This is a genomic window from Streptomyces lacrimifluminis (assembly GCF_014646095.1).
GTDB classification, from domain to species: Bacteria; Actinomycetota; Actinomycetes; order Streptomycetales; family Streptomycetaceae; genus Streptomyces; species Streptomyces lacrimifluminis.
In genome coordinates, this window is sequence record NZ_BMMU01000002.1 from 57,672 (window position 1) to 113,883 (window position 56,212).

Here is a 56,212-nt window from a genome sequence, read left to right on the forward strand (position 1 = left end):
GGGGCTTCTCGCGGGGTACGGCATCGCCGTCCCTGTCGGAGCCGTCACGACCTATCTCGTCTCCCTCACCGCACGTACGTCCCTCAGGACCGGTGTCTGCGCGGCGCTCGGTGTCGCCGCCGCCGACGGTCTCTACGCCCTGCTGGCCACGCTCGGGGGCACCGCCCTGGCCGGCGCCCTCCAGCCGGTGCTGGTGCCGCTGCGCTGGGCCTCCGCCCTGGTACTGGCCGCCCTCGCGGTCCGGGGCGGGATCATCGCGCTGCGCCAGTACCGTGGCGGCCGGCTCGCCGTACGGGCCGACCCGACACCGCCGAGCCCGCTGCGGGCGTTCCTCATGCTGGTCGGCATCACGCTGCTCAATCCCACCACCGTGATCTACTTCGCCGCGCTGGTCCTCGGCAGCCGGGCCTCGGACGCCGTGTCCGCCTGGGAGCAGGGGGTGTTCGTCCTCGCGGCGTTCCTCGCCTCGGCCAGTTGGCAGGTGCTCATCGCCTCCGGCGGCGCACTGCTCGGCCGGGCGCTGACCGGCCGACGCGGGCGGCTGGTGACGGCCCTGGTGTCCAGTGCGGTGATCATGGCGCTGGCGGTACGGATGGTGGTGTCACCTACGTGACGACGGTCCCTGCCGATGTCCCGGCCGCCGTCCTGCCGCCCCCGGATGAATCCGCCCCGTCCCCGTGTTGAACCCTCGTACGCAACAGTCACACGCGACGAGACGATGGGACGAACTACATGCCTCTTGAGGGCGAGTACGAAGCCAGTCCGACACAGTGGGTGCGTGAGCAGGTGGAGTTGTACGAGAGCTCCGGCGGCACCGAGGGAACGACCCTGCTCGACACCGGCATGCCGGTCGTCCTGCTCACCACCCGGGGCGCCCGGAGCGGCAAGATCCGCCGGACTCCGCTCATGCGGGTGGAGCACGACGGGGTGTATGCGGTGGTCGCCTCGCTGGGCGGCGCGCCCAAGCATCCGGTCTGGTATTACAACGTCCTCGCCGATCCGCACGTCGACATCCAGGACGGGCCGGTGCGCCAGGACAGGGTCGCCCGTGAGGTGACGGGTGAGGAGAAGTCCGTGTGGTGGGAGCGGGCGGTCGCCGCGTTCCCGCAGTACGCCGATTACCAGAAGAAGACCGACCGCGAGATACCCGTGTTCGTTCTCGAACCGGCCGACGGCAGCTGATCCCGGCCGGCCGAAAACAAGTTCGATGCCCGGAGGAATGAACCCCTCACCTCCGGGCACCTGAGCCCCAGGCCCCGCCGCGCTCCCCCGTCGCGGCGGGGCTTCGCGCCGCCTCCTTGGCCGCCGCGTCGGTGACGTCGAGAAAGATCTCGCCGGTCTCGGGGACCGCGTGAGCTACCGAGCGCTTGATGCGTACGGCGACCTCCTCGACCTGTTCGCTGTCGAGGCCGGGGACGAGGTCGATCCTGGCGGCCACCAGGGTGGAGTCGAGCCCCATCTTCATGGTGAAGAGCGCCTCCACGCTGTCGATCTCGGGCTGCGCGGCCAGCAGGGTCCGGACCTCGCGGCTCAGTTCCGGATCGGCCGCCTCGCCGATGAGCTGGGCACGCGCGTCCCGGCCCAGCCAGCAGGCGACGCAGACCAGCAGCACCCCGATGGCGATGGAGGCCGACGCCTCCCACACGACCTGCCCGGTGACCATGTGCAGGGCCATGCCCACGATGGCGAGCGTCACGCCGAGCACTGCGGTGCCGTCCTCGGCGATCACCGTACGAAGGGCGGGGTCCCGCAGCGCACCCGTACCGCCCGCTGTCCCCTTCCCCCTCTCCCCGCGCGCCTGGTGAACAGCGCGCAGCAGTGAGGCTCCCTCGGCGAGCAGCGCGACGCCCAGCACGACCAGGCCCGCGACATAGCCGCCGAAGGACTCCTCCGTATCGCTCCTGAGCGCCTCCACGCCCTGGAAGAAGGAGAAGCAGCCGCCCATGACGAAGATGCCGACGGCCGCCAGCAGCGACCAGAAGAACCGTTCCTTGCCGTAGCCGAAGGGGTGCCGCCGGTCGGCGGGGCGTCGGCTGCGGCGCAGGGCGGCGAGCAGGAATACCTCGTTGAGGCTGTCGGCCACCGAGTGCGCGGCCTCGGACAGGAGCGCGGGCGACCCGGTGACGAGGCCGCCCGCAGCCTTGGCCGCGGCGATCAGCAGGTTGGCGCCCAGCGCCACCAGCACGGTCACGCGGGTCCGCCGGTCCGCGGACCGCGTGCCGCCCGCCTCCGCCCTGCCCCTACGAGCCGTCAATGCTGCTTGGGGGCCGTCGGCATGACCCGGAAGAGTGTGAACGAATGGCCGGCCGGGTCGGCGTACCCCCGCTCCTCGAACGGCCCGCCGGCGTCCTTCGTCTCCAGCGCGCGTCCGCCCAGCCCGATCACCATGCGTTCCACCGCGTCGAGGTCGTCGACCCGGAATTCGAGGTGGACCTGCAGGGAGTTCTCGGGGCGGGGCCAGCTCGGCGGGGTGGCGTTCACATCACGACGGAACGCCATCCGGGTTCCCTCGGCGCCCATGATCTCGATGCGGTTGGCGGACGCGTCCGTCTCCTCGGCCTCCAGCAGCTCCTTGTAGAAGGCGGCGAGCTTCTCCGGCTCGGCGCAGTCCAGCACCACGACACCTGTCACCAAGGTCATGTTTCCTCCGTACGGGGTCGGGGGCGGCCCGGTTCGCCGCTGCCCTCTCCCGTTCGCATACCCCGCCCACCAAAATCACACAGGGCGTACGTCGTCGGGCGCGGTGAGTTGCGCGAGGCGGGTCGCCGCCGCCGTCAGGAAGAGGCCGAGTGCCACCGGGTAGGAGCTGTGCCGCATGTCCACCACCAGGTGGCGGGCGGTCGCGTTGATGTGCGGGTGGGTGTCGGCGGGCAGCCGGGCGTAGGTCGCCCGCCACACAGCCGTCTCCGCCTCGCGCGCGGCCTTCGGCAGCGCCGCGTTCGCCGAGTCGAGGGCTCCGAAGGCGAGCGCCTGGTCGACGAAGGCGTGGTGGATCCGTACCGCCTCGGCGTCCGGGAACCCGGCGCCGCGCAGCACCCCGAGGGCGGTCTCCACGGCCTGGATCTCGTACGCCCTGCCGGTCACCCGGTAGGAGCTGAGCACCGCCGCCTCCTGCCCGGCTTCCAGGACGCCCACGTCCATCCGCTGCCGGCCGGGCTCGAACTGACCCAGTGCGATCTGACCGGCACGAAGACCGCCGAGGACACCGTGGCAGCCGTCCGCGCGTACGCCCTCGCGCATCCCGAGCGGGAGTGGATCACGGGTGGTGGCTGGTCCATGGAGGCCTTCGAAGGGGGCACGCCCACCCGGGAGTCGCTGGACGCGGTGGTCCCGGACCGGCCGGTGTACCTGCCCAACCGGGACCATCACGGCGCCTGGGTCAACAGTCGCGCCCTCGAACTCGCGGGCGTCACCCGGGACACCCCGGACCCGGCGGACGGCCGCTTCGAGCGGGACGCCTCCGGCGAGCCGACCGGGATGCTCCAGGAAGGAGCCATGGAGTACGTGGGCCGGCTGACCCCGCCGGTCACGGCGGCGGAGCGGCTGGCGGCCCTGCTGTCCGCGCAGCGCCGGCTGCACTCGCTGGGCGTCACAGCCTGGCAGGACGCGCTGGTCGGCTCGTTCCTCGGTATGGAGGACCCCTCCGGGACCTATCTCGCCGCCGCCCTGGACGGTTCGCTGACCGCACGGGTGGTCGGCGCGCTGTGGTGGGACCGGGAGCGCGGAGCCGAGCAGATCCCCGAACTCGTGGAACGGCGGGCGGCGTTGAGCGTCGGCAGGTTCCGGGCGGGCAGTGTGAAGCTGATGCTGGACGGGGTCGCCGAAACGGGCACGGCCGCGCTGCTCGACCCGTACCTCGACAAGTGCGGCTGCGCCACGGCCAACCGCGGCACAAGCTTCGTGGACGCGGCCGAACTGCCCAAGTACGTCACGCAGTTGGATGCCCTGAACTTCCAGTGCCACTTCCACGCACTGGGCGACCGGGCCGTCCGCGACGCCCTGGACGCCGTCGAGGCGGCGCGGGCCGCGAACGGGCCGAGCGACACCCGGCACCACCTGGCCCACCTCCAGGTGGTGCACCCGGACGACGTGCCACGCTTCGCCCGGCTCGGCGCCGTCGCGAACATCCAGGCGCTGTGGGCCGTGCACGAACCCCAGATGGACGACCTGACGATCCCCTTCCTCGGCCCCGAACGGGCCGCGTGGCAGTACCCGTTCGGCGCGCTGCTGCGCTCCGGAGTCACCCTGGCGGCGGGCAGCGACTGGCCGGTCAGCAGCCCCGACCCGCTCCAGGCGATCCATGTCGCGGTCAACCGCACGGCACCGGGTTCGCCGTCCTCCCCGGTGTTCCTCCCCGCCGAACGCATCGGCCTGACGGACGCGCTCACGGCGTACACCGCGGGTTCGGCGTACGCCAACCACCTGGACGACACGGGCAGCGTGCGCGCGGGCGCGCTGGCCGACCTGACCGTCCTGGACCGCGATCCGTACGCCGGTCCGCGGGAGGCGATCGCGGAGACGAAGGTGGTGCTCACCTATGTGGGGGGCGAGAGGGTGTGCGCCGCTGACGGGGCCGCCGAGCCGTTCCGCTCGCAGAAACGTTCCCGGGCCCCGATTCCTGGACAACTGTCCATGTATGCTGGCCACCTGTCCATGATGGACAGGTGGCCAGAAGCCGCTTTCAGTAGCCTGACGTAGGAGATTGCCGAGCATGGAGACGGTCGCGAACGTGCTGGTCGGCCTGGTGGCCGCGTTGCATCTGTACATCCTGGTGATGGAGATGTTCCTGTGGCAGCGCCCGCCGGGCCGCAAGTTCCACGGGTTCGACCCGGAGATGGCCCGCGCGACGGCCGCCATGGCGGCCAATCAGGGGCTCTACAACGGATTCCTCGCGGCGGGCCTGATCTGGGGGCTGATCGCGGCCGATCCGACCGGATTCCGGGCGCAGGTCTTCTTCCTCGCGTGTGTGATCGTCGCGGGCGTCTACGGGGCCGCCACCGCGAACCGGCGCATCCTGTTCGCCCAGGCACTGCCCGGCGCCATCGCCCTGGCCGCCGTCCTCGTCGCGCGGTGACGCGCGGCGCGCCCGAGGACCCGCGCGCGGCCCGCACCCGGGCGAAACTCCGCGAGGCCCTCCTCGCGGAGTGCGCCGAACACCCGCTGGCGGAGATCGGCGTCGCCGCGCTGGTGCGCCGGGCCGGGGTCGGCCGGGCCACGTTCTACGTCCATTACCCCGACCTGGAGGCGCTGGCCGTCGACGCCTGCGCCGATGTCGTACGGGAGGCCGTGGACGCCCTGCACGCCTGGCGCGGCCGGCCCGACCCGGTGATCGCCCCGGCCGCGCTGGTGGAGTTCTTCGCGGCCCTCACCCCGCACACGGCGCTGTACCGGACCCTGCTGAGCCCGGGCGGCGGAGGGCCGCTGGGCCAGGTGCTGCACCGGGACCTGCGCGCACGGAGCCTCGCGGAACGCGAACTGGCCGGCGCGGCGGACGCTCCCCTGGTCGCCTCGGCGGTGGCCGCCACCTTCGCCGGGGTCCTGGCGGACTGGCTGCACGGCCGGATCGAGGCCACGTCGGACGAGATCGCCCACCAGGTGTGGCAGTTGCTGGTGGCGCTGCATCGGAGCAGGTAGGAGTTCCTCGCCCCCGCCGCCCCTACCCTTCCCTGAGGGCTGCGCCCCCAGACCCCGCTTTCGCGCTGAAGGCGCTCGTCCTCAAATCCCCCAGAGGGGGGACCCCGGACGGGATGAAACGCCAGGGCCTGGCCGCAACCACTCGTCGGTCAGCCGAAGGTCAGTACCGGCTTGATCGTCTTGCCCGCGCCCATGTCCCGCACCGCCTGGTCGATGTCCGCGAACGGGTAGGTGCTGATCAGCCGGTCCACCGGGAGCCGGCCCGCCTTCACCAGTTCCACCAGGGCCGGGATGAAGGTCTGGGTCTCGGCGTCGCCCAGGGTGAGGCCCACGACACGCTTGCCGGGGAGCAACCCATTGACGTCCAGGGCGACTTCGGTTCCGAAGGGCGGGGCACCGACCACCACGAGCGTGCCCCGCTGGGCGAGCGCGTCGACGCCCTGGCGAAGGACGGCGACACTTCCGGTGGTCTCGACGACGCCGTCGGCGCCCTGACCGTCGGTGATCCTCGCGACGGCCTCGCCGAGGTCGGCCTCGCCCGCGTTGATCGTGTCGGTGGCGCCCAACTCCTTGGCCAGCGCCAGACGTTCGCCGACCCTGTCCACGGCGATGATCCTGGTCGCCGGGGTCAGCGCGGCGGCCATGACCGCGGAAAGACCCACGGCTCCGGCGCCGAGGACGAGGACCGTGCTGCCCGTGCCCGGCTTCAGCACGTTCCAGACGGCGCCGACACCCGTCTGGACGCCGCAGCCCAGCGGTGCGATGGACTCCAGCGGTACGTCCGGGTCGACCTTGACCAGACTTCGCTGGTCGACCAACGCCCGCTCGGCGAACGAGGACTGGCCGAAGAAGTGGCCGCCCAGCTCCGTACCGTCACGGCTGATCGTGGCGGTGCCGTCGGCCCGCCGGCCCCCGAGGAGGTTCAGCGGCAGCCAGGCCACACAGTACGCGGGATGCCCGTCACGGCAGTTGCGGCAGCCACCGCAGGAGGTGAAGGACAGGACGACGTGGTCGCCGGGCTCGATCCCGGTGACGGCGGAGCCGACCGCCTCGACGACGCCGGCACCCTCGTGCCCCAGAACTCCGGGGAGGGGGAAGGGCAGTCCGCCGCTCGCCACCCCGAGGTCCGTGTGACACAGGCCTGCGGCGACCAGACGTACGAGCGCCTCGGTGGGCGCGGGCTCGGCCAGTTCGACGTCGGAGAGGACGAAGGGCGCACCGCCGGACTCGACGACCGCGGCGCGGGTGGTGATGGACATCCTGAACTCCCTGTAAGGGCTTACGAGTTGGCGAGGTGACGAGTTGACGGATCGACGGGCGCACTCAGTCGAGCGAGACCACTACCGACTTGACCTTGGTGTACGCGGCGAGCGCTTCGGGGCCGTACTCGCGGCCGAAGCCGGAGTCCTTGACGCCACCGAAGGGGATCGCGGGGTCGAGCATCGCCCAGTCGTTGATCCAGACGATGCCCGCCTGGAGCCGGTTCGCGACCCGGTGGGCGCGGGCCAGGTTGGTGGTCTGGACTCCCGAAGCCAGGCCGTACGGCGTGGAGTTGGCGAGCTGGACCGCCTCGTCCTCGGAGTCGAAGGGCTGGACGGTGAGAACCGGGCCGAAGATCTCCTCCTGGACGACCCGGGAGTCGTTCGCCAGGTCGGCGATCACCGTCGGCTTGTAGTAGTACCCGCCGTCCAGGTCGAGCCGCTCGCCGCCGCAGACGATCCGCGCCCCCTCCTTGCGGGCCAGCGCCACATACTCCTCGACCTTGCGCAGATGCCTCTCCCCCGCCATCGGCCCGACCACGGTCTCGGGCTGGCGCGGGTCGCCGACGGGCACCCCGGGCACGGCGTCGGCGAGGATGCCGAGCAACGTCTCGTACACGGGGCGCGCGACCAGCAGTCGCGGGCCGCCCATGCAGAACTGGCCGGTGTTGAAGACGAAGCCCTTGATGACCGCGCCGACCGCCTTCTCGACGTCGGCGTCCTCGAAGACGATGTGCGCCGCGTTGCCGCCCAGCTCCATGGTGACCGGCTTGAGGGCCTCGCCCGCGGCGCTCGCCACATGCCGGCCGATGGCGGTGGAGCCGGTGAAGGCGATCTTGTCGACGCCGTTGTGCCGCAGCAGCGCCTCGCCGGCCACCGGGCCGGTGCCGGTGACGACGTTGACGACGCCGTCCGGGACACCCGCCTCCTGGAGCAGTTTGGCCATGTACAGGGCGCTGAGCGGGGTCTCGTCGGCGGGCTTGTGCACCACCGTGTTGCCTGCGGCCAGCGCCGGGCCCAGCTTCGAACCGGCAAGGATCAGCGGGAAGTTGAAGGGGGTGATCGCGGCGACGACGCCGACGGCCTCGCGCTTGGTGTAGGCGAGGGCGTTGTGGCCCGTCTCGCGGGTCGCGCCGTCGAGGGAGAACGCGAGGGCGGCGAAGTACTCGTAGTCGTTGGCCGCGTTCGTCACGTCGACGGCGTGGCACAGACTGATCGGCTTGCCCACGTCGAGGCTTTCCAGCTGTGCGATCTCGTCCGCGTTCTCCCGGATCAGCTGGGCGACCCGGTTCAGGATCCGGCCGCGCTCGCGTCCGGTCGTCGTGGCCCACGGGCCGCTGTCGAAGGCCTCCCGCGCGGCACGCACGGCCGCGTCCACGTCGGCCGCCGACGCCTCGGCGACGGTCGTGACGACCGCGCCCCGGGACGGGTCGACCACCTCGGTACGTGCCCCGTCCGCCGCCTCGCGCCACTGTCCTCCGACGAACAGTCGCCCGGGTTCGATCTCGAAGGTGGTCATCACCACTCCTCAGCCTCATTGCCAAGATTTCAATCAACAGGATTCCTGCTGGTTGGCAGTCTGATTACAGACAGGTTTCCTGTCAATGCTCTAATCTGGATCCATGGTCAGCACCAAGGCACCCCCCTCCCTGCTCTACATGGTCAAGCAGGTGGAGCTCGTCGTGCGCTCACATCTGGACGAGCTGGTCAGGCCGGCCGGCATCACCGCACTCCAGTACACCTCGCTCACCGTCCTGGAGCGACACGACGGCCTCTCCGCGGCCCAGCTGGCCCGTGACTCGTTCGTCACCGCGCAGTCCATCGCCGACCTCGTCCGGTCCCTGGAGAACCGCGGGCTCGTACGCCGGGAGCGCAATCCGCGCAATCGCAGAGAGCTGCTGATCCTGCTGACCGACACCGGCCGCGAGCTGCTCGACCGCTTCACCGAGCCCGTACGGGAGCTGGAGGAGCGAATGATCCACGACCTCACCTCGCACCAGGCGGACCAGTTCCGGCAGGCGCTCTCCAGGGCCTGGCACGCCCTGTCGTAACCTCGCCTCACGGATCACCGAAAGACGCGTGCGAGACACGCTTCAATTTCGAAGACATATGTCAATCGAACATGCTCAAATTCACTCTATCGAGGGTAACTTGCAGAGCGGGACACTCAGTTGCGCTCGCCGTGGCCCGGTAGTACGTCTACGCTCATCGCACGACGTCACCCCGGCCCCCGGTGATTGGCTGGTTCCGCCACCACAACAGCCGGATGGAGGCGATGTCGTCGTGCAGCAGGATCCTCCACCGCCCACCCGGTATCTGCGTGTGCACCAGGACCGCGGCCACACGGTGCTGGAGTTCCACGGTGAGATCGACATCGCCGCGGCCGTCGAGATCATCCCGCACCTGGACGCGGCGACCGCGCATCCGGACGCCCGGATCGTGATCGACCTGACGGATGTCGAGTTCTTCGACTGCTCGGGGCTGCGCCTGGTGTACCGGGCCCGGCACCGGGTGCTCGCCCACGACGGCCGCATCCACCTCGTCTGTACGCACCCCCTCACACTCCGCGTCCTCAAGGTCACCGGCCTGGCCAAGGTGCTGCCGCCGGCGGCGTCGCTGGACGCGGCCCTGGGGCTGCCCGAGACCACGTCCGGCACGTTATGACCCGCACCTGACCGACGCCGGCCATGGCACGGCACGTCTACTTCACGATCTTCGTGACCTGACCCGCGCCCACCGTCCGGCCACCCTCCCGGATGGCGAACTTCAGCCCCTCCTCCATGGCGATCGGCTGGACCAACTGCACACGCATGGTGGTGTTGTCGCCCGGCATGACCATCTCGGTGCCCTTCGGCAGGGTCACCACCCCGGTCACGTCCGTCGTCCGGAAGTAGAACTGGGGGCGGTAGTTGTCGAAGAACGGCGTGTGCCGGCCCCCCTCGTCCTTCGACAGGACGTACGACCTCGCCTCGAACTCCGTGTGCGGAGTGACCGATCCGGGCTTGATGACGACCTGGCCGCGCTGGACGTCCTCCCGTTTCACCCCGCGCAGCAGCAGCCCCACGTTCTCCCCCGCCCGGCCCTCGTCGAGGAGCTTGCGGAACATCTCGATGCCGGTGACGGTGGTCCTCGTCTTCTGTAGTTGAATGCCGATGATCTCGACCTCGTGGTTGACGTGCAGCACTCCGCGTTCGATCCGGCCGGTGACGACCGTGCCGCGGCCGGTGATGGTGAACACGTCCTCGATCGGCATCAGGAACGGCCGGTCCACGTCCCGCACCGGTTCGGGCACCGCCGCGTCGACGGCGTCGAGGAGTTCGAGCACGGAGGCGCTCCACCGCGGGTCGCCCTCCAGTGCCTTGAGAGCGGAGACCTGGACGACCGGGACGTCGTCGCCCGGGAACTCGTACTCGGTGAGCAGTTCCCGCACCTCCAGCTCGACCAGTTCGAGGATCTCCTCGTCGTCCACCATGTCCGTCTTGTTGAGCGCGACCACGATGTACGGGACGCCCACCTGCCGGGCCAGCAGCACGTGTTCCTTGGTCTGCGGCATCGGCCCGTCGGTGGCCGCGACGACGAGGATCGCGCCGTCCATCTGCGCGGCGCCCGTGATCATGTTCTTGATGTAGTCGGCGTGCCCGGGGCAGTCCACGTGCGCGTAGTGCCGGCGCTCGGTCTGGTACTCGACATGGGCGATCGAGATGGTGATGCCCCGCTGCCGCTCCTCGGGCGCCTTGTCGATCTGGTCGAAGGGCGTGTACGGATTGAGGTTCGGGAACCGGTCGTGCAGCACCCTGGTGATGGCAGCCGTGAGCGTCGTCTTGCCGTGGTCGATGTGCCCGATGGTGCCGATGTTGACGTGGGGTTTGGTCCGCTCGAACTTCGCCTTGGCCACTGCGAGCCCTCCTGATCACCTCGGGTGACGCGGGGTGGTGCTCCGCTCGACCTCGTACGGGGTCGTCCTTCCTGTCTATTAGGTTCCCGGCGCGTCGAACAGGGCGCTGACGGACTCACCGTTGTGAATGCGGCGTACGGCCTCGGCGAGCGCCGGGGCGATCGACAGCACCCTCAGCTTCTCGGTGCGTTCCTCCTCCGGGATCGGCACGGTGTTGGTGCACACGATCTCCAGCACGTCCGGCTGCTCGCTCAGCCGCTTGAGCGCGCCCGCCGCGAACAGCCCGTGGGTGCAGGCGACCCGAATGGACCGTGGCCCCAACTCCCTCAGCCGTTCCAGGAGTTCGAGGACGGTACTGCCCTTGGCGATCTCGTCGTCCAGCACGATCACGTCCCGTCCGGAGACCTTGCCGATCACGGAGCTGATACGCACCCGGTCGTCCGCGAACCGCTGCTTGGCGCCGGCGGCCACCTCGGCGCCGATCAGCCGGGCGAAGTGCGCGGCCTCCTTGGCGTTGCCGAGGTCGGGCGACACGACCGTCGTACGGGACAGGTCGTACTGACGGAAGTGCTCGGCGAGTTCGCGCAGGGCGTGCAGATGGTCGACCGGCACCGAGAAGAAGCCGTGGACCTGCGGGGAGTGCAGGGTCATCGCCAGGACGCGGCTCGCGCCGGCCGCGACCAGCAGATCCGCGACCAGGCGTCCGCCAAGCGAGATGCGAGGCATGTCCTTCTTGTCCGAGCGGGCATACGCGTAGTGCGGCATGACGACCGAAATCCGCCCCGCCGACGCCCCGCGCGCCGCGTCGCACATCATCAGCAGTTCGACGAGGTGTTCCTGGACCGGCGTGACCAGCGGCTGGATCAGGAAGACGTCCCGTTCACGGCAGTTGGCCTGAAGCTGGACCTCCAGGCAGTCGTTGGCGAACCGGCTGACCTGGGTGGGCCGCAGGGGCACCCCCAGGTGCTCGCAGACCTCGGCGGCCAGTTCGGGGTGGGCACTACCGCTGAACACGGCGATGTCTCGCACGATCTGCTCCTAGCATGATCATTCCGGTCGGCCGGTGCCCATGCTACTGACCTTCCCGCTCCGGCACCGGCCGGGACGTCCGGTGACGGCCGGCCGGCGGGACCGCCCCGGGCCGGCCGAGGCCGGATCCCCCGCCCTCAGGAGCACGGAATGCGCCACCGCCTCGGAACCCTCCGCCTCTGTCGGACCAACCCGGGCGGTCGCCGCGTTCACGGCAGCCGACACCCCCGCTCACGGCTACGGCCACCGCGGTGGCTGTCGCCGAGGTCGACCCGGGTATTCTCGCGGCGATCACGGGTGGCGGCGCCGTCCGGCAACCTCTCCGGTGATCCGGCGGCGCTGCGGGTGCGCGAGGCCGGACCGCGGATGTCGGGGCTGACGCACGTGGAGGGGTGTGGTGGTCGCGCGCATACGGGTGACCACGCGCCCCCGGCAGGCCCCCTCTCAATTGTTGCGATACGTCAACAGGACGGTCTGGCAAGGCATCTGGCGGGCATTCGGTTCAGTACATAGGAAGAAGGAGGTCCGTCGCCATGACGACGCCCATCAAGGCCGTGCGACGCATGCCGCTCTGGGCCAAGGTGCTCAGTGCCGTGGTACTGGTGTTCGCGCTGCTGCTGGCCGGACTCCGGCTGGCGGTGCTGCCGGGGCTGGGGGACATCTTCGGCGAGGAGACGAAAGACCGTTCAGGACCCGCCCTCCTCGAATCCATCCAGGACATGAGCCGTTACGAAGCGGCGTCCGGCAACTTCCAGATCGTCGTGGACCTGGAGAAGGACACCAAGTACCTGCCCGACGCGATCAAGGGCACGCGCGTGCTCTATGTGGGTGCCGGCACGGTCGATGCCTATGTCGACCTCGGCAAGATCGCGAAGAACGACGTGACGGTCAACAAGGAACGCACCTCCGCGACGCTCCGGCTGCCGCACGCGGCTCTCGGCAAGCCCGCGCTGGACCCCGAACGCTCCTATGCGGTCTCCAAGCAGCGTGGTCTCTTCGACCGGATCACCGACCTCTTCTCCGACAATCCGAACGACGAACAGGCCGTCCAGAAGCTGGCGGCCCGGCACATCGGCGACGCGGCGAAGGAGAGCGAACTGACCGCGCGCGCCGAGCAGAACACGACCAGCATGCTCAAGGGCCTGCTCGGCTCCCTCGGCTTCACGGACGTGAAGGTGACGTACGGAATCTGAGAGAAGTCGGCCTGCCCGGATCCCGGGATCCGGGCAGGCCGGAGCGGCATTGTCGGCCTGTTCGGGGGTAGCTGCCACCGCACGGGATTGTTCAGTTAAAAACCGGAGGACTTTGATGGCCCGATCAGCTCCACGCGCCCTCGCCGCGCTACGTCTGCGCCCGGCGAAGGCCGAGAGCAAGCCGCCCGAGGTTCCACCGAAGGCCGCGCCCAAGTCGCCACCGAAGTCCACGCCCAAGTTGTCGTCGAAGTTCTCGTCGAAGTTCTCGTCGAAGTTCTCGTCTCGGAAGGCCCCGAAGGCCGCCCCGGAGCCGCCCAAGCAGGCCAGGCCGAAGCGTCGGCCGTTCGCCTTCCTGGCCCGGGTGCTGACGATCCTGTGCGCCTTCGTGTTCATGGTGGCGTTCGCCGTGATCCTGGCCCGGCTGACCCTTGAGCCGTCCCCGGCGTCCGTGGCACTGACCCACACCAACTTCCATCCGGGCCGCTCGCTGCGTGCCTACCTCGACCAGCCCGAAATGCGGGACGCCATCAAGCAGATCGGCGGAAACCTGCTGCTCGGCGTGCCCTTCGGCATCCTCATGCCCGTCATCGCACCCCGGACACGGGGAGTTCTGCGGGTGGTGTTCCTCACCGCGACCGTCATGCTCATGGTCGAGGTGGCCCAGGGCGCGTTGATCACCGGACGCGCCTTCGACGTCGACGACGTCATCCTCAACACCACGGGCGCGCTCATCGGTTACCTGCTCATCGGCCGACGGCTCAGCCGCGCGGTGCACGCGCCCAAACGACAGCGGGCGTAGCCCGGGCCGCCCACCGGCCCACCGAGGCCGGCTACCTCGACCTCGACCTCGTCCAGGTGAATTTGTCGCCGCCGACCCAGCGGACCGTGTCCGGATCATCCAGATCATGAACCGTGATTCCCTTCGCGGCGGCGACCCTCAGCACATCCGTGAGCGTCCGCGCCGATCCGACCACCTCACCGTCGATCTCCACGATCCGGAACGGCGGGACGCCCGGCTGCACCCCGAGCACCATGATCCGCGGATGGGACATGTAAGGGCTCGTTATTTCGGTCATACATCGAGCGTAGAGCGAATCCGGCCATCACGTACCGGCCACGGACGGTTCCGGAACCGTTACCTCCGCATCTCCGTGGTGCGGACCCGCCGAGCCCGCGCGACGCTGGAGGCGGAGGTGACGATGGGCATGGCGATGGATCCCGTCGAGGCGCTGGACCGGATCGCCTTCCTGCTGGAGCGCTCCTTGGCGCCCACGTATCGCGTACGTGCGTTCCGTACCGCGATCGACGTGCTCACGGAGCTGTCCACGGACGAGATACGGCAGCGAGCCGAGGCCGGCACCCTGGAGTCCCTCAAGGGCATCGGCCCGAAAACCGCGCAGGTGGTGCGAGAGGCACTGGCCGGGCAGGTGCCCGCCTACCTGGAGAAGCTGGAACGCGAGCAGGGGGTGACCCCGCCTCTGCGCGACGGGGAGCGGCTGCGGGCGCTGCTGCGCGGGGACTGCCATCTGCACTCCGACTGGTCGGACGGCGGCAGCCCGGTCGAGGAGATGGGCCGCACCGCGGCGCGGCTCGGGCACGAGTGGGCCGTGCTCACCGATCACTCGCCGCGTCTCACGATCGCGAACGGTCTGTCCGCCGACCGGTTGCGCGAACAGTTGGCCCTGGTCGAGGAACTCAACGCGACCTGGGCGCCGTTCAGACTGCTCACCGGCATCGAGTGCGACATCCTCGACGACGGCTCCCTGGACCAGGAACCGGAACTCCTGGACCTGCTGGACGTCGTGGTCGTGTCCGTGCACTCCAAGCTGCGCATGGACGCGCGTTCGATGACCCGCCGGATGGTGGCCGCCGTACGCAATCCGCACTCGGACGTGCTCGGGCACTGCACCGGGCGGCTGCTCGTCGGACCGGAGCCCCGGGGTGGCGGTGGCGGGCGGGGCAAACGGGGCGGGGGCCGTGCGCGGCCCGAGTCGGAGTTCGACGCGGACGCGGTGTTCGCCGCCTGCGCAGACACGGGCACGGCCGTGGAGATCAACAGCCGGCCCGAGCGGCTCGATCCACCGCGTCGGCTGCTGCGGCAGGCCGTGGCGGCGGGCGTGCTGTTCTCCATCGACACCGACGCGCACGCGCCCGGCCAGCTGGACTGGCAGATCCACGGCTGCGCCCGCGCCGAGGAGTGCGGCGTACCGGCCGAGCGGGTGGTCACGACCTGGCCGGTGGACGACCTGCTGGCCTGGACACGGGAGCGCGGGCTGCCGCCGGGTCCCGGGGCGGGTGGCGGAGCGACTTGACTTCGAGCGCGCTCCAGGACGAGCGCAGCGGCGTACGGGACTACGCGGTCGACGCCGGGCAGGCGGCGCGCCTGTGGGAGCTGTCGGCGCGACTGACCGGGATCGACGCGTTCGAGGCCTGGCCACTGGACCCTGGACCAGTGATCAGGAGGACCCTGCGTCGAGTGTCGAGCCGCGCACCTCATCCAACGCATCGATCAGCGCAGGCCCCACCGCCTCCCGCGTCCACCGCACGCGCTCCTCGCCGACAGCCCGCGGCACCGTCTCGGTCAGCATGATCAGGTACAGGTAGGCGCGGTACAGAGCAAGCCGCCGACAGGTCGCCTCGTCGAACCCGACGCGCCCGCCCGCTTCCCGGTAACCCCTCAGAAACGCCTCGTCGCCCCTGATGTCCCCCAGCAGGGCCAGTGACACGAAGTCGGCCACCTGGTCGCCCCAGAACATGCGCTCACCGTCGATGAGTCCGCCGATCCGGGGCGCCCCCGCCGCCCGGTCCACCAGGATGTTCCCCTGCCAGAGATCGAAGTGGACCAGCCGGGGAACGGTGACCTCGTCGAGCGCGCCGTACGCGCCCCGGACGGTACGGGCCACCTCGTCCACCGGAACCGGCAGCCAGGCGTCGTAGCGAACGGCGTCGTCGAGCACGGCGTCGAGCATCCCGGTGAAGGCCGTACGCCAGTCGGGTGCAAGCGGGCCGAGGGCTCCGGAGGGATAGCCGAAGGCGGGCCCGGTGACCTGGTGCAAGCGGGCCACCAGGCCGCCGAGTTCAGCTCTCAGCAGCGCCCGGTCGGCGTCGGTCGTGGAGTCGTCCCAGGGGGTGCCCGGGCAGGCGGTCATCAGCAGATGACCGTCCCCCACGGACACGACACTCGGCGCCGGTATGCCGACCGTGCCGGCGGCTCGGTAGAACTCCGCCTCGGAGACGAGCAGTTGGGCCTCGTGGCGCAGCCCCGGCACCGTTTCCGGCGGCGGGATCTTCAGGACGTACCTGCCGCCGTCGACCAGCCGGAGTTCCTCGACGGTGTTGTACGTCCCGCCGGTGAGGGGACGGCAGTCCGCGAGACGGTCCGGGGACAGCCCCGCCGATACGAGGACCTGCCCGGCCCGCTCCCACGAATCGGTCACCGTCCGCCTCCCCTGCCTCGACCAGCCGTGCCCGCACCCTGCGTGAGGCACTGGAACAGGGTACGGAACGTGCTGTCGGCCGTACTCGCCCGCCGCCGAACGGACCCCGGGCGCGAGGGAGGCTAGGCCGAGCAGGCGGTCCCGGCGCCCTCGGGGGCGCCGAACCGGGCAAGGCAGTGCCACACCATCTTCAGGTGCTGGAGTTCATGGCGTCCGGTGCGGGCCGCGTCGCCGATGATCCGTGGGTCGAGGCGGCCGTCCTCGGCGATCCGGGCGCCCAGCTCGACGTACTCGGGTCCGCGGTAGTCGACGTGGCGGCGCAACTCCCCTACGGAGAGCCGGTATCCAGGGTGCCATTCGAGCGGTACGGGCAGGGTGCGGGCCGCCTTCTCCACCGGGGTGCCGCGATAGCTCGCGTCGAGGACCAGCGCCTCGACGTCCCGGGCGAGTGCGACGGGGCCGTGCACCTGGGCCTCGATGTAGTCGTTGAGTGCGTCCTGGGTGTCCGCCTCGGCGAGGGCGACGAGAGACATACCGGCGGCGACCCCGAAGTGGTCGGGTTCGGCCGCGCTGTCCGGGTAGCAGAAGGTGGCCCGCGCCAGCGTCGCGCCGGTCAGCCGGAAGTGCGAGGAACCGAATCTCGGGGCGGCGCCCACGACTTGGCGACGGAAGTTCAACGCGCCGTACACCGGGCGCCGGTGGGCGGGGGCAGTGTCGTACGCCCCGGCGAACATCCGGCTCTCCCAGCGCCAGCGGTCGCCGCCGGGACGGGCGGTGAGTCCGCCGTTGCTGGTACCGGTGACGAACTGCGAGCGGTAGAAGCCGTCCTGCGCCAGAGCCCGCAACAGAGGCAGTTCGCGGACCGTTCGGTCGGGGTGGAAGTTGAGGGTCACCCTGAGGTCCGGCGGTACGGCCGGGCCGGTGGAGAGGGCGGCGACATGCCGGAGGGCCTGTGTGTGCGCGGAATCGGGGTCGTCCACCATGCGCTCCAGGAGATCATCCGGCGGCTCCGAAGATCCACGATTTCTTGGTCAACGAGCGAAACATCCCTGATCGCGTGAGGAATGCCTCCCTCCGCATGCAGCGCGCTCGGGGACTTCGGTGAGTAGGCTCGGTCGTTTGTCGGAAAGGAGGCGTGCGCGCGCATGCGAGTGGTACCTGGTGAGTGGACGGCTTCCGTCGTCCGGTTCGTACGAAAGCGCCGCGAGCCCGTGGTCGTGCAGTCCCTGCGGTCGGCGGCAGCCGCCACGATCGCCTACGTCGTCGCGCTCCGCTTCAGTCCCGAGGCCGCGCCTCTCACCGCTCCGCTGACCGCGCTCCTGGTCGTCCAGGTCACCCTCTACGCCACGATCACCACGGGCATCCGACGGGTGAACTCCGTGGTCACCGGGGTCGTCATCGCGATCGGTTTCAGTGTGCTGGTGGGCCTGACGTGGTGGAGCCTGGGGCTGATCATCCTGGCCTCGCTCGCGGTCGGGCATCTGGTGCGGGTCAGTGAGTTCGTGCCCGAGGTGGCGATCAGCGCGATGCTGGTGCTGGGGGTCACCCGGGTCGGGGACACGGCCTGGGCGCGGGTGCTGGAGACCCTGATCGGCGCGGTCGTCGGGCTCGCCTTCAACCTGCTGCTCGCTCCCCCGGTGTGGGTGGACGCGGCCGGGGAGTCCATCGAGGGTCTGGCGCGCCGGGTACGGCAGTTGATGCTGCGCATGGGCGAGGAGGCCGCCGGCCGCACCCCCGTCGACCACGCGACCGCCCGTCTGCACGAGGCCCGTCGGCTCGATCACGACATCGTGGAGGTGGACGCGGCCCTGAAACAGGCCGAGGACAGCCTGCGGCTCAATCCGCGCGTCCGGGAGGGCCTGCTGCACCGGGTGGTGCTGCGGACCGGCCTGGACACGCTGGAGATCTGCACGGTCGTCCTGCGTGTCCTCGCCCGCAGTCTCACCGACCTGGCCAAGGAACGGGAACCCGACCCGCTGTTCGCCCCGGAGACGGGCGCCGCGCTGGAGCGACTGCTGGCCGAGATCGCCGACGCAGTTGTCAGTTTCGCGGTGCTCGTCACCACCGACGTCAGTGTCAGCGCCGAGTCGGCGGAGTCCCGGCTCGCCACCGAGCTCCGGGCCGCGACAGCCACCCGCGACAAGCTGGCCCAGCTGCTCCTGGCGGAAGTCCAGCACGACGCGGGCCAGTGGCAGCTGCACGGGGCCGTCCTGACCGAGGTCAACCGCATCCTCGACGAGCTGGACACCGAGCACCGCTCCCGGCGGCTGCTGGAGGAGCTGGACCGCTGTACCCGGGAGGAGCGGGAGCGGATGCCCTGGGTGACCCGGCTGCGGAAGTACGTGCGAGTGCCGGGCAGGAACCACGAGGCGGTGTCACGTCGTTCTATGTGACGACGTCACATGGGGAAGTCACATGGGACAGGACGACGACCGAAGGTGAGGGGGCTGCGCATGGATGACTCCGGTGTGCGGATCGACGGGAACACACTGCGGCTGCCGGGCGGTGTGGCCGTACGGTTCATCCGCACCCTGCGTCTGCCGGAGACCGGCACGCATCCGCTGCCGCCGGGGCTCGGCGAGTTCCCGGTCCGGCGGGTCGCCGACTACGCCGACACGGTGCCGGAGGCCTGGCGGGCGCGCGGTGGGGTGCTGCTGCCGGTGTATCTGCGCGAGGCGATGTGGCTGAGCTTCGGGGGCACGACACAGCCCGCCGCGTTGCAGGTGGGCGTGGGCAAGGTGTGCGCGGTGTCGGGCGAGCCGTGGAGCGGCCGGCTGTCGAGGAAGCCGCAGAACTACGTGGTGCTGCCGCGACAGCCCTGGCTGGACGGCATCAACTCGGGCAAGGGCACGGTCCGCCAGTTCGTGGCGGTGCCGCTCGGGCTGGGCGCGACCGTCGAGGGCCAGGTCACGGGCGAGGAGGTGTGGGGCGGCGTACAGCTCCAGTCGTTCCCGCTGACCGACGCGGAACTGGCGAAGTGGCGCGAGGAGGAACGGCGTCGGGCGGAACGGGCGGCGGCGATTCCGGTCGGGGGGTACGGCGGGGCCGTACCCATGGCACCCATGGCGATGGCCGCCCCGGCTGCGCCCGGTGGCACGGCGGGGCCGCAGCGGTCGGGGGCGGCGATGGGTCTGGGCGTCGGCGGATCCATGCGCCAGGAGGTCTACCGGGACGACCGGCCGCTCACGGCGTGGTCCGAGCACCCTGCCGGCCGCGTGTTCGTGCACCTCGTGACGCCGCCCGAGTGGCGCCGCATCACCGGCGAGGCGCCGCCACCGTCACCCGTGGACCGTGCTGCGTACACACAGGCCGGTCTGCCCTGGTTCGACTACTTCGACCAGGACGCCGAGGACCTCTCCCCGACGGACCCCCTGGCGGCCGTGCAACCGGTCGGCGACTGGCTCGGCGACGACCACGATCCCTGGCAGACGCCGTCACCCGGGCAGGTGAAGCCGCTGACGGGGAAGCCGGTGGAGGACGGGGACTGGTAAGCCCCTGCTTCTCCTGCTTCTCCTGCCTCTGCCACCACCTCCGCCCATATTGCAGTGTGCGCAACGCGCATTGCTCGTCTTGCGTGTGCCGGGTGATCCGCGTCAGAGTTGCCGATGACGGCTGAGGCGACCGAGACCGGGGGTGCAGGTGTGAGCGGTGGCACGGACCCGGCGCGGGGCGTGCGCGGCGGCTGGAGCAGGCGGCGGTTCGTGGGTGCGGCGGCGGGGACGGCCGCGACGGCGTCCGTCCCGGCGCGGGCGATGGCGTCCGTCCCGGTGGAGCCCGCCGGCGCACCGGAACCGCCCGCGCCGGCCACCCCTCGTCCGCCCGCTCCCCGGCCGCTCTTCCTGGGCACCTACACCTCCGTCGAGGGCGGCGGCACCGGCCTCGGCCTCGCGACCTACGACCCGGCCTCGGGCCGTGTCACCGGCGCCGGAACCCTCACGGGCGTGGGCGACCCGTCCTACCTCGCCGCGCATCCCGACGGGCGCACCCTGTACGCGGTGAACGAGCGCCTGGACGGCGGTGTGACCGCGATCCGGCTCGGCGGCGAGGGCGAGCAGCATCAGGTGCTCGGCACGCGCGGTACCGGCGGTGCGGGGCCGTGTCATCTGTCCGCGCATCCGAGCGGGCGGTGGCTGCTCAGCGCCAACTACGGCTCCGGCAGCGTGGCGGTGCACCCCATCGACGCCTCGGGCGCCCTGGGCGAGCGCACCGACCTGGTCACGCACTCCGGTCCGGCGCCGGGCCCGGGTCAACAGGGCCCGCACGCGCACCAGTTCCTCACCAGTCCCGACGGCGGTCATGTCCTCGCGGTCGATCTGGGCACTGACACGGTCTACACGTACCGTCTCGACATCGCACGCGGCACGCTCACCGAGGTCGCGCGGGCCCGGACCCGCCCGGGCGCGGGGCCGCGCCATCTCACCTTCCACCCCGGCGGCCGGTACGCGTACCTCGCCGACGAGGTCGACAACACGGTCGCGGTCTGCGCCTACTCCCCCGCCACCGGGCGTCTGGACATCGGGGAGCCGCAGTCCACGGGGACGGGTACGGGCACGAGTTACCCGGCCCAGTTCGTGGTGACCGCGGACGGACGGTACGCGTACCTGGCGAACCGCGGGCACAACAGTCTGACGCGGTACGCGGTGGAGGCGGGCGGTGCCCGTCTCCGGTTCCTCGGCACGGTGCCCGTCGCCGGCGACTTCCCGCGTCATATCGCCCTGGCGCCGGGCGGGAACCTGCTGTTCGCCGCGAACCAGCGCTCAAGCACGGTCAGCGTCTTTCGCGTCGACCGCGCGAGCGGTGAACTGCGGCTCACGGGCGAGCCGTTCGCGTCACCCGTCGTCGTCTGTGCGCTGCCGCTGTAGCGCGCGGGGGCAGGAAGCGGCACTGGCCCGGGTGAGCAGCATGTGCATGCGCTCGGTGAGCTGGGAGACGGTGTCGGCGGGCTGGTGGAACGTCAGCCGTACGTCACCGTGGGTGCGGGCGCGCTCGATGCGCAGGGTGAGTCCGTGCCGGTCGACGGCGACCGGCTGGACCTTGACGGCGCCGTGCAGGCTGTCCGGATCGACCAGGCGGGTGAGCCGCTCGACGGCGTCGCCGTGGCAGTCCGCGAGGTGGGTCAGCAGCCCCGCCTCGGCCGTGGACAACGGGTCGGGCGCGGCGGAGGCGAACTCGTCGAGGTCGACGACGGTGGCACCGGAGGTCTGGCGCAGCACCACGCGCGTCGGACGGAACGCGAGCCGCTCGCCCTCGACGGAGAACCAGCCGGCCATCCACAGCCGGGCGCGGATCCGGTTGCGCACGGGGACGGGCGAGACGTCGGCGAACTCCAGCACTGCCGACGGCTCGCCGCGCGGGGCGCAGACCGCGGCGGCGAGCAGCATACTGTCCGCCGGCACGTCCAGGACCACCCGGCCGTCCTCTCCGACGGTGTGCGCGCCGACGAACTCCTCGCGCCCGCCATCCGCGGTCACCGCGCAGGACCACGCGGCCGCGAGCACCGAACGCGCGCGTTCCGCCGCGGCGGGCGCGGCCGTCAAGGTCTTACTGTCACCCATCCCAGATCTCCTTAGGTAAGCCTTGCCTAACCTACCGAAGATCCGGGTGTACGCCAACCATCTCCCCCGATCCCGTGAGATTCCCGTACCCGGGACGACCGGCCTCAGGGCGCGAGGGTGCCGAGCAGCGACCGCGCGCACAGGTCCCGTACCTGCGACCGGGACAGGTCCGAGCCGCGCAGCCACTCCAGGCACACGGCGGTCGTGAACGCCAGCCAGCCACGGACAGCGAGCCGCAGGTCGGGCCGCTCCCCGGCCAGCCGCCCGAACTCCGGGTCGGCCGCCAGCGCAGCGAGAATCTGCCGCTCCTGCGCGGCGAGCGCCCGCTGATAGACCTTCCGCACGGCCTGGTCGCCGGACGCGTCGGCGCGGTGGAAGGCGCGATAGCCGTGCGCGTGCTCCTCGGCATACGCGAGGAAGGCGTCGAGGTTGGCGTCCAGTTGCTCGCGGGCGGGAACGCCCGGCACGGTGGCCGTCATCCGCAGCATGCGCTCGCTCTCGCGCTCCACGACCGCCGCGAAGAAGTCCCGCTTGGTCGGGAAGTAGTGGTAGAGCAGCCCGCGCGAGACGTGGGCGATCTCGGCGACCTGCTCGATCAACACCTCGTCGTACGGGCTCTCCGAGAACCGCCGCGCTCCGACCGAGAGGAGCTGCTCCCGGCGCTCCTCGGTGCTGAGCCGGCGACGCGTGCGCGCACCCTCTTCCGCGGCCATGTCCGCACTTTACTTGACGCCGATTCACCAGCGGGATCAGACTGAACCCGTTATTGAATCCACGTACAACAGCATCAACACGCCCCTGCATCAAGGGAGATGCGTCATGACCGAGACGGCGACCCGGACCGCTCCGTCCAGAGGATTCCGCAGTGCCGAGCTGGGCTGGCCGGAGCTGCACCGGATCCCGCATCCGCCGCGCCGGATCCCGCTGCTCGGTGACCTGGTCGGCGTCAGTCCCCGTACGCCCCTCCAGGACTCGATGCGGATCGGGCTGCCCCTGGGCCCGATCTTCCGGCGCAGGGCGTTCGGCAAGGAGATCGTGTTCGTGTGGGGCGCGGACCTGACCGCCGATCTGGCGGACGAGTCACGCTTCGCCAAGCATGTGGGCCTCGGGGTGGCCAACCTGCGTCCGGTCGCCGGGGACGGGCTGTTCACCGCGTACAACGACGAGCCCAACTGGCAGTTGGCGCACGACGTTCTCGCCCCCGGTTTCAGCCGCGAGGCGATGGCCGGCTACCACCCGATGATGCTGGCCGTGGCCGAGCGGCTCACGGACCACTGGGACCGGGAGCTGACGGCGGGCCGTGCGGTGGACGTGCCCGGCGACATGACGAAGCTGACCCTGGAGACGATCGCGCGCACCGGTTTCGGGCACGACTTCGGCTCCTTCGAACGCGAGCGCCCGCATCCCTTCGTGACGGCGATGGTGGGGAGCCTGAACCACGCGCAGTATCTGAACGTCGTCCCCGCGCCGCTCGCCCCACTGCTGCTGCGCCGGGCCACACGCCGCAACGAGGCGGCCATGGCGTACCTGAACCGCACGGTCGACGAGCTGGTACGGGCCCGCCGGGCGTCGGACGGCGCGGGCGGCGGCACCGGCGATCTGCTGGACCGCATGCTCGACACCGCCCACCCGGATACCGGCGAACGCCTCGCGCCGGAGAACGTGCGCCGACAGGTCCTCACCTTCCTCATCGCGGGCCACGAGACGACCTCCGGAGCGCTCTCCTTCGCCCTGCACTACCTCTCCCGGCATCCCGAGGTCGCCGACCGCGCCCGCGCCGAGGTGGACCGCGTCTGGGGCGGGACGGCCGTCCCCGGCTACGACCAGGTCGCCAGGCTGCGGTACGTGCGCCGGGTGCTCGACGAGTCGCTGCGGCTGTGGCCGACCGCGCCCGGCTTCGCCCGCGAGGCCCGCCACGACACGGTGCTCGGCGGCGAGCATCCGATGCGCGAGGGCGCCTGGACGCTGGTCCTGGCTCCGCTGCTGCACCGCGACCCGGCCGTCTGGGGCGCGGACGCCGACCGTTTCGACCCGGACCGTTTCGACGCGGCGGCCGTGCGCGCCCGCCCCGCGCACGCGTTCAAGCCCTGGGGCACCGGCGCCCGGGCGTGCATCGGCCGCCAGTTCGCCCTGCACGAGGCGACACTCGTCCTCGGGCTGCTCCTGCGCCGCTACGACCTGAAGCCCGACCCGGACTACCGGCTCCGGGTGGCGGAACGGCTGACGGTGATCCCGGAGGGACTGCGGCTGCATCTCGAACGCCGGTCGCCGGGCGCGGAGTTGGCGGCTGCCTGAGCCGGCACCTCACAGGTGAATTTCCTGGCATGTCGGGGTCTCCACATACAGAGGTAAACAACCTCCGCTACTACTGGGGCAGACCCTTGAGACATGGGAGAGACCATGTGCACCCATCAGCCCGCGTGCCCGACCGTCGACAGCCCGGACCACGACGCCGCGGTCATCGTCGCGGCCCACCCGGAGCAGGGCTGGAACCTGCTCTGCAACGGCACCATCGTCTTCGACGACACGGGTGAACTCCTGCCGGACGGACGGGCCGTGGGCCCGCTGCGCGGCGTGGGCGGACTCGCCGTCGCCGCCTGAGCGACCGGCCGTCGTCACACCTCGTCGCGGGTCAGGGCGAGCAGCCGGTCGAGCACCCGGGGGCCGGCCGCCCGCACCCCGTCGTGCTCGAACTCGTCCGTCACCCAGGTCCGCAGCCCGCCGATCGCCCGCGCGGTCTCCAGGGCGTGGCCCGTGTCGACGTACATGTCGTCGTGGTAGACGGCCGCGGCGACCGGGACCTCGTTGCCCGCGAGGCGGCAACCGTCGTACAGGGGTGGCCAGTCGGTGTGGGCGGCGAGGAGTTCGGCGGTCTCGCGCAGCGGGCGCAGCGCCGGGTCCACGTCGAACATCCAGGGGTGGACGGACTCGCCGGTGAAGAGCAACGGGCTGTCGTCCGCGAGGGACTTGCCCGCGTCGAACTGCGGGAACTCCGCGCGCACCCGCTCGGCGGACCAGTCGGTGGGACGGCCGTCCTGGCCGTAGATGGCCTCGTGGACGAGGGCGTACAGCGGATGGGCGGCGTACGACAGGAGGCCCTGGGTCTCCTCCAGGAAGGCGTCGGACAGGGCCGGGCCACCGGGAGTACGGACGAAGGCGTCCTCCAGGAGGTAGTGCAGCCGGTGACTGCCCTCGCCGCCGCCGAGGAGGATGCCGAGGGACTGGAAGGCCTCGACGGTCAGGCGATAGCCGTTCGGCAGGACCGGCTCGTGCCCGATCACGTACTCGGCGATCCGCCGTGCCCGTTCGACGTCCTGGGGGTAACGCGCGTAGTGCGCGGCGACCTTGCGTTCGATACGGGGATAGGCGGCCCGGTAGACGTCGTCCGCGTGCCCGTCGAGGGAGGGGAGGCCGCCGGTGATCAGGGCGGCGGTCAGGCCCTCGGGCGCCGTCGACAGATAGTGCACCGCGCAGAAGCCGCCGAAGCTCTGGCCGAGGACGGTCCAGGGGGCGCCGCCGGTGACCGAGGGGCGTATCGCCTCGCAGTCCCGGACGATCGAGTCCGCGCGGAAGCGGGTCAGGTAGGCGGCCTGTTCGGCGGGCCCGCCGCGCAGCGGAAGCGTCTGGCGGTTGGCCGGGGTCGAGGCGCCGGTGCCGCGCTGGTCCAGAAGGAGGACACGGAACTCCTCCAGGGCGCGGCCGAGCCAGGCCCCCTGGCCGACGAAACGATTCGCCCCGAAGCCCGGACCGCCCTGGAGATAGAGCAGCCACGGCAGGTCGTCCCGGCCCGCCCGGTCGCCGGCGACGACCTCGCGGGCGTACAGCTCGATCGTCTCGCCCGCGGGGTCGTCGTGGTCCAGGGGCACGGTGAAACGGCGGTCGGTGAGGACGACTCCGGGCTGGCGGTAGCTGACGGTCAACGGGGCTCCCGAGACGGTTGGATTCCAGGCCGCCCCAGTTCAGCACATGTCCGGGGCGCTGCCGAGCCCCCGGATCATGAAGACGTACGGAATTCCTTACTGAACCCCGGATCAGCGGGCCGACAGGCTGGAGCGGCGGACCACCAGCTCCGGCTGGAGGACGACCCTGCGGTGCGCGTGGCGCCTCGCCCCGGACTCTGCCTCCGTCTCGGTCTCCTCCAGGAGGAGTTCCGCGGCCAGAGCTCCCATGGTCACGGCGGGCTGGCGGACGGAGGTCAGCGGGACGGCAGCGGCGGCGGCGAACTCGATGTCGTCGTAGCCGACGATCGCGAGGTCGTCGGGGACGCCGACCCCGGCCGCGTACATGGCCTGCAGGACGCCGAGGGCGAGCAGGTCGTTGGCGCAGAACACGGCAGTCGGCCGGTCGGCGAGGCCCAGGAGACGGGCGCCCGCGTCCCGGCCCGCGGCGACGTCGAGGCGCTCGGTGGGCAGCTCACGCAGGGCGGAGGGGCCGAGGCCGGCCTCGGCGAGCGCATTCATGGCGCCCGTGCGCCGGTCGCGCACCTGGTTGAAGCCGGGCGGTCCGCTGACGTACGCGATGGAGCGGTGTCCGGCGTCGACGAGATGGCGGACGGCCAGCGCGCCGCCCGCGACGTCGTCCACGGACACCGAGCACTCGGTGGTGCCCTCGGCGACCCGGTCGACCAGGACGAACGGGATGCCGTGACGGCGGAACGCCTCGATGTTGCGGCCGGTCGCGTCGGCCGGGGTCAGCAGCACACCGCGCACCCGCTGCTCGGCGAAGAGCGACAGGTAGTCGGCCTCCTCCCCGGCGCTCTGCGCGCTGTTGCAGACCATCACACCGAGCCCGGCGTCCCGCGCGGCCCGCTCGGCACCGCGTGCCACGTCCACGAAGAAGGGGTTGCCCATGTCGAGGACGAGCAGCCCCATGATCCGGCTGCGCCCGGCGCGCAGCTGGCGGGCCGACTCGCTGCGGACGTAGCCGAGGCGGTCGATCGCGGACAGCACACGGGCCCGGGTCTCGGTGGCGACCGAGTCCGGGCGGTTGATGACGTTCGAGACCGTGCCGACGGAGACTCCGGCGGCGCGTGCGACGTCCTTGATACCCACCGGCTGGGCCATCAGGCGGGGACCTCCAGGGAGACGAGCGGTGGCGGGCAGGCCTTTACATTAGCGGCCTGCCCGACCTTGACTAATCCGCTGATCATTCCGGTCACGCGGGCAGGCTGAAGTTCAGGGAGCGAAGCGCCGAGGGCGTCGTGCCGCTGGACTTCTCCTGGTACATCACCGACAGGAAGTGGTCCTCACCGATGCGCGTCTCGTCGAACACGACCTCGCCGAAGGCGTTCAGCCCGGCTGTGACGCCGTCGTACAAAATCGTCCAGTCCGTGTACCCCGAGGCCGCGGAAGCGCCGGCGATCCGGAGGAAGGGGAAGATCGCGTAGGCGTTGTCGTACTTGTCGAGGAACAGCTTGGTGCGCTGGCTGGAGTTCAGCGGCACCGGTATCTCGGTCTTCTGCCAGGTGCCGGAGGCGTTCTTGCGGACGTGGAAGGCACGGCCGTTGTTGGTGCGGTTGGTGACGTAGTTCGTCGTGCACTGCCCGAAGCGGCCGGGGACGTAGCTGATGATGGCGTGGGGGCGGCCCGCAGAGTCGGTCCACTGGCTCTCCTGGTTCATCAGGGAGTGGTCTGGGTTCAGCGAGTCGATCACCAGCCCGCTGTCGGTGACGGCGACCTTGTCGGAGCTGCCGGTGGTGCCGACGAGCGTGCCCGCGTTGTTGCGCCAGGTACGGCCGCGGTCGTCCGAGTAGACGTAGCCGGTGTCGTGGTTGGTGATGCCGCCGCTGTTGCACATCACGGCGCCGTTCTGCTCGCGCCAGGTGAAGAAGGAGTGCAGGCGGCCGTTCCTGTCGTAGTCGATGCCGTGCAGGTACATGTTGCGGGCCGTGCTGGAGCCGTGCTCGCTGGTGTAGGTGCCGGTGGAGCTGGACCACTCGCCGAGGTTCGTCCACGACGTGCCGTCGTACTCGGCGATGGCGTTGCGGCCGTTGCCGGAGATGGCCACGCGATAGCTCAGCTGGAGCTTGCCCTCGGGCGTCGAGACGAACTGCGGGTAGGTGAACTGCGAGGTGAGGGCGAGGCCGTCGAGGGTGGACTGGGGAGCGCCGAAGCGGCTCGTGGTCCAGCTCAGTCCGCCGGGGTTGTCCATGAGCCCGGCCACCGACTTGACGTAGGTGAAGCCGTCGCTGTGGGAGTCCATGTTGAGGTGCAGCCGGCCGTCGACCTTGGAGATGCCCATGGAGATGACGTTGTGGGAGTCGTCGTACCGGAGGGTGTGGCCGACCTTGACGGTGGACCACGTGTTCGAACCGAACACGCGGCGGGCGACGACGGCGTTGCGGTCGGCGGTGTACCAGACGGCGTACTGGTAGCCCTTGTAGGTCAGCATCGCGTTCTTCTGGAACGCGTTGTTGTTGACCAGTCCGTTGTACGACACGAAGAAGAGGGCCTGGGTGTCGAGCGTGGTGGTGCCGGTCAGGGTGGCGGAAGGGCCGGGGTCCGCGGCGCGGGCGGTGGCAGCGCCGAGGACGGGGGTCACCACGGCGCCGGCGAGGGCGGCGCCGAGCAGCGTACGTCTTTTCATCTCGGGGACTCCGTTGTCTTGCGAGGTGAGAGGAGCGGGGCGAAGGGAAAGGGGGAGGAGAGCGGGGAGCGGGGTGATCAGACGAGGTGGAACACCTCGGTGAGGGGCTTCATGGCCTCGTCGGGGCGGGCGCCGTCCAGCGACTCGAAGAACGGCGCCATCTCCGTCTGCCAACGGGCGTTGACCTCTGCGGCTTCCATGCCGGCCTGGGCGGCGGCGAAGTCCTCGGTCTCCAAGTAGCCGACCAGCAGGCCGTCTTCGCGCAGGAAGAGCGAGTAGTTGCGCCAGCCGGTGGCCGAGAGCGCTTCGAGCATCTCGGGCCACACGGCGGCGTGCCGCTCGCGGTACTCGTCGAGGCGGTCCGCCCGGACCTTCAGCAGAAAGCACACACGTTGCATCAACAGCCCCTGGGGAATCAGAAGTTGAACTGGTCGATGTTGTCCTTGGTGAACACGGTCGGCTTGCCGAGGCTGATCACGCCGTCCTTGCCGATGGTGTACTCACCCATGTCGCCGGCCTTGAAGGTCTCGCCCTCCTTGCCGGTGATCTGACCCGAGACCAGCGCGACAGCGGTGTACGCGGCCAGCTCGCCCAGCTTCGCCGGGTCCCACAGCTCGAAGCCCTCGACGGTGCCGTTCTTGACGTACTTGCGCATGTCGTTGGGGGTGCCGAGGCCGGTCAGCTTGACCTTGCCCTTGTACTTCGAGCCGGACAGGTACTGGGCGGCGGCCTTGATGCCGACCGTGGTCGGGGAGATGATCCCCTTCAGGTTCGGGTACTCCTGGAGGAGGCCCTGGGTCTGCTGGAAGGACTGCTGGGCGTCGTCGTTGCCGTACGCGACCTTGACCAGCTTGATGTCCTTGTACTTCGGGTCCGCGAGCTCCTTCTTCATGAAGTCGATCCAGACGTTCTGGTTCGTCGCGGTCTGCGCGGCCGACAGGATCGCGATCTCGCCCTTGTAGCCGATCTGCTCGGCGAGCAGCTGCACCTCGGTACGGCCCAGGTCCTCGGCGCTGGCCTGCGAGACGAACGCGTTGCGACAGTCGGCCTTGGTGTCCGAGTCGTACGTGACGACCTTGATGTCGTTCTTCATGGCCTGCTTGAGCGCGGTGCACAGGGCGCCCGGGTCCTGCGCGGACACGGCCATCGCGTCGACCTGCTGCTGCGTCAGGGTGTTGACGTAGGAGACCTGGCCGGACGTGTCGGTGGCGCTGCTGGGGCCGACCTCCTTGTAGTTGGAGCCCAGCGCCTTCAGCGCCTTCTCGCCGCCCTTGTCGGCGGAGGTGAAGTACGGGTTGTTGACCTGCTTCGGCAGGAAGCCGACGGTCAGACCCTTCTTGGTGGCCGCGTTCGGGTCGGCCTTGCCGGTCGCGGCAGCCGAGGCACCCTCGTCCTTGACGTCGCTCTTGGTGGTACCGCCACAGGCGGTGAGCGCCAGAGCGAGCGAGGTCGCGGCGGCGAGAGCCGCGGAGGCACGGCGGACGGATGACTTACGCATGAGGGTTCCTTACAGACGGAGAGTGAGTTGGACACGCCCCTGAAAGGGGCGCGGGGAACTGCGCGACCAGCCACAGCGGGCCCGCAGCTTGAGAACCGCCTATCCAGCGGCGCGTGCCGCCCTCGCCAACGAGACCTGCCGGGCAACCCGAGGGCCGAGCACGGAAAGCACCAGCAGGATGCCCGTGACGACAATCTGTGATTGAGCCGAAACATCCTGAAGGCTCATCACGTTCTGCAGCGCACCGAGCAGGAAGACTCCCGCAATCGCACCGCCGAGCGTGCCCTTCCCCCCGTCGAAGTCGATCCCACCGAGCAACACGGCGGCGATGACGGAGAGTTCGAGCCCGGTCGCGTTGTCATAGCGGGCGCTGGCGTAGTGCAGCGCCCAGAAGATCCCGGTGAGGGAGGCCGTGAGACCGGTCACCGCGAACAGGATCAGCTTCTGCCGCTTGACCCGGAGGCCGGCGAAGCGGGCCGCCTCCTCGCTCGCTCCGATCGCGAACAGCGAGCGGCCGAACGGGGTGGCGTGCAGCACGACCACGGCGATCGCGAGCAGCACGAGGAAGGGCAGCAGGGCGTACGGGACGAAGGTGTCCCCGATGCGTCCGGCGGCGAAGTCCAGGTACTGGGTGGGGAAGTCGGTCACCGCGTCGGAGCCGAGCACGATCTGTGCGATGCCCCGGTAGGCGGCCATGGTGCCGATGGTGACGGCGAGGGAGGGCAGACCGAGCCGGGTGACGAGCAGCCCGTTGATCAGCCCGCAGACCACTCCGAGGAGCAGACAGATCGGGATGATCACCTCGATCGTCATGCCCTGGTTCCACAGGGCACCCATCACCGCACCGGAGAGTCCCGCGGTGGAGGCGACGGACAGATCGATCTCGCCGGAGACGACGAGCAGGGTCATGGGCAGCGCGACGAGCGCGATCGGGAGGGTGTTGCCGATCAGGAAGGACAGGTTGAGCCCGTTGCCGAACCCGTCCACGAACCCGAAGGACAGCAGCAGGACGACGACGAGGAGGACACCGACTGCGGAATCCCACCTTTTCAGGGAGGCCCCGCGGATGGCACGCGCGAGCGACGAGTCAGCCATGGCGGGCGTTCCTCTTCTTCAGGGCGGACGCCACGCGCAGGGCGACGATCCGGTCGACCGCGATGGCGAGGATGAGCAGGGTGCCGTTGATGGCCATCACCCACACCGAGCTGACGCCGAGGGCGGGCAGCACGCTGTTGATGGAGGTCAGCAGCAGGGCGCCGAGCGCCGCCCCGTAGACGCTGCCGGAGCCGCCGGTGAAGACGACACCGCCGACCACGACCGCGCTGACGACGGTGAGTTCGTACCCGTTGCCCGTGCTGGAGTCGACGTTGCCGAACCGCGCGAGGTAGAGCGCGCCGGCGAGTCCGGCGAGGGCGCCGCAGAAGGTGTACGCGGTGAGGATCCGCTTGCGTACGGGGATGCCGGCGAGCCGGGCGGCCTCGGGATTGGAGCCGAGCGCGTACAGCTCACGGCCGCTGCCGAAGTGCTTGAGGCAGTAAGCGGTGGCGACGAGTACGGCGAGCGCGATCAGCGCGAGGTACGGGACCGCCGAGATGCCGCCGGAGCCGAAGTCGACGAATCCGTCCGGGAGGTCGGCCGCCGTGATCTGCCGGGAGCCGACCCAGATGGAGTCGATGCCGCGGATGATGTAGAGCGTGCCGAGGGTGACGACGAGGGCGGGTACCTGCCCGAAGCTGACGAGCAGTCCGTTCAGGAGCCCGAAGCCGATACCGAGGAGGACGGCCAGGACGACGGCCACGACGGGGTTCCCGCCGTCCTGGAGGTAGAGGCCTGCGGCGAAGGCGCTGATGCCGAGCGTGGAGCCGACCGACAGGTCGACGTTTCGGGTGATGACCACCAGCGACTGGCCGGTGGCGACCAGGACCAGGATCGTCGCGTTCAGCAGCAGGTCCTTGATGCCCTGCTCGGACAGGAACTCGCTGTTGCCGGCCTGGGTCACGGCGATCATCACCAGGAAGACGACCAGGATGGCGAGTTCGCGCATCTTGAACACACGGTCCACCAGCCGGGTGCCGCTGGACTTGGGCACCTCCGCGGCGGGGGCGGGATTGGGAGCGGTCACCGTCATGCGGCGGCCCTCCCGGTGGCTGCGGCCATCACCGTTTCCTCGGTTGCTTCGGAGCGCGGGATCTCGGCGGCGAGGCGGCCCTCGTGCATCACGAGCACGCGGTCGGCCATACCGAGGATCTCGGGCAGGTCGGAGGAGATCATCAGCACGGCCACACCGTCGGCGGCCAGCTCGCTGAGCAGGCGGTGCACCTCGGCCTTGGTGCCGACGTCGATGCCGCGGGTGGGCTCGTCGACGATCAGCACCCTGGGGCCGGTGGCGAGCCACTTGGCCAGGACGACCTTCTGCTGGTTGCCGCCGGACAGCGTGTTGACGGTGTCGGCGATGCGGGCGTACTTCACCTGGAGCCTGACGGCCCAGTCGAGGGAGCGGCTGCGCTCGGCGCCCCGGTCCATGAGTCCGGCCCTGACGGTCGTCCGCAGGCCGGTGAGGCCGATGTTCCGCTCGATGGACATGTCCATCACCAGGCCCTGGGCGCGCCGGTCCTCGGGGACGAGGGCGAGCCCGGCGGCCATGGCCGTGGAGGGGGCACCGTTGGTCAGGAGCGTGCCGTCCACCTCGACCTCGCCGGCGTCCCAGCGGTCGATGCCGAAGACGGCCCGGGCCACCTCGGTACGGCCGGCGCCGACGAGTCCGGCGAGGCCGACGATCTCGCCGTGCCGGACCTCGAAGGAGACGTCGGTGAAGACGCCCTCGCGGGTCAGCCGGCGGACGCTGAGCGCGACCTCGCCGGCTTCCACGTCCTGCTTCGGGTAGAGCTCGTCGAGATCGCGGCCGACCATCCGGCGTACGAGATCGTCCTCCGTCATGCCCTCCAGCGGCTCGCTGGCGATCCAGGCACCGTCACGGAGGGTCGTCACCTGCCGGCAGATCTGGAAGATCTCCTCCAGCCGGTGCGAGATGAACAGCACGGCGGCGCCCTGTTCACGCAGGGTGCGGACGACACCGAAGAGACGGGCGACCTCGCTGCCGGTGAGGGCCGCGGTCGGCTCGTCCATGATCAGGACGCGGGCGTCGAAGGAGAGCGCCTTGGCGATCTCGACGATCTGCTGGTCCGCGATGGACAGGCCGCGGGCGGGGCGGTCGGGGTCGAGTTCGACGCCGAGTCGCCGCATCAGGGCGGCGGTCGCCGAGTGGGTGGCCTTGTGGTCGATCCGGCCGAGGGCGCGCCGGGGCTGGCGGCCCATGAAGATGTTCTCGGCGATCGACAGGTCCGGGAAGAGCGTGGGCTCCTGGTAGATCACGGCGATACCCGCGTCGCGGGCGTCGCCGGGACCGTGGAAGACGACGGGCGCGCCGTCGAGCAGCACCTGGCCCGCGTCAGGTCGGTGCACCCCGGCGAGCGTCTTGATCAGGGTCGACTTACCGGCGCCGTTCTCACCGGCGAGTGCGTGCACTTCGCCGGGATACAGCTCCATGGAGACGTCCCGCAGGGCACGCACCGCACCGAAGGACTTCGAGATGTCCTTGAGTGCCAGCACAGGGGCCGGCCCCGGGTCGGACGGGTGGGTCATGAGGGCTCCTCGACGACGCCGGTGGGACTGGCCTCACGACGTCGTGAAAGGTTTCAACTGGGTTGCCGGGACGTTAGACACGGCAGCCATGGCACGTCAATGGGTCCGTGTCGAAATTCTTTCGATAATTGAAGGTCACAGGCAAGTCACGGCAGCCCGAATCAGCCGGAGGGCTTGACACCCCTCCGGGGGGCTCATAGCTTCCCGTTCTGAATCGTTTCATCAGATCGTCGTTCCGCGTGCTGATTCCCAGCAGTCGTTCCGACCCGATGTCACAGGAGTCCTGAAGTGACCGAGCTCAGCGCGGTGAAGGCCGCTCTCAAGGCCCAGGCCATCGAAACGCCGTCGTGGGCGTACGGGAACTCGGGGACCCGTTTCAAGGTGTTCGCCCAGCCCGGCGTCCCGCGCGACCCCTTCGAGAAGCTGGACGACGCCGCCCAGGTGCACGCCTTCACCGGTGTGGCCCCCACCGTGGCCCTGCACATTCCGTGGGACAGGGTCGAGGACTATTCCGCCCTTGCCAAGTACGCCGAGGAGCGCGGCCTGAAGCTGGGCGCGATCAACTCGAACACCTTCCAGGACGACGACTACAAGCTCGGCAGCATCTGCCACCCGGACGCGGTGGTGCGGCGCAAGGCGCTCCGCCATCTGCTCGAATGCGTCGACATCATGGACGCCACCGGGTCCAAGGACCTCAAGCTGTGGTTCGCCGACGGGACGAACTACCCCGGCCAGGACGACATCCGTGAGCGGCAGGACCGGCTCTCCGAGGCGCTGGCCGCGGTGTACGAGCGGCTCGGCGACGACCAGCGGATGCTCCTCGAGTACAAGTTCTTCGAGCCGGCCTTCTACGCGACCGACGTCCCGGACTGGGGCACGGCGTACGCGCACTGCCTCAAGCTCGGCCCGAAGGCGCAGGTCGTGGTCGACACCGGGCACCACGCGCCCGGGACCAACATCGAGTTCATCGTCGCGACGCTGCTGCGCGAGGGGAAGCTCGGCGCGTTCGACTTCAACTCGCGGTTCTACGCGGACGACGACCTGATGGTCGGCTCGGCGGACCCGTTCCAGCTGTTCCGGATCATGTACGAGGTGATCCGGGGCGGGGGGTTCGTGCCCGAGGTCGCGTTCATGCTGGACCAGTGCCACAACATCGAGGCGAAGATTCCGGCGATCATCCGGTCGGTGATGAACGTTCAGGAGGCGACGGCCAAGGCGCTCCTTGTCGATGCGTCGGCGTTGGGTGCTGCTCAGCGGGCCGGGGATGTGCTGACCGCCAACGCGGTGCTGATGGACGCGTACAACACGGATGTCCGGCCGTTGCTGGTGGAGGTCCGGGAGGAGCTGGGGTTGGACGGGGACCCGATCGCTGCGTATGCCCGGTCCGGGTGGGGGGCGAAGATCGCTGCGGAGCGGGTTGGTGGGGAGCAGGCGGGGTGGGGAGCCTAGGTTCTGGGTCTCGTCTGCCTGGTTCGGTTCGTCGCAGGCTCTCCGTCGTCTGTGGTTGCTCGCGCAGTTGCCCGCGCCCTTATAGGGGCGCTCCTCTCGTCCCCAGTTCAATCGTCACGTAAGGACTCGTCACGTCATGGCTATCCATCCTGAAGCCGCTGCCCTCATCGCTCGGTCTCGTCGGCTTGGTGCTGACCCCCGTAATACGAACTACGCGGGTGGAAATACGTCCGCGAAGGGGACCGACATCGATCCCGTCACCGGTGGTGATGTCGAGCTGATGTGGGTCAAGGGGTCCGGGGGTGACCTGGGCACCCTGACCGAGGGTGGGCTGGCCGTGCTGCGGCTGGACCGGCTGCACGCGCTCAAGGGGGTCTATCCGGGCGTCGAGCGCGAGGACGAGATGGTCGCCGCCTTCGACTACTGCCTGCACGGCAAGGGCGGGGCGGCGCCGTCCATCGACACCGCGATGCACGGGCTCGTCGACGCCGCGCACGTTGATCACCTCCACCCCGACTCCGGTATCGCGCTCGCCTGCGCCGCCGACGGGGAGAAGCTGACCGCCGAGTGTTTCGGGGACAGCGTGGTGTGGGTGCCGTGGCGGCGCCCCGGATTCCAGCTCGGCCTGGACATCGCCGCCGTGAAGGCCGCCAATCCGCAGGCCGTCGGCTGCGTCCTCGGCGGGCACGGCATCACCGCCTGGGGCGACACTGCCGAGGCGTGCGAGAAGAACTCGCTGCACATCATCCGTACCGCCGAGGCGTTCCTCGCCGAGCGTGGGAAGGCCGAGCCGTTCGGTCCGGTGATCGAGGGCTACGCGGCCCTCGCGCCCGAGGAGCGGCGTGAACGTGCCGCCGCGCTCGCCCCGTACGTGCGGGCCATCGCCTCGCAGGACAAGCCGCAGGTCGGGCACTTCACCGACTCGGACGTCGTGCTGGACTTCGTGTCGCGCGGCGAGCACCCGCGCCTCGCCGCCCTCGGCACCTCCTGCCCGGACCACTTCCTGCGCACCAAGGTCAGGCCGCTCGTCCTCGACCTGCCGGCCGCCGCTCCCCTGGACGAGGCGATCGCACGGCTGAAGGAGCTGCACGCCGAGTACCGCGAGGAGTACGCGGCCTACTACGGGCGCAACGCGCTGCCCGACTCCCCCGCGATGCGTGGCGCCGACCCGGCGATCGTGCTGATCCCGGGTGTGGGCATGTTCAGCTTCGGCAAGGACAAGCAGACCGCTCGGGTGGCCGGCGAGTTCTACGTCAACGCGATCAACGTGATGCACGGGGCCGAGGCGGTCTCGACGTACGCGCCGATCGAGGAGTCGGAGAAGTTCCGGATCGAGTACTGGGCACTGGAGGAGGCGAAGCTCCAGCGGATGCCCAAGCCCAAGGCGCTGGCCACTCGGGTCGCTCTCGTCACCGGTGCCGGCAGCGGGATCGGTAGGGCCATCGCCGAGCGGCTGGTCGCCGAGGGTGCCTGTGTCGTCGTCGCCGACCTCAACGCCGAGAACGCCCAGGCTGTGGCGGAGGAGCTGGGCGGGGCCGACAAGGCCGTCGCCGTCACTGTCGATGTCACGAGCGAGGAGCAGATCGCCGAGGCGTTCCGGGCCGCCGTGCTGGCCTTCGGCGGGGTGGACCTCGTCGTCAACAACGCCGGGATCTCCATCTCCAAGCCGCTGCTGGAGACCTCGGCCCGCGACTGGGACCTGCAGCACGACATCATGGCGCGTGGGTCGTTCCTCGTCTCGCGCGAGGCGGCGCGGTTGATGATCGCGCAGGAGCTCGGCGGCGACATCATCTACATCGCCTCCAAGAACGCCGTCTTCGCCGGACCGAACAACATCGCCTACTCCGCCACCAAGGCCGACCAGGCGCACCAGGTGCGGCTGCTCGCCGCCGAACTGGGCGAGCACGGCATCCGGGTCAACGGCATCAACCCCGACGGCGTGGTGCGCGGCTCCGGGATCTTCGCCGGCGGGTGGGGCGCGCAGCGTGCGGCCACGTACGGCATCGAGGAGGAGAAGCTCGGCGAGTTCTACGCGCAGCGGACCATCCTCAAGCGCGAGGTGCTGCCCGCGCACGTCGCCAACGCCGTCTTCGCGCTCACCGGCGGCGAGCTCACGCACACCACCGGACTGCACGTGCCGGTCGACGCCGGCGTCGCCGCCGCCTTCCTGCGATGACCCGGTCCGTGAAGGTGTACGCCGCGGTCGACCTCGGCGCGTCCAGTGGGCGCGTCATGGTCGGCCGGGTCGGGCCCGACACGCTGGAGCTGGCCGAGGCGCACCGGTTCGTGAACCGGCCCGTGCGGGTGCCCGAGGGGCTGCGCTGGGACGTGCTCGCGCTGTACGGGGGCGTGCTCGACGGGCTGCGGGCCGCCGGTGCCCACTGCGGTGGCGAACTCGACTCCGTCGGCATCGACAGCTGGGCCGTGGACTACGGCCTGCTGGATGCCGACGGCGCCCTGCTGGGCAACCCGGTGCACTACCGCGACGCCCGCACCGAGGGTGTCGCGGAGAAGGTGTGGGCGTCCGTCCCGGCCGCCGAGCTGTACGCGGCGACCGGGTTGCAGTACGCGCCCTTCAACACCCTCTACCAGCTGACCGCGGCCCGCGAGACCCGGCAACTGGCCTCCGCCGAACGGCTGTTGCTCATCCCCGACCTGCTGACCTACTGGCTGACGGGCGAGGCCGGCACCGAGCTGACCAACGCCTCCACCACCCAGCTGATCGACCCCCGCACCCGCGGCTGGGCCCATGAGATCGCGCGGAGACTGGACATCGACCTCGGGCTGTTCGCGCCGCTGCGCCGGCCCGGTGATCCGGCGGGTGTGCTGCGGGCCGAGGTGCTGGAGGAGACCGGGCTCACCGGCCCGGTGCCGGTGACCACGGTCGGGTCGCACGACACCGCCTCCGCGGTGGCGGCCGTTCCGGCCGTGGACGAGCGGTTCGCCTACATCTGCACCGGCACCTGGTCCCTGGCCGGGCTGGAGCTGGACGCGCCCGTCCTCTCCGAGGAGAGCCGGGCCGCCAACTTCACCAATGAGCTGGGGCTCGACGGCACGGTCCGCTATCTGCGCAACATCATGGGGCTGTGGCTGCTCCAGGAGTGCGTACGGGCCTGGGGCAACCCCGACCTGGGCACGCTGCTGCGGGCGGCGGGCGAGGCGCCGGGGCTGCGGTCCGTGGTGGACGCGGGGGACGCGGCGTTCCTGGCGCCCGGGCGGATGCCGGAGCGGATCGCCGAGGCCTGCCGGGTCTCCGGGCAGCCGGTGCCCGAGACTCCGGGCGAGATCACCCGCTGCATCCTCGACTCCCTCGCTCTCGCGCATCGGCGGGCGGTGGCGGACGCCCAGCGGCTCGCCGGGCATCCCGTCGACGCCGTGCACATCGTGGGGGGCGGGACGCGTAACGCGCTGCTGTGCCAACTAACCGCCGATGCCTGTGGGTTGCCGGTGGTGGCGGGTCCGGCGGAGGCCGCCGCGCTCGGCAACGTCCTCGTCCAGGCGAGGGCCCACGGACTGGTGGGCGACCGTACGGACATGCGCCGGCTGCTCGCCCGTACCCAGCCGCTGACCCGCTACGAGCCGTCCGGCGACCCGGCGGCCTGGCGCGCGGCTGAGACCCGGCTCACCGAAGCCCGGTGAGCCGGGGGCTCCCCCACCACGTGACCTCCGGGTACTCTGCATTCATCCGATGACCGACCACGAGGAGCCGCGATGCGTGTCGCCCTGTTCCTGACCTGTGTCAACGACACGCTCTATCCGGACACGGGCCGCGCCGTGGTGAAACTGCTGACCAGGCTGGGCGTCGACGTCGACTTCCCGATGGCTCAGACCTGCTGCGGACAGGCGCACTACAACACCGGGTACCGGCACGAGGCCGAGCCGCTCGCCCGTCATTTCTCCGATGTATTCGCGGGGTACGAGGCGATCGTCACACCCTCCGGGTCGTGCGGCGCGATGGTGCGGGAGCTGTATCCCCGGATGGGTGAGCGGGCCCGGGCCGAGGGGCGCGGGGACGGGCTCGCCGCCACACTGGCGCCCGTGGTCCCGAAGACGTACGAGCTGACGGAGTTCCTGGTGGACGTGCTGGGGGTGACGGACGTGGGCGCCTACTACCCGCACACCGTCACCTACCACCCGACCTGCCACGGGCTGCGCGGCCTCGGGCTGGCCGACCGGCCGTTCAAGCTGCTCCAGGCCGTCAAGGGGCTGGAGCTGCGCGAGCTGCCCGGGGCCGACGAGTGCTGTGGCTTCGGCGGCACGTTCGCGCTGAAGAACTCCGATGTTTCGGCGGCGATGGGCACCGACAAGGTGCGCAACGCCGAGTCGACGGGGGCGGAGGTGCTGTGCGCCGCCGACAACTCGTGTCTCATGCACATCGGCGGGACCATGACCCGGCTGAGCACCGGAATGCGGCCGGTGCACATCGCGGAGATCCTGGCGAGCACGGAAGAGGAGCCGAGCGTATGAGCGGCGGAACGTTCGTCGGGATGCCCTCCTTCCCCGAGGCGGCCCACGACGCGGTCAACAACCAGACCCTGCGCGCCAATCTGCGCCACGCCACCCACACCATCCGCGGCAAACGGGCGAAAGCCGTCGCCGAGATGTCCGACTGGGCCGAGCTGCGTGAGGCGGGCAAGCGGATCAAGGACCACACCCTCCGCCATCTCGACCGCTATCTCGTCCAGCTGGAGGAGTCGGTCACGGCGGCGGGCGGGGTCGTGCACTGGGCCGTCGATGCCGACGAGGCCAACCGGATCGTCATCGACCTGGTGCGGATGACCGGGGAGTCGGAGGTCGTCAAGGTCAAGTCGATGGCCACGCAGGAGATCGGGCTGAACGAGGCGCTGGAGGCCGAGGGCATCGCGGCCTACGAGACCGACCTCGCCGAGCTGATCGTGCAGTTGGGCAAGGACCGCCCCTCGCACATCCTCGTCCCGGCGATCCACCGCAACCGGGGCGAGATCCGGGACATCTTCGCGCGCGAGATGAGCGAGTGGGGCCGCCCGGCTCCCGATGGCCTCACCGACACGCCCGCCGAACTGGCCGAGGCGGCACGGCTGCACCTCCGAGAAAAATTCCTGCGCGCCAAGGTGGGCGTCTCCGGCGCCAACTTCATGGTCGCGGAGACCGGCACCCTCGTCGTGGTCGAGTCCGAGGGCAACGGGCGGATGTGCCTGACCCTGCCCGAGACGCTCATCTCGGTCGTCGGCATCGAGAAGATCGTGCCGACCTGGCGGGACCTGGAGGTCTTCCTCCAGACCCTCCCCCGCTCCTCGACCGCCGAGCGCATGAACCCGTACACGTCGACGTGGACCGGTACGACGGGCGGTGACGGCCCGCAGACCTTCCACCTGGTTTTGATCGACAACGGCCGCACCGACACCCTCGCCGACGAGGTCGGCCGCCAGGCCCTACGCTGCATCCGCTGCTCTGCCTGTCTGAACGTCTGCCCGGTGTACGAGCGGGCCGGCGGCCACGCCTACGGCTCCGTCTATCCCGGCCCGATCGGCGCCATCCTGAGCCCTCAGCTCCGGGGCACCGCGAGCGAGATCGACGCCTCGCTCCCGTACGCCTCCTCGCTGTGCGGGGCCTGTTACGAGGTCTGCCCGGTCGCCATCGACATCCCCGAGGTGCTGGTGCACCTGCGGGAACGGATCGTCGAAGGCGGTCCGGCCACCAGGGAGGGCAACAAGGTCGTCCTGAAGCCCGCGAAGGGCCACGCCGCCGAGCGGGCCGCGATGCGTGCCGCCCGCTGGGCGTTCGGCCACCCCGGCGCCCTGCGCACCGGCCAGCGTCTCGCCTCCCGCACCCGCCGCTTCCACCCCCGCACGCTGCCCGGCCCCGGCAGGGCCTGGAGCGACACCCGTGACCTGCCGGCCGTACCGGCGGAGCCGTTCCGCGACTGGTGGCAGCGCACCCACGGCGGAAAGGACACCACGAAGTGAACAGCCGCGATCTGATCCTGGGCCGCGTACGGCGTGCACTCGCCGACGTGCCCCGCGACGACACGCCGTACGACCAGGCCGTCGACCGTGACTATCTGCGCGAGCACGGAAACCGGAGCGTCGAGGAGACGGTCGAACTCCTCGCCGAGAACCTGGCGGACTACCGGGCGGTAGTGCACCGCTGCACCGGCGACGAGCTTCCGGCGCTGCTCGCCGGGATACTGGCCGCGCGCGGCTCGGCGTCGGTGGTCGTACCGCCGGGGCTTGCGCCGGAGTGGCTGTCCGCCTCGGACACCGCCCGGATCGAGGACCGCACGGCGAGCACCGTGTACGACCTGGACAAGGTCGGGAGCGTGGTCACCGGCTGCGCTCTCGCCATCGCCGAGACCGGCACCATCGTCCTGGACGGCGGCCCGGCCCAGGGGCGCCGCCGGATCACCCTGGTCCCCGACCACCACATCTGTGTCGTCCGCGTGCCCGACCAGGTCGTCTCCTCCGTGCCCCAGGCTCTCGAACGCCTGGACCCGGCACGGCCGTTGACCTGGATCTCCGGTCCGTCCGCGACCAGCGACATCGAGCTCGACCGGGTCGAGGGGGTGCACGGTCCGCGCACCCTGGAGGTGGTCCTGGTGAGTGGAGAGGTCCAGGCGTGAACGGGCTCGCGGGGTCGGGCGCTTCGGCGGCCGGCCCCGGTTCCTGACTACGGCGTCGGTCGACGGCGTTCGTGCCGAATGACGCCCGGACGGACATGAGCGAGGATTCCGCCCGCGGTACGGCAACCGGCCGAACGGGCCCGCCGCGCCTGCTGGTTGAACCCGGAGGCGCGGTCGAGGTGGGACACGGGCGACCCGGCGGCGCCCGCGTACGCCGAGCTGGTGGAGATGCGGAGTGTGCCGCAACGCCCTCCAACTCGGCGCGCTGATCAGCCGGTTGCTACCGGTGTGAGGACGGCGGTGGCGTCCTCACGATCGGCCTGGCGTCAGTTTCCCGGCGCCTTCGCGTAATCCTGTGCCATGCCTCCCGCGAAGTCGTGGACGATGACCTGCTCGTCGCCGATGACCCACGCGTCGTGCCCGGCCGGGCACACGAAGACGTCGCCGGGGCCCACTTCGCCCTCGCCGCCGTCATCCATGCGGATGCCCATTCGGCCCTGTACGACATAGCCGTTGTGGTGGATCTCGCAGCTCTGCGTGCCCACGATGGGCCCGACGCACTCGGACCAGCGCCAGCCCGGTTCGAAGGTTCCCACGGCGAAGTCGAGGCCTGTCATGTGTACGGCTTCGAGGTGTCCCCGGGGGAAATCACGCCGCTCGTCCGGCTTCTCGACTGTCTTGATCTCCAGCATGTCCGCTGCCTCCCATCCCCCCTGCATGGCTGTCGGGCCCCCCTGTTTCTCTTCCATCGTCCGCCTGTCAAGGCGGGGCCGCCATCCGAGCGACCGCGGTGTCAGAGTTCGAAGGTCACCAGGCCGTCCTGCGCGTCCGGCTCCGGCGCTGTCACCGTGTAGCCGAAGCGGTTCTTGAGGGAGGTGACGTCCCAGAGCGCGGCGCGGTCGCGGTAGTTGAAGACGATCTCCTTGCGGGCTCCGCCGTGCCGGAGGATCCGTGACATGGCGATGTCGTCGGGGTGGTCGTGCCGGGCGCCGCTCGTGGAGATCAGATAGCGGTCGCAGTCGAGGAGACCCAGCAGCTCGTTGGAGAGGTTGCGGCCGCTGCCGTGATGGGCGACCTTCAGGACGTCGACGTGGAGCCGCCCGCCCGCCGCCTCGGCCCGGGGCCGTATCGACTCGACGAGCCGGCGGTCGTCCGCGTCGCCGGTGAGGACGATCCGCCGGTCCTCGAACTCGAAGAGCAGCCCGATGCTGGTGACGTTCGTCGGCGAAGTGTCCGCCTTGAACGGTGTCGCGGCGAGCCGTTCCACGTCGACGGCGCCGCCGAAGTGCTCGAAGCCGGGGACGGCGGGCGGTTCGTCCGGGTCCCGGCCGGGGATCAGCCCGTGGGCGGCGCACTCCTTCACCCACACCGGGGCCAGTCGCTCCAACTGCCGCCGGTCGGGCGAGAGCACCTCCATCGTGGACCCGTCGTCGAACCACCCGAGCTGCCGCCCGACCTCCGCGCCGCGCCCGCCGAACGCGTCGTTCCAGGGCACCTTCTGCGCCAGCAGCGCGCTGGTGAGCTTCTCGCCGTCCTGGGCGCCGAACCCCTCGGCGTCGAGCAGGTGGTCGAACCCGTTGAACCACACGTCCCCGATCTCCACCGAGCGCTCCGGATCGTTCAGCAGGGCGAGCACTCCGAGGATGTGGTCCTGGTCGACATGCGTGACGACGAGGACGTCGACGAGCCCGTCGAGCCCGGCGAGCACCGGCTTGATCAGCGGATACGTGCCCGCGCGACCGCCGTCGACGAGGATCCGCCGGACGAACGTGTCGTCGCCGTATTCCAGGAGCAGGCAGTCGCCGTCCTGGCCGGGCATCATCGTGAAGCGGATCATCGCGGCCTCCCTCGCCGGGTCTCTCGCTAGTGGGGCACCCCTCGCAGGCCGACGATCACGAACGGCTCGCGCATGTCCACGCGGTAGGACAGCAGCCGGGCCTGGTCGAGGCGGGTGACGCACTCCGGGTCGTCGGGGAACTCGGAGAGGCCGTGGATGAGGCGGCTCAGGCCGAGGGTGAAGACCGGGACGCCGCGGTCGAAGGCCTCGACGAGCGCGTCCCGTGCCGCGCGCAGCTCGGTCTCGGTGTGGGCGCGGCGCAGATGGCGCATGCCCCACAGCAGCGAGCCGTCGCTCAGCCAGGGGCACTCACGGCGCAGATGATCGAGCCAGGCGTCCCAGCGGTGCCGTCGCTCGGTGAGCTCGCTGCCGACCAGGACATAGGCGCCGGCCACCGCGGCGAGGGGGTTCTCCATCTTGGCGTAGAGCAGTTCCTCGGCGTCCTTTACCAGCGCCGCCGCCGTGTCGAAGGCGCCCCGGGCCATATAGCCGAGGGCGGGTCCCACCCGGCTGTCGCGGACGGTGACGGAGACGGTGCTGCCGGTCGGGCTCTGGCGTTCGTTGACCAGCACCTCGATCTGCGTGTCGCCCCAGGGCGCGGGGAGGGTAACGACGTACTCGGCGCCGGTCAGCGAGACGACGAGGAACTGCCGTGGGCCCGTGGGCCCTTGAAGGGTGGACGCGCCCTGTTCGTCGACCGGGCCGTGCGGGCCGAAGCGGTAGAGGCGGGCGGTGGCGTCGCCCAGGTCGAGGCTGGGCACCGTGTGCGGCGCCGAGCGGGCCAGGCCGAGGGCGATCGGTTCCGGCGAGGGGCCGTCGGTCAGGGCGAGCAGCGGGGCGAAGTGCCAGCTCTCCGGCTTCGGATCGCCGACCCAGACCGCGTTCCCCGGCGGCACCACCCCGCGGGTCGCCCACACTCCGGAGCGCGACCCCCGGGACCGGGGCACCGGGATCGTCTCGTCGTCGTGATAGGCGCCGTACGGCTCGATGTTGCCCATGAGGTACTGCCAGGAGTGCGACTCGTAGGGCGAGCGCGCGGTGCACAGCGTCACGTGGGTGTCCTTGCCCTCGCTCGCCTCCGCGTCCTTGGACAGGACGACTCCGGAGGGCAGCGTGGCGGACACGAGGTAGTGCCCGGGGTCGACCTCGTAGCGGGCGGCCGGCGCGGAGGTGCCGCAGGGGAAGAGGACGCCCCGGTGGGCGCTGCCGGTGCCGTCGGCCGGGTGGATGTCGCCGACGACCTTCGCCCCGTCGGGCAGGTCGGACTCGTGGAGGCTCAGCGCCACGGTGACCCGCAGGCCGGTGCTCATGACGGCTTCCCCAACTGCACGCGCCGGAACACCGGCCGCACCGTGACCGGCTTGGTCCGCACCTCCTCGTCGCCGAGATGTGCCTCGAAGACGTAGTTGCCGAAGCCGAGTTCGATGGCCCACTCGCTCTCGGGGTCGGTCTCGTCGATGTCGTCGGGCGGCCGGCGCAGCCGTTCCCGGCCGCCCTGTCCGTCCTCCCGGCACACGAACTCGGCCTCCGCGTTGTCCTCGGCTGGGTCGCAGCCGACGTACACCGGGACGACCGGGGTGCCGGACAGCTGGTGGAGGACGAAGACGGGCAGTTCACCGACCGAGGGGACCTGGACGCCTGCCACGGCTCCGGCGAAGCGCGGCTGGTGCATGAAGTGGTCGATCGCCGTGAGGAGTTGGGAGGTGTTGACCCGCCAGTCTCCCTCGGGGTCGTCGCTGGCGGCCCCGGCGAGGCTCTTCAGCAGTGCCTCGGTGAACAGGCTGACCTGTCCGGGCCGGGCGTGCGAGCGGTCGCCGGCCAGGGTGGCGTAGTACGGGATGTGGAAACGCCGGGGCAGGTCCAGCGGGCGCGCGCCGGCGCCGAGCGGGGTGCGGCCGGCGAACCGTGTACCCGAACTCTCGATCAGGACGTCGGAGTTGGAGCGGCAGGCGTCGACGAAGAACACCTGCTGGCCGGCCTTGCACCGCTTGAGCCCGTTCATCAGGCCGGCGAAGTCCAGTGCTCCGTTGAGGGGGTTGTGGTGGTCGGCGAAGATGTCGGCGGCGAGCAGCGCCATGTCCTCGCCCTGGGAGATGCCGTGTCCGCAGAAGTAGAAGAGGAGCCGGTTGTCGACGTGGCTGTCACCCCGGTCGTACCAGTCGGCGACCGCGGTGACGAGGTTGTCGATGGTGGCCTCGTCGACGTCGTGCTCGGTCCGCGTACGAGGGTCGGTGAACGGGGTCGGGTGCTCCTCACTGAGCAGCAGGGCCACGCTGCCGAGTGGGCGTTCGGGGTCGTTGTACTCGGTGAGCAGCCAGGTGGCGAAGGCGCGGGCGGAGAGCGGGGGTGAGCTGAGCTGGCGCATCCCGTCGGAGTCGGCGACCGGTGACTCGCCGCCGGCGAGGTGCGGGTACCTGCCGACTCCGACGACCAGCGCGTGGGTGCGTGGCGGGTCGGCCGCCTCTTCGAGATGGATCACTGAACCGGCCATGGATCCTCCGGAACACCATCGCTCCCGAGCATGCCCATCGACAGCATTTCTCCTACTATATTTCGTAACACCCTGTATGTCCTGGCATACGCCAGTGAAGGTGAGGCCCGCCATGGCCAAGAACCTCGTCATCTGTCTGGACGGCACGGGCAACCAGTTGCGCGCGAAGGGCAACACCAACGTCGTGCGGCTCTACGAGATGCTGGACCTCTCCGACCCCGCCCGGCAGATCGCGTACTACGACCCCGGTGTCGGCACGTTCTCCTCGGCGGGCGCCTGGACGGCCGTGGGCCGCCGGTTGTCGAAGCTTCTCGGGCTCGCCCTCGGCTCCGGGATCAGGGTCAACCTGGCCGAGGCGTACACGTATCTGATGCGGCACTACGAACCGGGCGACCACATCCACGTGTTCGGCTTCAGCCGGGGCGCGTACACGGCCCGCGCGCTCACCGGCATGCTCAAGGCGGTCGGTCTGCTGCGGCCCGGGCTGGAGAACCTCGTCCCGTACGCCGTCTCGGTCTACGCCAGGAACAAGACCTTCACCGCGGACGACTGGGCCCAACTCCACCGTTTCGCGGGCACGTTCAGCATCACGGTGGAGGCCAGGACCGGTATCCCGGTCGAGTACCTGGGCATGTGGGACTCCGTGAAGGCGGCCGGCATCCTGCGCTGGAACCTGCGCTGGCCGCACACCCGGCAGGTGCCGGGCGCCCTCCGGGTCCGGCACGCGGTCTCCATCGACGAGAAGCGCACGCCCTACCGCGAGTACCTGGTCACGCCGGGCGAGCGGCCGACGCTGCCGGACAGTGTCGAGCAGGTGTGGTTCGCGGGAGTCCACTCGGACGTCGGCGGCACCTTCGAGGACGACCATCATCTCGCCACCATCGCCCTCAAGTGGGTCGTGGACGGCGCCCTGGCCCCCGACGGCAAGGGCCTCCTGCTGAAGCCCGGCGCGTACCGGCGCGAGGTGACGGTCGACCCCACGTACGCGCTGGGCAAGGTGCACCGGATGGGCTGGGTCTGGGCCCTGCTCACCTACCGGCGCCGCCGACCGCCCCCGCACGCCCGGGTGCACGCGAGCGTCCGCGAACGCGTCGACAGGTTCAAGGACTACGGATCACGCGTACCGGAGACGGCCACCTGGGCGGACGAGGACTGGCTCACCGCCCGGGGGTGACGTCCGGGCGACAGCTGACACCTCGCCAACTCCCCCTCCAAGTCAGGTCAGTTCGAGTACACCCCGGCGCACGGCCGCCGAGACCGCCGCCGCCCTGTTGTCGACCCTGAGCTTGCGGTAAACGCGCACGAGATGGGTCTTGACGGTGGCCTCGCTGAGGAACAGCGCCCCGGCGATGGCCCGGTTGCTGAGTCCCTGGGCCATCAGCCGTACGACCTCGATCTCGCGCCCGCTCAACTCGTGCTCCGGATCCAGCACTTGCCCGACGAGCTCCCCGACGATCTCCGGTGCCAGTCCCAGCGCCCCGGCGGCGGCCCCGCGCACCGCGCGGAACAGTTCCTCGGGAGGGCCCGCCTTGAGCACATAGCCCCGGGCGCCCACCTCCAACGCCCGCACCACATCGGCCCGTCCGGCATAGCTGGTCAGCATCACCACCGCAACACCGGGCGCCTCGGCGGCGAGCCGACGGATCGCCTCGATCCCGTCGATCCCGCCCCCCGGACTCCCGAACCGGAGGTCCATCAGGGCGACATCGGGAAGCAGCCGGGCGACCAGCGCGACAGCCTCCTCGCCGCTGCCGGCCTCGGCGATCACAGCGAGGTCGGGTTCGCCCTCCAGCAGCGCGCGCAGACCGGCCCGTACGACGGCGTGGTCGTCCGCGATCAGGACGCGCAGCGGCTCGGCCGCGCCGGGCGGGTCCGCGATCATCGGGCGGTCGCCGTGGGGAAGGGCGCGGCAGCCATCTGCGGCCGGGGCCGCGCGGAGACCGTGGCCCGGATCCGGGTGCCCCGGCCCGGCGCGCCGCTGACGTCCAGGTCACCGCCGTACTCGCGCAGCCTGGCCCGCGCCGCGGGCAGTCCGAAGCCGCGGCCCGGGCCCGTCGAGGTACGGGCGAGGACCTCGGCCGGGTCGAACCCGACGCCGTCGTCGCTGACTTCCAGGTCCACCCGGTCCGGCTGCCGCCGGCTGAGGGTGACCTGCACGTTCACCGCGTGGGCGTGTTCGCGGACGTTCGCCAGCGTGCTCTGCGCGACGCGGAACAGGGTGGTGGCGGTGTGTTCGTCGAGGACGGGCTGGGGGTCGCCGACCGACCGGAACCGCACGCGGGCCGCGGTTCCGTCGGCCTGGGAGCGCGCGCACAGGACACGCAACGCGCCTTCGAGGCCGGTCTCGGCGACGGCTGACGGGGTGAGGTCCCGGATCATGCGGCGGGTTTCGGTGAGGTTGGTGCCCAGTCCGTCGGCGACCGCGCGCACGCGTGCGCGGGCCACGTCGGGGCGGTCGTCCCAGTCGCGGTCGGCGGCCTGGAGCAGCATCAGCCCGCCGGCGAGTTCCTGCGCGAGGGTGTCGTGCAGGTCACGGGCGATCCGCGTCCGCTCCGCCAGCACGCCCGCCCGGCGCTGCTGGAGAGCGATGAGGTCACGCGTGTCGCGCAGTTCCTCGACGAGACGCCGACGCGCTTCGGCGTCCCGTTGCTGGACGCGGTAGAGGGCAACGGTTCCCCAGACGGCCGCCACGGGCACCAGCACGGTGTCGATCATGAACCGGCCGTCGGCGCCGACCAGTGCCGCGACGAGGGCCACGGTGATCAGAGCGAGTGCCGCAGTCACCGACCAGCGGCCGAGCACGCGCTGCGCGGCGCACGCCAGCGGCAGGGCACACCACGCGAAGGCGTTGGTCAGCGCGGCCGGGACGAGGAGGAGAAGCAGTCCCCACAGGGCGAGCAGCACCGGGATCCAGGCCGCCCGCCCCGCCGTCCCCAGCCGGTCCCACAGCATCACCCCACCCGTGTAGGTGAGCGCGAGCAAGCCGCTGACGGTCGCGATGTACCAGCACAACTCACTGTTGAGCCAGGTCAGTTGCAGCAGCGCGGACACCACGATGCCGAAGAACGCCAGATGCGACACGTGGTCCAGGGTGAACCGCCCGCCGCGAACCGGCAGCGGCGAACGGACGGGGACACGGTCGGACACGGCAGATCCCCTTGGGCAGACTGATCCAATCGGACAGGGCCCCGAGTCTAGCGACCGCCTGTATGACTTGTGTGAAGATGCAAGGAAACGGAGGGGCCGGGAAAGGGACCAGCAGCCCCCTCCCGGCCTGTCCGCCTCTCGGCTACGCCCCGGGGCGCAGGCCCAGCACGCCCGGGGTCGGATCCCCCTTCACCTCACCGAAGTACAAGGCGAAGGTCTGCTTCCACCGCTCGATCTGCGCCCGGTCGGCCATGAAGCGGGGGAAGCCGTCGAGGTTCGCGTTCGAGTACTTCCAGACGGGCTTCAGCCCACTGGCGGGGGTGACGTCCGTCCGTACCGACCAGCCGTTGAAGGCGTTCTGCTGCTGGGCGGTGGAGAGCTGCCAGTTGAGGTAGAGCTTGGCGGCCGTGGTGTTCCGGCCCTGCTTGAGGATCGCGGCCCGCTGGCCCCAGGCCATGAACGGGTGTCCCTCGGCGACGGCCCACCGGGAGGGTGCGGTGGACGGCGCCACGAGCGAGCCTGCGCCGCCCACACCGAGTGCCTTCTGTCCGCCGGAGACGGCCAGCCCGGGCGTGTGGCTGCCACGGGCGAACCGGACGTCCTGGGCGGCGAACCTGGCGGCCCAGTCCCAGCCGTAGTGGTCGACGTACAGCTTGAAGAGGTAGAGGACGGCGTCGTCGTCGTGCGGGTAGGACGACGCGATCTGCCCCTTCCACTTCGGGTCGATCAGGTCGAGCGGGGACTTCGGGACGTCGGTGCCGACCGCGGCGACGTTGTACGAGTAGCTGAAGCCGATCACGGCGATCGCGGTCCAGAATCCGTGCGGGTCCTTGAAGCCGTCGTACACCTTGGAGAAGCCGGCGGGCCTGTAGGACAGCAGGCGGCCCTGCTCCTTCCAGCGGGTGAAGTCCTGGAGGGTCTGGAGCTGGACGACGTCCGGGACGAGGGTGTCGGTCGCGAACTGGTTGTCGACGCGGACGTCGTGGTACTTGCTGTAGTCCATGACGACCTTGAGGTCGATCTCCGGGAAGCGCGCCGCGAAGCCCGCGCGGATTCCGTTGCCCTGGCTGTCGACGTCGCCGCCCGCGTAGATGACGAGCTTGCCGCCCTCGGCCAGCGCCGCCTGGTACAGCTCGTCGAGGGTCCGGGTCTCCTCGGCGCCCGTGGCCGGGCGGGATCCGGCGGACGGGGCCGCGGCGGCGGAGGTCCCGGTGACACCGAGCGCGCCGACGCCGAGCGCCGCTCCGGCTCCGGTGGCGAGTACACGTCGTCGGCTGAGGAAACTGGACACTCTGTGGGCCTCTCGTTGGGGGGCAGTGATGCTGGGGGTTCGATCCTGACGCGGGCGAGAGGGTCCGCGCGTCGGCTGTACGGAGCCTGGTGGAGGCCGAGGGATGAACCCCCGTTCAACCGATCGGTTGAACGGGGTTACCGGGCGGTCAGACCGCCTGGAGCGCGGCGGGGACGAGGTCCTTGAGGGACGGGTATCCGTCCACGGCCATGATCAGGTCGGTCTCGGCGAGCAGGGCGCGCAGGACGTGGACGATGCCGTCGGTGCCGCCGAGGGCGCAGCCGTAGGCGTAGGGGCGGCCGATGCCCACCGCCGTCGCGCCCAGGGCGAGGGCCTTGACGATGTCGGCGCCGCTGCGGACCCCGGAGTCGAAGAGGACCGGCAGCCCGTCGGCCGCCTCGACGACGGCGGGCAGGACGTCGAGGGCGGGGAGGCCGCCGTTGGCCTGCCGGCCGCCGTGGTTGGAGCAGTAGATGCCGTCCACTCCCGCGTCACGGGCCCGGCGCGCGTCCTCGGGGTGGCAGATGCTTCACGATCAGGGGGAGGTCGGTCAACGAGCGCAGCCAGTCCAGATCGTCCCAGGTGAGCGGGTTGCCGAAGACCTGGGTCCAGTGGAGGATCGCGGATTGCGGGTCCTCCTCGGGCGAGCGGCCGAGCGCGGCCCGGAAGGCCGGGTCGGTCGTGTAGTTGGTGAGGCAGTGTCCGCGCAGCTGGGGGAAGTTGGCCGTCGCGAGGTCCCTCGGGCGCCAGCCGGTGATCCAGGTGTCGAGGGTGACGACGATGCCCCGGTACCCGGCCCGTTCGGCACGGTGGACGAGGCTCTCGGCGATGCTCCGGTCGGTCGGGGTGTAGAGCTGGAAGAAGCCGGGGGTGTCGCCGAGTTCGCCGGCCACATCCTCCAGCGGGTCCACGGACAGGGTGGAGGCGACCATCGGGACTCCGGTACGGGCGGCGGCTCGGGCCGTGGCCAGGTCGCCGTGTCCGTCCTGGGCGCAGAGCCCGATGACACCGATCGGGGCGAGGAACACCGGCGACGGCAATGTCATGCCGAACAGCTCGACGGTCAGGTCGCGTTGGGAGGCACCGACGAACATGCGCGGGATCAGGCCCCAGCGCTGGAAGGCGGCGACGTTGGCCCGCTGGGTGTGCTCGTCGCCGGCGCCCCCGGCCACGTAGGACCAGACGGACGGCGGCAGGGCGGCGCGGGCGCGGTCCGCCAACTCGGCGAACTCCATGGGGAAGGAGGGCAGGACACCGCCCAGCCCGTTCAGGTAGATCTCGTTCTGGTAGTCGGCGAACGCCATGGGGACACCTTTCGCTCAGGCAGATCGAACGGCTCGCGGCTCGGGCGATTCGTGCATCGGATGGCCCACGGCCCCGGACAGGCCGCGACTCAGACAGCTCGTGGCCGGGCGTGCAGGAGGAGGTGATCGGCGAGCAGCGCCAGCGCCGCCTGGCTGTCGGCGGTGTTGCGGTCGACGAGCCAGGTCATGTTGAGGCCGTCGATCGTCGAATGGACGTACCTCGCGAGCACCGGCACGGGTTCGGTCCACTCGATTCCGGCGTTGTCCGCGGCGAGTTCGAGCAGGCCGGCGAAGGCGCGCAGGAAGATCTCGTACTGCTTTCCGGCGACGTCCTCGAAGCCGGGGTTGCGCAGCGCGTACTGGGTGAGCTCGTAACTGATCTGGTGTTCGCCGGGGTTGGCCTCGAAGCCCTTCCAGAACGCGTGCAGGCTGTCGAGAACGCTGTCACGGATGTCCTTGTGCGGGGCGAACAGGCCGCGGACCTCGGCGACGTACCGCTCGGTGAGGGTCTCGGTGACGAGTTCGAGCAGTTGTGCTCTGGACTCGAAGCAGTAGTGGAAGGCCCCGAGGGTCATGTCCGCCTCGGTGACCACCGCCCGGGTGGTGGCCTTGGCCACGCCGTCGCGCGCCATGACCCGGATCGCCGCCTCAAGGAGCTCCGCTCTCCGGTCGCTCGCCGCCATGCGGGGCACGCGTTCTCCTCTCCACACCGGTCCGACCTGTGGGTTCGCCCGTCAGGATAGCCAACCGGCCCAGGAGAAGTAAGTCATCCGTCCAGGACACTTGACTTACTTCTCCGGTTTGGGCCACCGTAGCGTGAACAGAACGCCGGGCACCAAGCGCCCCGCGGGATGTGCAGCCTCAGGAGGCAGGGGTGCGACCGAGGGCCACAGTCGTTCTGGACGGATTCGGCGTCCTGGAGTCGCTGCGCTGGCACGACGGCGCCCTGTGGTTCTGCGACCTCGCCCACGGGACGGTGCACCGCTGGGACACACGAGGAGAGCCTGAGACGGTGGCGGAGGTCCCGGGCCGGGCCGGGGGCCTGGGCTGGCTGCCCGACGGGCGGATGCTGGTCGTCTCGATGGACGGGCACTGTGTGTACCGGCGGGAGCCGGACGGCACCCTGGTCGTGCACGCCGACCTCAAGGGCGTCGCCGGAGGCCCCGTCAACGACATGTTCGTCGACCGGCTGGGCCGCGCCTACGTGGGCAACTTCGGCTTCGACTACCACGGCTTCGTCCGCCGGCAGCCCAACTCGATGCTCTACGCCCCGCCCGGACCGCCCCGGACACCCCTCGCCTGCTTCTCCCCCGAGGGTGAACTGCTGGGCCTGAGCGAGCCGTTGGTGTTCCCGAACGGCCTTTTCCTGCTCGACGACGAGCGGCTTACGGGCGAGGGACCCACCCTGCTGGTCGCGGAGACCCTGGCCATGCGACTCACCGCGCTCACCGTCCTCCCCGACGGGCGCCTCGGCCCGCCCCGGCCCTGGGCTCCACTGATCCCGTCCGCCCTGTGGAGGTCCCTCAACCACCCCGGGCTGCTGGGCCGCGTCACCCGGCGGGTCTCCGCCCTCCTCAACCACCCGGCGATCGCCGACCGCTCCGCCAGTCCCATCGCCCCCGACGGCATCGCCCCGGGCAAGGACGGCACGGCCTGGGTCGCCAACGCGCTGCGCGGCGAGTGCGTCCGGGTCGGCCCCGGCGGCGCGATCCTGGACCGGGTCTCCACCAGCCAGCGCACCCTGAGCTGTCTGGTCGCCGGACCCGACGGCAACACCCTGTACGCGGCCACCACACCGACCGACGATCCGGTCGAGGCGGCCCGGGTCGACGGGTCACGGCTGGAGGCGTACGTCCTGCCATCCTGAGCCCTCTCGTCAACTCGGCCATTTCCCGGGAGTTCCCATGCACGGACAGCGAACGGACGGCACCACTCCCCCGCCCACGGGCGCTCATGACGGAGGTCAGCGGTGAGCGTCGTCCTGATCACCGGCGCCGCGAGCGGCATCGGTGCGGCGACCGCGCGCGAGGCGGTGCGCCGGGGCCACCGGGTCGCCCTCGCGGACATCGACCTGGCCGGGGCGACCCGGATCGCCGGCCAACTGGGCCCCGCAGCCCGCGCGTTCGAGCTGGACATCCGCGACGAAGCCGCGTGGGAGACTGCGTTGGACGCCGTGGCGGACCAACTCGGCCCGGTCGAGGTGCTCGTCAACAACGCGGGGATCATCCACACCGGGTACGCACGCCAGTTGTCGCCGGCCGAGCACCGGCACATGGTGGAGGTGAACCTGCTCGGTCCGATCAACGGCATGCTGGCCGCACTGTCCCGGATGCGCGCCCAGGGCCATGGGCACATCGTCACCGTGTGCAGCATGAGTTCGTTCCTGCCACTGCCCGGCTACACCACCTACGGCGCGACCAAGCACGGGCTGCGCGCCTTCCACCACAGTGTGGCCATCGAGGAACGCGAAGGGCCCGTGACCTTCAGCATCATCCATCCGCCCGGCACCCGCACCCCCATGCTGGACCAGGAGATGGCAGATCCCAGCGCGGTGATCACCTTCGCCGAGAAGCCGCTCACCCCCGAGAAGGTCGCCTCGGTGATCGTCGACGCCATCGTGAGGAAGCCGGTCGAGATCGTCCACCCCGCCATCGGCGGACGCGTTCAGCGGGTCGCCGGTGTGTTCCCCCGGCTGATGCGCTTCGTGATCCCCAAGGTGGCAGCCATGGCCAAGCGCCGCAGCACGGGCCTCGTCCCGGCGCCGACGGCAGTACCCGAGCAAGGAGACACCCACCGATGACCGTCAACACCACCACTCCCAGGGCCATTTCGGCTCCTGCGACCGAAAGCCACTTCGACAGCCTGCGGGCGGCCACCGCCGGCCTCGAACCCCCCTTCGGCGTCATCGACCTGGACGCCTTCGACGCCAACGCCCGCGACCTGGAACGCCGTGCGGGCGGCAAGCCGATCCGGCTGGCCAGCAAGTCGCTGCGCTCCCGCACCCTCATCCGACGCGCCCTGGACCGCCCTGGATTCGACGGCATCCTCGGCTTCACCCTGCCCGAAGCCCTGTGGCTGGCCGAGGAGTTCGACGACATCGTCGTCGGCTACCCGACCGCCGACCGCACGGCGCTGCGCCGGCTGGCCGCCGACGAGCGGCTGGCCTCCCGGATCACCCTGATGGTGGACTGCGTCGAGCATCTCGACCTGATCGACGCCGCCACCGGGCCCCGCGAGACCCGTATCCAGGTCTGCCTGGAACTGGACGCGGCCCTGCGCCTCGCGGGCGGCCGTCTCCACCTGGGGCCGCGCAGATCCCCGGTGCACACCCCGCAGGAAGCGGAGGCGTTCGCGCGCGAGGTGGCGTCCCGTCCGGGCTTCGAGCTGACAGGCGTCATGGGGTACGAGGGTCAGGTCGCCGGCCTGGGCGACAACCAGCCCGGCAACGCCGTCAAGCGGGCCGTGGTCCGGGCGATGCAGCGTTCCTCCGTCGAGGAGTTGAGCCACCGCCGGGAAGCCGCGGTCGCGGCCGTACGGGCCGTGACACCGCTGCGGTTCGTCAACGGCGGCGGCACGGGCAGCCTGGAGACGACGACCCGCGAGGACTCCGTCACCGAACTCGCGGCGGGCTCCGGCCTGTACGGTCCGGGGCTGTTCGACTTCTACCGCGCCTTCCGGCCCGTCCCGGCGGCGTACTTCGTGCTGCCCGTCGTCCGCCGTCCCTCGTCGTCGATCGCGACCCTTTTGGGCGGCGGCTGGGTGGCGTCCGGGCCGCTCGGCAAGGACCGGCTGCCCACCCTGGCCTGGCCTCCCGGGCTGCGCGTCACCGCCACCGAGTCCTTCGGGGAGGTGCAGACCCCGCTGGTGGGCAGGGCCGCGAGCGTGCTGAACATCGGGGACCGGGTGTGGCTGCGGCACGCCAAGGCCGGTGAACTGTGCGAGCGCATCGGCGATCTGCACCTGGTCAGCGGCGGCGCGGTGGTCGACACCGTGCCCACCTACCGCGGTGAGGGCCACCACTTCCTGTGACCACCACCATCACCGGCCGGACGGTCCTGATCGTCGGCGCCTCCTCCGGAATCGGGGCGGCGGTCGCCCGGCGGCTCGCCCCGGCGGGCAACCGACTCGTCCTCACGGCCCGGCGCGCCCCCGAACTGGCCGCCGTGGCCCAGGAGGTGCGGGCCGCCGGCAGCGCCTGCCTCGACATCGCCGCCGACGCCCTGGACCCGGAGGCGGCGGCCGGGGTCGTGGCGACGGCTGTCGCGGAGTTCGGGTCCGTCGACATCGCGCTGCTCAACGCCGGTCAGGGGCCGGACATGGCCATGGACCGGGTGAGTACGGCCGACGTCTCACGGATCATGGCGCTGA

52 protein-coding genes and 4 pseudogenes (2 of these 56 only partly in view) are annotated in these 56,212 nt (G+C 70.7%); 27 read left to right on the top strand and 29 right to left on the bottom strand.

Translation table 11 applies throughout. The features are described from left to right. Window positions 1-613: the 3' portion of a LysE/ArgO family amino acid transporter gene (locus IEY89_RS03385; RefSeq protein WP_189145744.1), read on the top strand. It extends 20 nt beyond the left edge of the window; 613 of the gene's 633 nt are visible here — the last part of the coding sequence; the start codon falls outside the window, past its left edge; its stop codon occupies window positions 611-613. Window positions 614-732: 119 nt separating this feature from the next. Then, complete coding sequence (locus IEY89_RS03390) at window positions 733-1,182, top strand: nitroreductase family deazaflavin-dependent oxidoreductase (protein ID WP_189145745.1); 450 nt, start codon at window positions 733-735, stop codon at window positions 1,180-1,182. A 46-nt stretch (window positions 1,183-1,228) separates the two neighbouring features. Here the strand turns inward: IEY89_RS03390 and IEY89_RS03395 are convergent, their stop codons facing one another. The 3 genes and pseudogenes from IEY89_RS03395 to IEY89_RS03405 all read right to left on the bottom strand — a co-directional run. Beyond that, on the bottom strand, window positions 1,229-2,254 hold the full coding sequence (locus tag IEY89_RS03395; protein WP_229695039.1) for a cation diffusion facilitator family transporter: 1,026 nt from the start codon (window positions 2,252-2,254) through the stop codon (window positions 1,229-1,231). Further along, window positions 2,251-2,640: a VOC family protein gene (locus IEY89_RS03400; protein WP_189145746.1), complete on the bottom strand. Its 390-nt coding sequence runs from the start codon at window positions 2,638-2,640 to the stop codon at window positions 2,251-2,253. The genes IEY89_RS03395 and IEY89_RS03400 overlap by 4 nt, the downstream gene beginning before the upstream one ends. A 75-nt stretch (window positions 2,641-2,715) precedes the next feature. Beyond that, window positions 2,716-3,144 (bottom strand): annotated as a pseudogene (locus IEY89_RS03405) (TetR/AcrR family transcriptional regulator); the annotation flags it as partial. Here IEY89_RS03405 and IEY89_RS03410 point away from each other — a divergent pair. The 3 genes and pseudogenes from IEY89_RS03410 to IEY89_RS03420 all read left to right on the top strand — a co-directional run. Then, window positions 3,103-4,569: pseudogene (locus IEY89_RS03410) on the top strand (amidohydrolase); the annotation flags it as partial. The pseudogenes IEY89_RS03405 and IEY89_RS03410 overlap by 42 nt on opposite strands. Before the next feature lie 142 nt (window positions 4,570-4,711). After that, window positions 4,712-5,074, top strand: a complete 363-nt coding sequence (locus IEY89_RS03415; protein ID WP_189145747.1) for a DUF1304 domain-containing protein — start codon at window positions 4,712-4,714, stop codon at window positions 5,072-5,074. Continuing rightward, the gene (locus IEY89_RS03420) at window positions 5,071-5,634 is read left to right on the top strand and encodes a TetR/AcrR family transcriptional regulator (protein ID WP_189145748.1); all 564 of its coding nucleotides are present in this window, start codon (window positions 5,071-5,073) and stop codon (window positions 5,632-5,634) included. Before IEY89_RS03415 ends, IEY89_RS03420 begins: the two co-directional genes overlap by 4 nt. A gap of 149 nt (window positions 5,635-5,783) precedes the next feature. Here IEY89_RS03420 and IEY89_RS03425 read toward each other — a convergent pair whose 3' ends face one another. Next, entirely contained in the window at window positions 5,784-6,893 is a 1,110-nt protein-coding gene (locus IEY89_RS03425; RefSeq protein ID WP_189145749.1) for an NAD(P)-dependent alcohol dehydrogenase, read from the bottom strand. Between the two features lie 64 nt (window positions 6,894-6,957). Beyond that, entirely contained in the window at window positions 6,958-8,412 is a 1,455-nt protein-coding gene (locus IEY89_RS03430; protein ID WP_189145750.1) for an aldehyde dehydrogenase family protein, read from the bottom strand. A 103-nt stretch (window positions 8,413-8,515) separates the two neighbouring features. Here IEY89_RS03430 and IEY89_RS03435 point away from each other — a divergent pair, with 103 nt between their 5' ends. Both IEY89_RS03435 and IEY89_RS03440 read left to right on the top strand, forming a co-directional pair. Next, complete coding sequence (locus tag IEY89_RS03435) at window positions 8,516-8,944, top strand: MarR family winged helix-turn-helix transcriptional regulator (protein WP_189145751.1); 429 nt, start codon at window positions 8,516-8,518, stop codon at window positions 8,942-8,944. Between the two features lie 232 nt (window positions 8,945-9,176). Further along, window positions 9,177-9,557 carry an anti-sigma factor antagonist gene (locus tag IEY89_RS03440; protein WP_189145752.1) on the top strand — a complete coding sequence of 127 codons (381 nt, stop codon included), beginning with the start codon at window positions 9,177-9,179 and terminating at the stop codon, window positions 9,555-9,557. Window positions 9,558-9,594: 37 nt separating this feature from the next. On the opposite strand, the gene tuf is transcribed toward IEY89_RS03440, so the two are convergent. Further along, window positions 9,595-10,788, bottom strand: a complete 1,194-nt coding sequence (gene tuf, locus IEY89_RS03445; protein ID WP_189145753.1) for an elongation factor Tu — start codon at window positions 10,786-10,788, stop codon at window positions 9,595-9,597. A gap of 78 nt (window positions 10,789-10,866) precedes the next feature. Next, window positions 10,867-11,817, bottom strand: coding sequence for a ribose-phosphate diphosphokinase (locus IEY89_RS03450; protein WP_189145754.1), 951 nt, complete (start codon window positions 11,815-11,817; stop codon window positions 10,867-10,869). Window positions 11,818-12,350: 533 nt separating this feature from the next. Between IEY89_RS03450 and IEY89_RS03455 the strand changes: the two genes are divergently transcribed. Continuing rightward, entirely contained in the window at window positions 12,351-13,010 is a 660-nt protein-coding gene (locus IEY89_RS03455) for a DUF4230 domain-containing protein (protein WP_189145755.1), read from the top strand. Window positions 13,011-13,125: 115 nt separating this feature from the next. Beyond that, complete coding sequence (locus IEY89_RS40380) at window positions 13,126-13,809, top strand: VanZ family protein (protein WP_229695040.1); 684 nt, start codon at window positions 13,126-13,128, stop codon at window positions 13,807-13,809. 31 nt (window positions 13,810-13,840) lie between these two features. Here the strand turns inward: IEY89_RS40380 and IEY89_RS03465 are convergent, their stop codons facing one another. Beyond that, window positions 13,841-14,086: a hypothetical protein gene (locus tag IEY89_RS03465; protein WP_189145756.1), complete on the bottom strand. Its 246-nt coding sequence runs from the start codon at window positions 14,084-14,086 to the stop codon at window positions 13,841-13,843. A gap of 135 nt (window positions 14,087-14,221) precedes the next feature. Here IEY89_RS03465 and IEY89_RS03470 point away from each other — a divergent pair, with 135 nt between their 5' ends. Next, window positions 14,222-15,322, top strand: coding sequence for a PHP domain-containing protein (locus tag IEY89_RS03470; protein WP_189146082.1), 1,101 nt, complete (start codon window positions 14,222-14,224; stop codon window positions 15,320-15,322). Between the two features lie 144 nt (window positions 15,323-15,466). Here the strand turns inward: IEY89_RS03470 and IEY89_RS03475 are convergent, their stop codons facing one another. Next, window positions 15,467-16,447: a phosphotransferase family protein gene (locus IEY89_RS03475; protein WP_189145757.1), complete on the bottom strand. Its 981-nt coding sequence runs from the start codon at window positions 16,445-16,447 to the stop codon at window positions 15,467-15,469. A 122-nt stretch (window positions 16,448-16,569) separates the two neighbouring features. Continuing rightward, entirely contained in the window at window positions 16,570-17,430 is an 861-nt protein-coding gene (locus IEY89_RS03480) for a DUF3626 domain-containing protein (protein WP_189145758.1), read from the bottom strand. Between the two features lie 162 nt (window positions 17,431-17,592). On the opposite strand from IEY89_RS03480, the gene IEY89_RS03485 reads away from it, so the two are divergent. The 3 genes from IEY89_RS03485 (at window position 17,593) to IEY89_RS03495 (ending at window position 21,309) form a co-directional block, all read left to right on the top strand. After that, window positions 17,593-18,840 (top strand): aromatic acid exporter family protein, encoded by a 1,248-nt coding sequence (locus tag IEY89_RS03485; protein ID WP_189145759.1) that lies wholly within the window; start codon window positions 17,593-17,595, stop codon window positions 18,838-18,840. Between the two features lie 60 nt (window positions 18,841-18,900). Continuing rightward, window positions 18,901-19,938: a hypothetical protein gene (locus tag IEY89_RS03490; protein WP_189145760.1), complete on the top strand. Its 1,038-nt coding sequence runs from the start codon at window positions 18,901-18,903 to the stop codon at window positions 19,936-19,938. 261 nt (window positions 19,939-20,199) lie between these two features. Next, complete coding sequence (locus IEY89_RS03495) at window positions 20,200-21,309, top strand: lactonase family protein (protein ID WP_373287196.1); 1,110 nt, start codon at window positions 20,200-20,202, stop codon at window positions 21,307-21,309. Here the strand turns inward: IEY89_RS03495 and IEY89_RS03500 are convergent. Together IEY89_RS03500 and IEY89_RS03505 are read right to left on the bottom strand one after the other, a co-directional pair. Beyond that, the gene (locus IEY89_RS03500) at window positions 21,277-22,002 is read right to left on the bottom strand and encodes a DUF2470 domain-containing protein (RefSeq protein ID WP_189145762.1); all 726 of its coding nucleotides are present in this window, start codon (window positions 22,000-22,002) and stop codon (window positions 21,277-21,279) included. The genes IEY89_RS03495 and IEY89_RS03500 overlap by 33 nt on opposite strands. Before the next feature lie 104 nt (window positions 22,003-22,106). Next, window positions 22,107-22,715 carry a TetR/AcrR family transcriptional regulator gene (locus IEY89_RS03505; RefSeq protein ID WP_189145763.1) on the bottom strand — a complete coding sequence of 203 codons (609 nt, stop codon included), beginning with the start codon at window positions 22,713-22,715 and terminating at the stop codon, window positions 22,107-22,109. Between the two features lie 106 nt (window positions 22,716-22,821). Between IEY89_RS03505 and IEY89_RS03510 the strand changes: the two genes are divergently transcribed. Together IEY89_RS03510 and IEY89_RS03515 are read left to right on the top strand one after the other, a co-directional pair. Beyond that, entirely contained in the window at window positions 22,822-24,297 is a 1,476-nt protein-coding gene (locus IEY89_RS03510; protein WP_189145764.1) for a cytochrome P450, read from the top strand. Between the two features lie 105 nt (window positions 24,298-24,402). After that, window positions 24,403-24,603: a DUF5999 family protein gene (locus tag IEY89_RS03515; protein WP_189146083.1), complete on the top strand. Its 201-nt coding sequence runs from the start codon at window positions 24,403-24,405 to the stop codon at window positions 24,601-24,603. Between the two features lie 14 nt (window positions 24,604-24,617). On the opposite strand, the gene IEY89_RS03520 is transcribed toward IEY89_RS03515, so the two are convergent. The 8 genes from IEY89_RS03520 to IEY89_RS03555 all read right to left on the bottom strand — a co-directional run bounded on the left by IEY89_RS03520 (window position 24,618) and on the right by IEY89_RS03555 (window position 33,727). Further along, window positions 24,618-25,922 (bottom strand): alpha/beta fold hydrolase, encoded by a 1,305-nt coding sequence (locus IEY89_RS03520; protein WP_189145765.1) that lies wholly within the window; start codon window positions 25,920-25,922, stop codon window positions 24,618-24,620. A 111-nt stretch (window positions 25,923-26,033) separates the two neighbouring features. Continuing rightward, the gene (locus tag IEY89_RS03525) at window positions 26,034-27,065 is read right to left on the bottom strand and encodes a LacI family DNA-binding transcriptional regulator (RefSeq protein ID WP_189145766.1); all 1,032 of its coding nucleotides are present in this window, start codon (window positions 27,063-27,065) and stop codon (window positions 26,034-26,036) included. 91 nt (window positions 27,066-27,156) lie between these two features. Then, window positions 27,157-28,587 carry a BNR repeat-containing protein gene (locus IEY89_RS03530; RefSeq protein ID WP_189145767.1) on the bottom strand — a complete coding sequence of 477 codons (1,431 nt, stop codon included), beginning with the start codon at window positions 28,585-28,587 and terminating at the stop codon, window positions 27,157-27,159. Window positions 28,588-28,664: 77 nt separating this feature from the next. Continuing rightward, window positions 28,665-28,985: an L-rhamnose mutarotase gene (locus IEY89_RS03535; RefSeq protein ID WP_189145768.1), complete on the bottom strand. Its 321-nt coding sequence runs from the start codon at window positions 28,983-28,985 to the stop codon at window positions 28,665-28,667. A gap of 17 nt (window positions 28,986-29,002) precedes the next feature. Next, entirely contained in the window at window positions 29,003-30,085 is a 1,083-nt protein-coding gene (gene rhaS, locus IEY89_RS03540; protein WP_189145769.1) for a rhamnose ABC transporter substrate-binding protein, read from the bottom strand. A gap of 99 nt (window positions 30,086-30,184) precedes the next feature. After that, window positions 30,185-31,180, bottom strand: a complete 996-nt coding sequence (locus IEY89_RS03545) for an ABC transporter permease (protein WP_189145770.1) — start codon at window positions 31,178-31,180, stop codon at window positions 30,185-30,187. Further along, a complete protein-coding gene (locus IEY89_RS03550; RefSeq protein WP_189145771.1) occupies window positions 31,173-32,213 on the bottom strand; it encodes an ABC transporter permease in 1,041 nt (346 codons plus the stop codon). Before IEY89_RS03550 ends, IEY89_RS03545 begins: the two co-directional genes overlap by 8 nt. After that, complete coding sequence (locus tag IEY89_RS03555) at window positions 32,210-33,727, bottom strand: sugar ABC transporter ATP-binding protein (protein ID WP_189145772.1); 1,518 nt, start codon at window positions 33,725-33,727, stop codon at window positions 32,210-32,212. The genes IEY89_RS03550 and IEY89_RS03555 overlap by 4 nt, the downstream gene beginning before the upstream one ends. Before the next feature lie 288 nt (window positions 33,728-34,015). On the opposite strand from IEY89_RS03555, the gene rhaI reads away from it, so the two are divergent. From rhaI to IEY89_RS40385, 7 genes and pseudogenes are all read left to right on the top strand, one after another. Next, window positions 34,016-35,176: an L-rhamnose isomerase gene (gene rhaI / locus IEY89_RS03560; protein ID WP_189145773.1), complete on the top strand. Its 1,161-nt coding sequence runs from the start codon at window positions 34,016-34,018 to the stop codon at window positions 35,174-35,176. A gap of 136 nt (window positions 35,177-35,312) precedes the next feature. Further along, entirely contained in the window at window positions 35,313-37,352 is a 2,040-nt protein-coding gene (locus IEY89_RS03565; protein WP_189145774.1) for a bifunctional aldolase/short-chain dehydrogenase, read from the top strand. 8 nt (window positions 37,353-37,360) lie between these two features. Continuing rightward, window positions 37,361-38,815, top strand: a complete 1,455-nt coding sequence (locus tag IEY89_RS03570; protein ID WP_373287197.1) for a rhamnulokinase — start codon at window positions 37,361-37,363, stop codon at window positions 38,813-38,815. Between the two features lie 72 nt (window positions 38,816-38,887). Continuing rightward, the gene (locus IEY89_RS03575; protein WP_189145776.1) at window positions 38,888-39,643 is read left to right on the top strand and encodes a (Fe-S)-binding protein; all 756 of its coding nucleotides are present in this window, start codon (window positions 38,888-38,890) and stop codon (window positions 39,641-39,643) included. After that, window positions 39,640-41,121, top strand: coding sequence for a LutB/LldF family L-lactate oxidation iron-sulfur protein (locus IEY89_RS03580; RefSeq protein ID WP_189145777.1), 1,482 nt, complete (start codon window positions 39,640-39,642; stop codon window positions 41,119-41,121). Before IEY89_RS03575 ends, IEY89_RS03580 begins: the two co-directional genes overlap by 4 nt. Beyond that, a complete protein-coding gene (locus IEY89_RS03585; protein WP_189145778.1) occupies window positions 41,118-41,774 on the top strand; it encodes a LutC/YkgG family protein in 657 nt (218 codons plus the stop codon). Before IEY89_RS03580 ends, IEY89_RS03585 begins: the two co-directional genes overlap by 4 nt. A 56-nt stretch (window positions 41,775-41,830) precedes the next feature. Further along, window positions 41,831-42,066 (top strand): annotated as a pseudogene (locus tag IEY89_RS40385) (hypothetical protein); the annotation flags it as partial. A 34-nt stretch (window positions 42,067-42,100) separates the two neighbouring features. On the opposite strand, the gene IEY89_RS03590 reads toward IEY89_RS40385, so the two are convergent. From IEY89_RS03590 to IEY89_RS03605, 4 genes are all read right to left on the bottom strand, one after another. Next, complete coding sequence (locus IEY89_RS03590; RefSeq protein WP_189145779.1) at window positions 42,101-42,466, bottom strand: cupin domain-containing protein; 366 nt, start codon at window positions 42,464-42,466, stop codon at window positions 42,101-42,103. A gap of 101 nt (window positions 42,467-42,567) precedes the next feature. After that, window positions 42,568-43,611, bottom strand: coding sequence for a ComEC/Rec2 family competence protein (locus IEY89_RS03595; RefSeq protein ID WP_189145780.1), 1,044 nt, complete (start codon window positions 43,609-43,611; stop codon window positions 42,568-42,570). 26 nt (window positions 43,612-43,637) lie between these two features. After that, window positions 43,638-44,921: a hypothetical protein gene (locus IEY89_RS03600; protein ID WP_189145781.1), complete on the bottom strand. Its 1,284-nt coding sequence runs from the start codon at window positions 44,919-44,921 to the stop codon at window positions 43,638-43,640. Next, window positions 44,918-46,102, bottom strand: a complete 1,185-nt coding sequence (locus tag IEY89_RS03605; RefSeq protein WP_189145782.1) for a caspase family protein — start codon at window positions 46,100-46,102, stop codon at window positions 44,918-44,920. Before IEY89_RS03605 ends, IEY89_RS03600 begins: the two co-directional genes overlap by 4 nt. A 112-nt stretch (window positions 46,103-46,214) precedes the next feature. Between IEY89_RS03605 and IEY89_RS03610 the strand changes: the two genes are divergently transcribed. Further along, the gene (locus IEY89_RS03610) at window positions 46,215-47,276 is read left to right on the top strand and encodes a T6SS phospholipase effector Tle1-like catalytic domain-containing protein (protein WP_189145783.1); all 1,062 of its coding nucleotides are present in this window, start codon (window positions 46,215-46,217) and stop codon (window positions 47,274-47,276) included. A 42-nt stretch (window positions 47,277-47,318) separates the two neighbouring features. Here IEY89_RS03610 and IEY89_RS03615 read toward each other — a convergent pair whose 3' ends face one another. From IEY89_RS03615 to IEY89_RS03635, 5 genes and pseudogenes are all read right to left on the bottom strand, one after another. Beyond that, on the bottom strand, window positions 47,319-47,984 hold the full coding sequence (locus IEY89_RS03615; protein WP_189145784.1) for a response regulator transcription factor: 666 nt from the start codon (window positions 47,982-47,984) through the stop codon (window positions 47,319-47,321). Then, window positions 47,981-49,249, bottom strand: a complete 1,269-nt coding sequence (locus tag IEY89_RS03620; protein WP_189145785.1) for a sensor histidine kinase — start codon at window positions 49,247-49,249, stop codon at window positions 47,981-47,983. Before IEY89_RS03620 ends, IEY89_RS03615 begins: the two co-directional genes overlap by 4 nt. 142 nt (window positions 49,250-49,391) lie before the next feature. Next, a complete protein-coding gene (locus IEY89_RS03625) occupies window positions 49,392-50,540 on the bottom strand; it encodes an ABC transporter substrate-binding protein (RefSeq protein ID WP_189145786.1) in 1,149 nt (382 codons plus the stop codon). Between the two features lie 148 nt (window positions 50,541-50,688). Continuing rightward, window positions 50,689-51,844: pseudogene (locus tag IEY89_RS03630) on the bottom strand (alpha-hydroxy-acid oxidizing protein). An 89-nt stretch (window positions 51,845-51,933) separates the two neighbouring features. Continuing rightward, on the bottom strand, window positions 51,934-52,527 hold the full coding sequence (locus tag IEY89_RS03635) for a TetR/AcrR family transcriptional regulator (protein ID WP_189146084.1): 594 nt from the start codon (window positions 52,525-52,527) through the stop codon (window positions 51,934-51,936). 191 nt (window positions 52,528-52,718) lie between these two features. On the opposite strand from IEY89_RS03635, the gene IEY89_RS03640 reads away from it, so the two are divergent. The 4 genes from IEY89_RS03640 to IEY89_RS03655 form a co-directional block, all read left to right on the top strand. After that, entirely contained in the window at window positions 52,719-53,711 is a 993-nt protein-coding gene (locus IEY89_RS03640; protein ID WP_189145787.1) for an SMP-30/gluconolactonase/LRE family protein, read from the top strand. A 102-nt stretch (window positions 53,712-53,813) separates the two neighbouring features. After that, entirely contained in the window at window positions 53,814-54,644 is an 831-nt protein-coding gene (locus IEY89_RS03645) for an SDR family NAD(P)-dependent oxidoreductase (RefSeq protein ID WP_189145788.1), read from the top strand. Then, entirely contained in the window at window positions 54,641-55,873 is a 1,233-nt protein-coding gene (locus IEY89_RS03650) for an amino acid deaminase/aldolase (protein ID WP_189145789.1), read from the top strand. The genes IEY89_RS03645 and IEY89_RS03650 overlap by 4 nt, the downstream gene beginning before the upstream one ends. Continuing rightward, window positions 55,870-56,212, top strand: partial view of an SDR family NAD(P)-dependent oxidoreductase gene (locus IEY89_RS03655; protein ID WP_189145790.1) — the 5' end (the start) only. Its footprint extends 431 nt past the window's final position; 343 of the gene's 774 nt are visible here — the first part of the coding sequence; the start codon lies at window positions 55,870-55,872; its stop codon lies beyond the right edge, outside the window. The genes IEY89_RS03650 and IEY89_RS03655 overlap by 4 nt, the downstream gene beginning before the upstream one ends.

Bases quoted from the DNA above. Each gene is read 5' to 3' on its own strand.
- IEY89_RS03390 (WP_189145745.1), top strand. From the start codon at position 733: ATGCCTCTTGAGGGCGAGTACGAAGCCAGTCCGACACAGTGGGTGCGT.
- IEY89_RS03400 (WP_189145746.1), bottom strand. From the start codon at position 2,640: ATGACCTTGGTGACAGGTGTCGTGGTGCTGGACTGCGCCGAGCCGGAG.
- IEY89_RS03415 (WP_189145747.1), top strand. From the start codon at position 4,712: ATGGAGACGGTCGCGAACGTGCTGGTCGGCCTGGTGGCCGCGTTGCAT.
- IEY89_RS03425 (WP_189145749.1), bottom strand. From the start codon at position 6,893: ATGTCCATCACCACCCGCGCCGCGGTCGTCGAGTCCGGCGGTGCGCCC.
- IEY89_RS03430 (WP_189145750.1), bottom strand. From the start codon at position 8,412: ATGACCACCTTCGAGATCGAACCCGGGCGACTGTTCGTCGGAGGACAG.
- IEY89_RS03435 (WP_189145751.1), top strand. From the start codon at position 8,516: ATGGTCAGCACCAAGGCACCCCCCTCCCTGCTCTACATGGTCAAGCAG.
- IEY89_RS03455 (WP_189145755.1), top strand. From the start codon at position 12,351: ATGACGACGCCCATCAAGGCCGTGCGACGCATGCCGCTCTGGGCCAAG.
- IEY89_RS40380 (WP_229695040.1), top strand. From the start codon at position 13,126: ATGGCCCGATCAGCTCCACGCGCCCTCGCCGCGCTACGTCTGCGCCCG.
- IEY89_RS03465 (WP_189145756.1), bottom strand. From the start codon at position 14,086: ATGACCGAAATAACGAGCCCTTACATGTCCCATCCGCGGATCATGGTG.
- IEY89_RS03470 (WP_189146082.1), top strand. From the start codon at position 14,222: ATGGATCCCGTCGAGGCGCTGGACCGGATCGCCTTCCTGCTGGAGCGC.
- IEY89_RS03480 (WP_189145758.1), bottom strand. From the start codon at position 17,430: ATGGTGGACGACCCCGATTCCGCGCACACACAGGCCCTCCGGCATGTC.
- IEY89_RS03485 (WP_189145759.1), top strand. From the start codon at position 17,593: ATGCGAGTGGTACCTGGTGAGTGGACGGCTTCCGTCGTCCGGTTCGTA.
- IEY89_RS03490 (WP_189145760.1), top strand. From the start codon at position 18,901: ATGGATGACTCCGGTGTGCGGATCGACGGGAACACACTGCGGCTGCCG.
- IEY89_RS03495 (WP_373287196.1), top strand. From the start codon at position 20,200: ATGGCGTCCGTCCCGGTGGAGCCCGCCGGCGCACCGGAACCGCCCGCG.
- IEY89_RS03500 (WP_189145762.1), bottom strand. From the start codon at position 22,002: ATGGGTGACAGTAAGACCTTGACGGCCGCGCCCGCCGCGGCGGAACGC.
- IEY89_RS03505 (WP_189145763.1), bottom strand. From the start codon at position 22,715: ATGGCCGCGGAAGAGGGTGCGCGCACGCGTCGCCGGCTCAGCACCGAG.
- IEY89_RS03510 (WP_189145764.1), top strand. From the start codon at position 22,822: ATGACCGAGACGGCGACCCGGACCGCTCCGTCCAGAGGATTCCGCAGT.
- IEY89_RS03515 (WP_189146083.1), top strand. From the start codon at position 24,403: ATGTGCACCCATCAGCCCGCGTGCCCGACCGTCGACAGCCCGGACCAC.
- IEY89_RS03525 (WP_189145766.1), bottom strand. From the start codon at position 27,065: ATGGCCCAGCCGGTGGGTATCAAGGACGTCGCACGCGCCGCCGGAGTC.
- IEY89_RS03530 (WP_189145767.1), bottom strand. From the start codon at position 28,587: ATGAAAAGACGTACGCTGCTCGGCGCCGCCCTCGCCGGCGCCGTGGTG.
- IEY89_RS03535 (WP_189145768.1), bottom strand. From the start codon at position 28,985: ATGCAACGTGTGTGCTTTCTGCTGAAGGTCCGGGCGGACCGCCTCGAC.
- rhaS (WP_189145769.1), bottom strand. From the start codon at position 30,085: ATGCGTAAGTCATCCGTCCGCCGTGCCTCCGCGGCTCTCGCCGCCGCG.
- IEY89_RS03545 (WP_189145770.1), bottom strand. From the start codon at position 31,180: ATGGCTGACTCGTCGCTCGCGCGTGCCATCCGCGGGGCCTCCCTGAAA.
- IEY89_RS03550 (WP_189145771.1), bottom strand. From the start codon at position 32,213: ATGACGGTGACCGCTCCCAATCCCGCCCCCGCCGCGGAGGTGCCCAAG.
- IEY89_RS03555 (WP_189145772.1), bottom strand. From the start codon at position 33,727: ATGACCCACCCGTCCGACCCGGGGCCGGCCCCTGTGCTGGCACTCAAG.
- IEY89_RS03565 (WP_189145774.1), top strand. From the start codon at position 35,313: ATGGCTATCCATCCTGAAGCCGCTGCCCTCATCGCTCGGTCTCGTCGG.
- IEY89_RS03575 (WP_189145776.1), top strand. From the start codon at position 38,888: ATGCGTGTCGCCCTGTTCCTGACCTGTGTCAACGACACGCTCTATCCG.
- IEY89_RS03580 (WP_189145777.1), top strand. From the start codon at position 39,640: ATGAGCGGCGGAACGTTCGTCGGGATGCCCTCCTTCCCCGAGGCGGCC.
- IEY89_RS03590 (WP_189145779.1), bottom strand. From the start codon at position 42,466: ATGCTGGAGATCAAGACAGTCGAGAAGCCGGACGAGCGGCGTGATTTC.
- IEY89_RS03595 (WP_189145780.1), bottom strand. From the start codon at position 43,611: ATGATCCGCTTCACGATGATGCCCGGCCAGGACGGCGACTGCCTGCTC.
- IEY89_RS03600 (WP_189145781.1), bottom strand. From the start codon at position 44,921: ATGAGCACCGGCCTGCGGGTCACCGTGGCGCTGAGCCTCCACGAGTCC.
- IEY89_RS03605 (WP_189145782.1), bottom strand. From the start codon at position 46,102: ATGGCCGGTTCAGTGATCCATCTCGAAGAGGCGGCCGACCCGCCACGC.
- IEY89_RS03610 (WP_189145783.1), top strand. From the start codon at position 46,215: ATGGCCAAGAACCTCGTCATCTGTCTGGACGGCACGGGCAACCAGTTG.
- IEY89_RS03615 (WP_189145784.1), bottom strand. From the start codon at position 47,984: ATGATCGCGGACCCGCCCGGCGCGGCCGAGCCGCTGCGCGTCCTGATC.
- IEY89_RS03635 (WP_189146084.1), bottom strand. From the start codon at position 52,527: ATGGCGGCGAGCGACCGGAGAGCGGAGCTCCTTGAGGCGGCGATCCGG.
- IEY89_RS03650 (WP_189145789.1), top strand. From the start codon at position 54,641: ATGACCGTCAACACCACCACTCCCAGGGCCATTTCGGCTCCTGCGACC.